Here is a 49,560-nt window from a genome sequence, read left to right as displayed (position 1 = left end):
GCTGCGATTGCAACAATCTGTGCAAAAACTTACGGCGGTGAAGCGAAAGATTACGCAGCAATTGACTCTGCACCAGAAGAAAAAGCGCGTGGTATTACCATTAATACTTCACACGTAGAATATGACTCTCCAACTCGTCACTACGCTCACGTAGACTGCCCGGGCCACGCTGACTATGTTAAAAACATGATCACTGGTGCTGCTCAGATGGACGGCGCGATCCTTGTATGTGCAGCAACTGATGGCCCAATGCCACAGACTCGTGAACACATCCTGCTTTCTCGTCAGGTTGGTGTACCTTACATCATCGTGTTCCTGAACAAATGTGACCTTGTTGATGACGAAGAGTTACTTGAACTGGTAGAAATGGAAGTTCGTGAACTTCTGTCTACTTATGACTTCCCAGGTGATGACACTCCAATCATCCGTGGTTCAGCTCTTCAAGCACTGAACGGCAACGACGGTCAGTATGGCGAGTCTGCAGTTCTTGCTCTGGTTGAAGCGCTTGACACTTACATTCCAGAACCAGAACGTGCAATCGACAAAGCATTCCTGATGCCAATCGAAGACGTATTCTCAATTTCAGGTCGTGGTACAGTAGTTACTGGCCGTGTTGAGTCTGGTATTGTTAAAGTCGGCGAAGAAGTTGAAATCGTTGGTATCAAAGATACAGTTAAAACGACTGTAACGGGTGTAGAAATGTTCCGTAAGCTGCTTGACGAAGGTCGTGCAGGCGAGAACTGTGGTGTTCTGCTACGTGGTACTAAACGTGAAGACGTTCAGCGTGGTCAGGTACTGGCTAAACCAGGTACAATCAAGCCGCACACTAAATTTGATGCAGAAGTATATGTACTTTCTAAAGAAGAAGGTGGTCGTCACACTCCATTCCTGAATGGTTACCGTCCACAGTTCTACTTCCGTACAACTGACGTAACTGGTGCGATCCAGCTGAAAGAAGGCGTTGAAATGGTTATGCCAGGTGACAACGTTGAGATGTCAGTTGAGCTGATCCACCCGATCGCGATGGACGCTGGTCTGCGTTTTGCGATTCGTGAAGGTGGTCGTACAGTAGGTGCTGGTGTTGTTGCGAAAGTAACTGCATAATCACTTTACTGTGTCAAAAAAAGCGTCCTTTTAGGGCGCTTTTTTTATTTATATAAATATATATCTAAATAACTTTATAAAATTGTCAGACAAAAATAAATATCAGCTGTCCTTAACTGATAATTCTATGTCCTTATCTGCCCTTATAGCACAATAAAAAAAACGTATGATAAGAAATAAGAAATCAAAAAATAAAAGCAAGCTAGCGAATTGCTCACTTGCGAGGAGTAACCCTAATGAATGCTAAAGTAAATATTTCAAATCGTGCCGGTGCTAGCTTTCCTGTACGTCGTATGGACTTTGAATTTAATCAGGTTCCACGTTACTGGGCGAGCGGCGATGCCGGTATAACCCATTTTATGACAGCTTTATCTGCACTGTTTCCAGAGGGTGAAAAATTTTTTGTAGATAGTACCCGTGCGGTGCGTCAAAACCCTAAACTCTCAGATCCAGCACTTCAAAAAGAGATTAGTGCTTTTATCGGGCAAGAAGCTATGCATTCTAAGGAGCATCTTGCCTTTAATGCTTCTGCTCAGGCTTATGGTTATGATGTACGTAAAATGGAAGAGCAGACAGGGCAAGTACTTAAAGTAGGTACGGAAGTTGTATACCGTCTGATGAAACCGTTCGGTTACACCAAGGAAATGGTTGATTTAACAGGTACATGTGCTCTTGAACATTTTACTGCCACTATTGCGGCTGAGCTGTTGCAGAATGCAGATGTGCAGGCCTTATTTAATGATGAGACCATGTATAAACTCTGGATGTGGCATGCCATAGAGGAAAATGAGCATAAAGCTGTAGCCTTTGATGTTTATACAGCAATGTATGGGCAAGGGCCTAAGGCTTATTTTATGCGCTCTTCGGCGCTAATCATTGCCTTAACGCTGATTTTCTTTACACAGTCATATTTTACTGTGCGTCTCTTAAGCGCAGATAAAAAACTAACCTGGAAAGATACCAGATATATGCTGAAATTTATGTATGGCCGTAAGGGTTTTATAACTCGACAAATTCCTGAACTGGCAGACTTTTTAAGACCAAAATTTCATCCAAATGATACAGATACCACAGCTCTTTTAGAAAAATGGCGTAATAAACTAGGTTTCTAAAAGTATATAAGAAAAGGGACAATTTAAATTGTCCTTTTTTATTCTCGATTTTTCATAAACAATTCTTATAATGCAAGTTGGATAGCTATAAAAGCCCTGTTGTATATGATCCGCTTAATGCAAAAATCTGACCTGCCTCAGGTGACTGAGATTGAAAAACAGGTTCAGACTCACCCGTGGTCTTTTCGATTATTCGAAGAGGCATTACAAAGTTATCTGTGTACTGTATACGAGCTGCAAGGTCAGGTTATCGGCTTCTGTATTCTACAGCCTATTCTAGATGAAGCTAACCTGTTATTAATGGCTATTCATCCTTCCTGGCAAGGTAAAGGACTAGGTTATACCCTGCTTGAGCAATCAATTTCACTTTTAGAAAATATGCCTGTACAAATTTTTCTGGAAGTACGTGAAAGCAACACAGCTGCCATTGCACTTTATGAAAAGAGCGGCTTTCATCAAATTGATCAGCGACGTAATTATTATCCTGGACCGAATGGAGGACGTGAACATGCCATTATCATGGTCAAGTCTTGTAGTGAGGATTTCAGCCAGTTATTTCGCTAAGTCAAACTGATTTATTTAACAATCAGCTGATTCCAGCCCGAAGGAAGGGTGGTGAGGAGCGAATCACCCAGCGCATGAATCTCTTCAGCGTTTAAGGATCGGTTCAAATGCCGCCACTGTCCATCTAGTAAAATTTCTAATGGGGTATATTGGGATTTATAGTTCATTTTAGCTGAATGTGGTACCCAGTAACCGAGGTAAATGTAATCTAGACCTAGCATTTTTACATATTCAATCTGCTTTAAAATTGCAAATACTCCTAGGGAGCGACGGTTTTCATCAGGATCAAAAAAAGTATAAACCGCTGAAATACCATCATCCAGCGGATCACATGTAGAAACGCTGATGAGCTGTTCATCCTTCCACAGCTCAAGAAAGAAGCTTTCTGTACAGCTATGTACCAAGAATTTTTCAAACTGGTCTTGACTGGGTGGATACATGTCTCCATCAGCATGACGTGCCAAAATATAGCGCTCATACAGTGCATAATGCTGCCAGGTTGCATCACGGGTTGAAATAATATTCATGCGTAAATCCTGGTTACGCTTCCATGCTTTTTTCTGGCTGCTGTTCATTTGAAAAGCATTTACAGGGACCCGACAGGAAAGGCATTGCCGGCACAGATGGCATTCTGGACGATAGATAAAGTCGCCACTACGTCGGAAGCCTAGCCGAGAAAGTTCAGACAATGTTTCTACGTCAATACGATGAACAGGGTCCAGAAAGACCATGCGTGCAGATTTCTTTTCTAGATAACTACAGTCATGTGGTGGTGTAATATAGTACTGCAAGTCATTCAACAGGGACTTAGGGTGATAAGATTTCATACATGGTCCCTCATTATTATCATTCGCTCAGGCGGCTATTAAGTGCAACTGTTTCACTTGAAAATACACGCTCCTGATACTTTTTCCAATCGATAGCAGGTTGAATAATTACATCTTGTAACGATTTAAGATAATCCTGCCGAGAAACTGTACAGGCACCCAAGCTAAGCAGATGTTCATTTACCAGCTGGCAGTCGACCCAAGGTAAATTATTCTCCTTTGCAATTAACATGAGGCTATAAAAAGCCATTTTTGAAACATCAGTGCGGGTACTGAACATCGATTCACCGAAACAGCCTTTGCCAATGGTGACCCCATACAGGCCTCCTACCAACTTTGTATCGTCCCAGACTTCAACACTATAACCAAAACCTGCATTGAACAGGTTGCAGTAGCCTTGGATAATTTGTTTGGAAATCCACGTCTCTTCACTATAGCTACGCGGTAGGGCACATGAGGAAATAACCTGTTCAAAGGCCTGATTGACCGTGATGTGATAGTCGTACTTTTTCATACTCCGTAGTAAAGATTTGCTCGGTTTATAATGTTCTGGATAAATTACACAGCGTGGTTCTGGTGACCACCAGCAAATAGGTTCACCTGCATTAAACCAGGGAAATAACCCATGTGTGTAAGCTTCTAATAAAGTAGATGGAGAGAGGTCAGCCCCAATACATATGAGGCCTTCGCCTTCAGGATCGGCTTCTATAGGATCAGGAAAAATATATTGAGAGGGGGGAAGCATGGTCATGATTCAGTCTGAAAAAATCACTTTAATTTATGGTAAGTAATTTCATACAGCCATACAAGCACAACTGTAAAACTGAAAATAAGAATAGCCGCACTGAGGCGGCTATTAAGAAAATAACTAAACTTTGTTAACTTTCTGGTGTTAAACCATCCAGGTATTTCTCTGCATCAAGTGCAGCCATACAGCCTGAACCCGCAGAGGTAATGGCCTGGCGATAAACATCATCTGCTACATCACCTGCTGCAAATACGCCTGGGATTGACGTTGCAGTCGCATTACCTGCTGTGCCACTTTGTACCTGAATATAGCCATTACGTAATTCAAGCTGACCCTCAAACATTGAGGTATTTGGTTTGTGGCCAATGGCAACAAATAAACCTTGAACATCAACATCACGTAGTGTGTCATCCTGAACAGATTTAAGTCTTACACCAGTTACTCCCGTATTGTCGCCCAGGACTTCTTCAACCTGATGGTTCCAGAGAATCGAAATTTTGCCTTCTTTCTCTTTTTCAAACAGGTGATCTTGTAAAATCTTTTCTGAACGCAGTTTGTCACGACGGTGTACAAGCGTAACATGTGAAGCGATATTTGATAAATACAATGCTTCTTCAACCGCAGTATTACCTCCACCTACTACCATAACTTTCTGGTTTTTGTAGAAGAAACCATCACAGGTTGCGCAGGCACTTACACCCTGGCCCATAAATTTGGCTTCGGATTCCAGACCAAGATACTGGGCAGTTGCGCCTGTTGCCACAATCAGGGCATCACAGGTGTACTCTTCCATATCACCCTTCAAAACAAAGGGACGAACATTTAAATCCACTTCATTAATATGGTCATAAATCATCTCAGTACCAAACCGCTCTGCATGAGCATGCATACGTTCCATTAAAGCTGGACCAGTCAGGCCCTCAGGGTCACCTGGCCAGTTGTCTACTTCAGTAGTGGTCGTAAGCTGGCCACCCATCTGCATGCCTGCAATGAGTGTCGGTTTTAGGTTTGCACGTGCTGCATACACTGCTGCGCTGTAACCGGCAGGGCCCGAACCCAAAATAATTAACCGTGAGTGACGAATGCTCATTAAAGCTATCCTTTTTTATGTAGAATTGTTAAAAGTATACGTGAAACATCAGCAAAGTTGTGTTCAATCCATGTGGATAATCTTGATGATGGAAATCGGTTTGAGCTATATAAAATATGTTAACAACACAAATAAATAATGATGCATCATTTTAATGGGAACCGGTGCATAATATAAAGTTTTCTTCTTTGAAGAAAGCCTGACGGCTTCTATATAAGAACATCAATTGATAAATGGTTACGGGACAGTATATGACTGCGGTGTCAAATGTTTATGCACAGCGCTTATTAATGACATTATTCTTGGTTTCATTCGGGATTTACCTGTTTCTGGCAACAGTAACATATACACCGTTTGACCCCGGGTGGATGCATATTTCCAGTGATACCCAGCAAGTCTCTAATGCCAGTGGCGTAGCGGGTGCCTGGATTGCAGATTTGCTTTTTGGCTTTGTGGGATGGGCAAGTTTACTTATTCCCATCTACCTGTTTATTGAAGCTATCCAGCTCTGGTGGCCACGCAGTTTCCTGAACCGTCCGTTTCGTTATGCTGCCCAGTTTTTTTTAATCCTGACCACGTCCAGCCTTTTATATCTACACTGGAATTTACCTGCAGATACTCTGGAAAATGCCTCTGGTGGCATTATCGGTTATGAACTGGGAAGTAGTCTGGCACAGGTGTTAACAATTTATGGTGCTACTTTCTTTCTGATTGTATTTTGTCTAATTTTACTGACTTTGGCATTTGGTATTCAATGGAATAAAACCTGGATTACGCTTAAGGCAACCCCTGCATATCTGCAAGATCTGTTTTACCGTAATGTACCTTCCAGTGAATCAGACTTTGACCGCACTGAACAGCAACCAATAAAAAAGCCGGTCGCGATCAGAACCAGAGAACCTGCACAAGAGCAGGTTTTAGCTTCAGAAATAAAGCAGCCAGCTAAGATAGTCTCTCAACCTTCAGCAGCAGACCTGCAAGCAGAGCGTCTATTTAACGATATGTTGGCAAAAGAGCAGATACAACATCAGATGCCTTCACTTGATCCTGAAGATGAAGCAGAGTTTGAACGTACTTTAGAAAAAGCCCATCAGTTACAGCAGGACAGCCAGCGTGTGGTCGCAACCGGTGAAGTATGGCGTGCTTTACAACATGATGATAATCATGACCGTGATATTGATGCCCTGTTAAAAGCTGCCGAAGATGACAAACCGGTTACACCACATGAGCATCTGCAACAAGTGGTAGTGGCTCAGGAAGAAAGACAGCCTGAATCCTGTTCTCCTGCGTATCAGCCTCAAACATCACATGATGATGAGATATTGGACTGGAATGATGACCAGATTTTTGATGAACTGTTAGCTGCTGTACCGCCAACTAAAACGGCAACAGATGTACATACACCTTTTAACAGCAAAAATATATCAAATGGACAGGGCTCATCTGCCGCATCAGCTACTGTATCCAGTGTGACAGCCAGTGTTTCTGGGGCAGCAAGCGCCACGGGAGTTCAATCTGCACTGATGAGACAGTCTATGCAGAATAACGGCAGTGATGTTGCTGAGCTTGAGGAGCTGGTTGATTTTCTGGTGGAAGATGAAGATCACTTTAAAGATCAGCCTGTGAGAACAACAAGCAGTTATGCTCAGTCTACACCCTTTGTAAAAGCAGAGATTAAAACTCAGTTTAATGCACCAGAGCGTGAAACAGAGATTGAGCAACATCTAGATGAGCGTAAAATTCTTGCCAAAGATAAAGAAGCCTTTATTGAGGCTTGGCATGAAACGGCTGGTAAACCTCAAGAAATTGAAGAAGAATTTGATCTTGATGCGCCATTAACTGACCGGGCCGGGCGGCCGATGTCACGTGCCATGCAAGTGGTACACAAGCGTCGTGATCTATCAACTTTGCCTCCAGTTGACATTCTAGATCCGGTAGACCCGAACAAGAAAGTAAACTTTACTGCTGAGCAGTTGGCACGCCTGTCAGAACTGCTAGAAATCAAGTTGCAGGAGTTTAATGTTAAAGCCAAGGTGGTTGAGGCTCAGCCAGGGCCGGTAGTCACCCGTTTTGAACTGGATCTGGCGCCTGGGGTAAAAGCTTCTAAAGTAACCAATATCTCCCGTGACCTGGCTCGCTCAATGTCCATGGCTTCGGTGCGTGTAGTAGAAGTTATACCAGGCAAACCTTATATTGGAATCGAAGTACCGAACAGTAGCCGTGAAATGGTACGTTTAACCGAGCTACTGGAAACACCAGCATATCGCGACCCGAATGGTCTTATCTCAATGGCTATGGGTAAGGATATTTCAGGTAATCCGGTTTTGACTGATCTTGCCAAGGCACCTCACATGCTGGTGGCAGGGACTACCGGTTCGGGTAAGTCAGTCGCTGTAAATGCCATGATTCTTTCCATGCTGCTCAAATATACCCCCGATCAGTTGCGTTTAATTCTGATTGATCCGAAGCAATTAGAACTGGCTAACTATAATGATATTCCTCACCTTTTAACGCCTGTAGTGACTGATATGAAAGATGCGGTCAGTGCACTAAACTGGTGTGTTAATGAAATGGAACGTCGTTACAAGCTGATGTCCTTTATGAAAATTCGTAAGATTACTGATTATAACCGTAAGGTCGAAGAAGCAATTGCGAACGGTGAGGATCTGATTGATCCGACATGGAAACCCGGTGATTCGGCAACTCAAGAGCGTGCCCCACGCTTAACTCCTTTACCTATGATTGTGATTGTGGCTGATGAATTTGCAGATATGATTATGCAGGTGGGTAAAAAAGCAGAAGAAATGATTACTCGTCTCGCGCAAAAATCACGTGCTGCTGGTATTCATTTATTGCTTGCAACTCAGCGTCCTTCTGTGGATGTCATTACCGGCCTGATTAAAGCCAATATTCCTACCCGTGTGGCATTACGTGTTAACAGCAAAATTGACTCCCGTACTATTTTAGATGCAGGTGGGGCAGAGGACTTGTTAGGGCACGGTGATATGCTGTTCTTGGGGCCAGGTAAAATTGAACCCGAACGTGTACATGGCGCCTTCATTTCTGATGATGAAGTTAACCGTATTTGTGATGCATGGCGCGAACGTGGTGATCCTGATTACATTGACGAGATATTGACACCGTTTGATGAAGAACCAAGCTCACGCGGTTTCGAGGATGGTGGAGAAGGCGGTTCCGACCGGGATATGCTTTACGACCAGTGTGTCGCATTTGTACTGGAAACCCGTAAAGCCTCTACGTCTTCTCTCCAGCGTAAATTTAGCTTGGGTTACAACCGTGCTGCGCGCATTATTGATCAGATGGAAGAAAATGGTATTGTAAGTGCGATGGGTGCAAATGGTAAGCGTGAAATTTTAGTATAAAAGGTCTTTAAATAAAAAACCTGCTTCAAGCAGGTTTTTTATTATTTCGGTTATAAAGCTGTTTTTAAGCAAACTTAGCTAGAACTTCTAGAAATGGAGCACTTTGGCGCGGAAATTCAGCAATCACTTCATGAATACGTTGTCCCTGAGGATTAGTAGCATTTAGATCCCGGCCATCAGCAATAAACCTGTTCAGCAAGCGTTCATAATCACTTGGACGCATATGCTTGAATGCATGATAGAGAACGTGAAAGTCAGCATTTATGCCTTCAGGAGGAAGCTGATTCAAATAGCCAAACACACGTTCATCTGACCATTCTTCATTGAATGTTGCTGGCTGTGACAATGCCATCACGATCTCCTCAGTATTCAAAACAAAATTAAAAAAGCAAAATACTTGCAGCAGGAGAAAGAGATACTTTCCATGCGCTGCTGCATATTTTGCCTTGATTTAATTCGGTTGCCTAATCAGTAATGAGATTAACGTTCTTCAGGCAAATTGATATTCATCTCTAGCATTTCGATGTTCGCTTCAGAACGAACAGACATCTGAATATGCTGCTCATCTACACCGCGTACATAACGGTTGACCACCTGCATAATTTCTTTTTTCATCTGGTCTATTTTGTCTTGGCTTAGACGTCTACCTAAACCCTGTTCAGAGGCCACGATGACTTTCAGTCGGTCTTTAGCTGTTTTAGCACTTGATGGTTTTTCATCACCACTAAAAAGCTTACTCCAGAATCCTGCCATAATTATGCTCCAAATAGTCGTGCTAACCAGCCCTTCGGTTTCACAGTAATGTGACGATAAGGACGTTCTTCACCAAGGAAGCGCGCAACCAGGTCATCATAAGCCTGTCCAGCACTGGTTTCAGTATATAGAATAACCGGTTTACCTTCGTTTGATGCCTGAAGTACAGTTGGACATTCTGGAATTACCCCTAAAGTCGGGACACGTAAAATATCTTTTGAAATATCATCAATTGATAACATTTCCTGACGGTCTGCACGTTCTGGGTTAAAACGAGTGATACACAGATGCTTGCGTACACGGCCTTCATTTTGTTCTACTTTTTTGGTCTTGCTGTCCAGCATGCCAATAATGCGATCTGAGTCTCGCACAGAAGAGATTTCAGGGTTGGTTACGATAATTGCTTCATCAGCATGATACATGGCCAAGATAGCACCACGTTCAATACCGGCTGGTGAATCACAGATAATATAGTCAAACTCTTGTGAGAGCTCATCTATAATCCGGGCAACACCTTCATCTGTTAATGCATCCTTATCACGGGTCTGTGATGCCGGTAAAATATAAAGATTTTCAATATCTTTATCACGGATCAATGCTTGCTGTAAACGGGCTTCATTATTTAAAACATTGACAAAGTCATAAACCACGCGGCGTTCACAACCCATGATCAAATCCAGGTTACGTAAGCCTACATCAAAATCAATAACGACGGTTTTGTGACCACGTAGGGCTAAACCTGTTGCAAAAGATGCGCTTGTTGTAGTTTTACCCACTCCACCTTTGCCTGATGTTACGACAACAATTTTGGCCACCGAATCCACTCCTGTTATGGTCAATCCCCTTAAATGGGGCTTTTGGTGATAATTTATACCTTAAAATTCCAAGGCTTCAAATTCAAGCTCTTGGTCATCATTCAAGTAAATATGTACAGGTTTTTTGGCGACATGCTGCGGGATGTCGTCTGCTACACAGTATGTGCCTGCAATAGATACCAGTTCTGCCTCAAGGGAATGACAGAAAATTCTTGCAGAGGTATTGCCTCCTACGCCGGCAATGACTCTACCACGAACACTGCCATAAATATGTATATTTCCTGAAGCAATCACTTCAGAGCCGCTGTTGATTCCGGCCTTTAGAATAATATCGCCATGGTCTTGGATCAGACATTGCCCAGTGCGTAAAATCTCATCGTGATAAGAGGTAATATAACGAATACTGCCTGTTTTTTCAGCCTCGGTCTGTTGAGATACTGGCGCTTCGACTACCTGTTCTTTGGTAGGCTTGATGCGCTGTAACGGGCGGTCAGAGGCGAGTACCGGGAACTGAATGGCGCGTGCCTGATCACCTAGGATGCCGTCAATTACAGCCATAGGCTGCAAATCTAGGCTGACGAGCAGCTGGATCAGTGCAATCAGTTCCTGCTCGACTGTACTGTCAAGAATAACCAGGGCACCCTGATAAGCATTTTCATCGAGTAGAGTGTTCAGTTGCTGGCGGATAGCATCATGATCATTGGTGTCAAAGGTTAACCGGGTAAAGTTAACCATTCTGCCTGTAACCCGTATATCAGCCATAATTATTCCTTAGAGGCTTTTAACTTAAAGTTTGCCAAAGTCATGTTATTAAATAGAGCAAATCCTAGACTAAAATGCATGAATTCTCTAGCCGAAGTACAAATATTTTGACCGAGATGTTTATTCTTTGGCTACTTTGCTCTCGGCCAGAATCTGTTGCCATTGTTTAATTTTTACTTGTTTACGGATGGATTCTAAACTTTCAAATACTGCTGATTCAACCAATTGCTCAAGTGCCTGGTTATTTATATTTAACTGGCTGGCTCTTTGTGCGATCAGCATATAGGTCGAGTTTGGCTGATCCAGTGTTCCATCTACCAGCGGATCAATTAAACCATAAGTAATATTTTCACCCAAGCGTTGGCCGATACTCTGTATCTGCTGTTCAATACGGCTGCCTACAATCGGTATCAGGCGTAGCAGTTGGGTGAGCTCCGGCGTTTCTTCGATGGCGCGGTTAACAATCAGACCAACCTCTTTTGAGAGCTGATTCTGATGTTCTTTTAAGGCCAGAGCTAATGATTCCTGTAATACCTGAGCCAGAGCTGCCGCAAAAAGGTCCCGGTGATGATCGACCAGATCATGGATCAGCTTTTTATGGGTAGTACTGGTGACCAGTTCACGATGTACACCATCTAGTATGGTTAAGACTACACGACTGGAAAGTTCTTCCATTACCACGTGATAATAGAACAGCGCACGCTTATAAATGCTTTCAGGAATAACCTGATAACCCAGTTCATTTAAACGGTAAGCGATTACCCCGGCGCGCAGTAATCTTAAAAAACGTAATTGTGGAATGATGGCAAGTAATTCATACCAGTGTATAAAAGGAAAAAAGAACCAGCGTGGGTGATGTTTATAAATAATGGCAATCAGCCAGCGTACCAGAAGCTCTACCACCAGAAAGCTGGTAAACCAGCCTTCTGTTTTAATCACCCAAGGACGCAATTCAGTCTTATAAAACTGAAGGGCTTCAGGCACACGGATAAACTCAAACAGCCATTCTCCGAAGTCACTCATTAAAATGGCATTACCACTTAAACAGACCAGATTGATGACAATCAGTACCATCATGAATACGTCATAAACCAGAAACAATTTCCAGGCTAACGTATCATGTCGCACTGGAATAAAACTGGTTCTCGCTTTGACGGGCTCTTCTTGCATACAGGTCCTTAATGATTGTTCAGAGTATAGAAAAACTAGGCATATTTTTGCTGTATGGATTCAATTAACTGATCTTTTTCAGTCCAGATCTGATGTACCCAGGCTTGAAAGCGTTTACGGTATTCTTCATCTTCTTCGTAATTGCCGCCTTTAACCCAAGCAGGTATTTCAATTTTACGCAGGTTTACTGCAATCCGGCTTACGTCACCTAACCAGAAATCTCCATAGCCTGGGACACCATCCGGATAAACAATAGTCATATCCACCAGGGCATCAATATTATCTTCTAAAATATTCAATGCTAATGCCAGTCCACCAGCCTTAGGTTTAAGCAAATGCTTATAAGGTGATTTCTGCTGGTCATGTTTTTCTTGGGTAAAACGTGTCCCTTCCAGATAATTGAGCAGGGTATAAGGCTGACTTACTAGTTGCTGGCAGGCCTTGCGTGCTTCTTCCAAATCACGGGTTTTTAAATCAGGATTCTTTGCGATCTGCTCTTTGCTGTGCCGCTTCATCATCGGAAAACCTAAAATTTTAAAAGCCTGGCCGACAAAAGGAATAAAGATCAGTTCCCACTTGGTAAAAAAACGGGTTAGAGGCATACGGGTCAGACCAAAGTACTGATTCACTGTAGTGTCTACCCAGCTTTGATGGTTGCAGGTCATTAGATAACGACCTTGCATGCTTAAATCGAGATTTTCATCAATGGTAATATCCCATTTTAAATCAGAAAGTACATGCTCAATTAACCAGTTATTGACTGCTAACCAGCGGTTCGTAATCTCAATATTCGTTTCATCAATTTTACGCGAGTTTTTGATCAGCTTTGTTAACCCGAGCGCCAGCACAGGTGGTCCGTGCAGGAAAGTACTTCCTGTAATTACCGAGCCTACGGTCAGTCCACGTGTAATTTTTTTTAGTAAAGCTTGTTTCTTGTTTTGGGATGACATAGAAAGGTCCTATTACCTGAACCCTGTCATCCTAAATGAAGCAATTCATGAAATGAAGTATTTCATCAAAAAAACTCATCAAAAAGCCAGTATGAAGAAATTATGGGCCATGGCTTCCGAAAAATATCTAAAAGTATTACAAAATGTAAATAATCTATTATTTTTTAACAAAAAATCAATGTTATAAAAATTTTTTTTATTTCATTATCCTTTTAGACAACAAGGACAAGGAGGCATGCAATGCGTGCACTAATGATTTCAACTGTGGTAGGGGCAATGGCACTTTCGGGTTGCCAAAACATGGAATATGATAAAGCAGCAATTGGTACCGGTCTGGGTGCACTTGCGGGTTATGGTATTTCTAAGTCAAATGCAAACTCAAGTGCACAGAATAACCGTGCAGCAGCAATTGGTGCGGTGGTCGGTGCAGCTACAGGCGTGTATCTTGACAATAAAGAGAAAAAACTTCGTCAACAAATGGCAGGTACTGGAGTAGAAGTTAACCGTAACCCGGATGGTTCTGTTGGTCTGATTATGCCAGGCAACATTACATTTGATACCAATAAGTCTACGATCAAGCCAAACTTCTATACAACGCTTAATAAAGTAGCTCAAACCCTGACAGAAGATAACAAGAGTGCCATTTTGGTCACTGGTTATACTGACAGCACCGGTAATGATTCAATCAATATCCCGCTATCTCAGGCACGTGCTCAGGCTGTAGCCAACTATCTGGCTGGCCAGGGCGTTCCACGTACTCGTATTAATGCTCAGGGTCTAGGTGCTTCTAACCCGATTGCATCAAATGCAACTGCTGAAGGCCGTGAACAAAACCGCCGTGTAGAAATTAGTATCTATGCAACCCAATAATTTAATTGGAATTGTATAAAAACCACCTTCGGGTGGTTTTTTTATGGCTATTTGGTACCCAATTAACATTAGGCATCTGAAACAGACCTGTCTATAATCATGCTCGGATCAGGAGAGGTAGTATTATGTCGTCGGCAAGTCAGTTAAATAACAAGCAACTTGAAGCTATGAAATACACTCAAGGACCCTTGTTAGTACTTGCAGGGGCAGGTTCAGGTAAAACTTCGGTAATTACCCGTAAAATTGCTTATTTAATCCAGCAGTGCCGAATACCGGCGCACCGGATTACAGCAATGACCTTTACTAACAAAGCTGCACGAGAAATGAAAGAGCGTGTCGGTAAATTGCTGTCACGTGAGGAAATTAAAGGACTTTCAGTTTCGACCTTTCACACTTTTGGCTTAAACATGTTGCGCCTTGAGCTGAAAAATACGCCTCTTAAAAACAACTTTTCTATTTTAGATGCAGATGATTGTAAACGCATACTGATGGATCTGATGCATCGTGACAATCTATCGGGTGCAGAAAGTAAAGAACTCATTGCGAAGGCAATGAAAAAAATCTCTGACTGGAAAAATGATCTGATTTTACCAGAACAGGCACATAGTACTTGTGAAACTCCAGAAGATGTACAGATGGCACATCTCTACCAGTTATATGAGCGCAACCTTCGTGCCTACAATGCTGTTGATTTTGATGACTTAATTGTGATGCCGACCCGCTTGTTGCAGGAAAATGCGGAAGTACGTGATAAATGGCAAAATCGGGTACGTTATCTGTTGGTCGATGAATATCAAGATACCAACACCGCACAGTATATTCTGGTTAAGCTGCTGGTAGGCGTGATGGGCCAGTTTACAGCTGTAGGTGATGATGACCAGTCAATTTACGCCTGGCGAGGGGCTAAACCTGAAAACATGGCATTATTACAGCAGGATTTTCCTAACCTAAAAGTAATCAAGCTTGAGCAGAATTATCGTTCGACCAGCCGTATCTTAAAATCTGCCAATGCGGTAATTGCCAATAATCCTCATATCTTTGATAAACAGCTCTGGAGTGATAAAGGCCACGGCGATGTGATCCGGGTCATTACCTGCCGTAATGACGATGATGAGGCAGAACGTGTTGTAAAGGATATTTTAACGCATAAACTGATGAATGCCCGCAGCTGGAAAGATTATGCAGTGCTGTACCGTGGTAACTTTCAGGCACGTGTTTTAGAAACCCAGCTTCGCCAGATGCAAATTCCCTATAAACTGTCGGGTGGCCAGTCTTTCTTTGCCCGTGCAGAGATCAAGGATGTCATGAGTTATCTGCGCCTTATTATTAATCCAGAAGATGATAGTGCCTTCTTGCGTATTATTAATACACCCAAGCGTGCAATTGGACCGGTAACCTTAGAAAAACTTGGACTATTTGCCCAAGATAACCATCTGTCTTTATTATCTGCAGCCGGAGATCAGCGGCTCACGATGGTCATTCCTAAAAAAGCTGTAACACAGTTGCATGAGTTTGCTGACTTTATTGGAAATTTTACCCGTGAATTGCTGGATGATGACGAACCGGTTCCTAAAATTCGCCAGATGATGAATGAAGCAGGTTATATCGACTATATCCGGGAACAGGCAGCTACACCTGCTCAGGAAAAGAGCAAGTTAGATAATATTGAAAGTCTCTACAGCAGTATTCAAAGTCTGATTAACCGTGCAGAAGATGTAGATGATAAAAATATTGAGAGTGTCATTCGTAAAATGGTTCTGCTCGATATGCTGGAGCAGCAACAGGAAGAGGAAGATATCGATAAAGTAAACTTGCTAACTCTTCACGCTGCTAAAGGGCTGGAATTTCCGTATGTCTACATGATTGGACTGGAAGAAGAATTATTGCCCCATAAAAATTCGATTGCCAGTGAAACTATTGAGGAAGAGCGTCGCCTGATGTATGTGGGTATTACCCGTGCCCGTCAGGCTCTAACTCTAACTCTGGCAGAGCAGCGCAAGAATGGGGGACAAATGAAACAGATGACGCCAAGCCGCTTTCTGGATGAGTTGCCTCAAGATGAAGTTGAATGGTTAGGCCGCAAGAAAAAACTGGTTGCTAATGTAGACCCGAAAGAACAGGCACAGCAATATTTACAGAATCTCAAAGCTTTATTGAAACGTTAAGTCAGCCGGTCTGTACTCGACATAAAAATAGGAATACTTATGAAAGTTCAAATTAAAGTACTCGACACGCGTCTGGGTAATGAATGGCCTTTGCCAACTTATGCGACTTCTGGTTCTGCCGGACTGGATTTACGTGCTTGTCTGGACGAGGCGGTACAAATTAAACCTGGTGAGACTATTCTGGTTAAAACTGGAATGGCGATTTATATTGAGGACTCAAATTTTGCGGGGCTAATTCTGCCACGTTCTGGACTGGGTCATAAGCATGGGATTGTACTGGGTAATCTGGTGGGCCTGATTGATTCAGACTATCAGGGCGAGCTTATGGTATCTGTCTGGAACCGTAGTCAGACAGTTTTTACACTGGAACCTGGTGAGCGCTTGGCTCAATATGTACTGGTTCCTGTAGTCCAGGCACAATTTGAACAGGTAAATGAATTTACTGCATCCGAGCGGGGAACTGGCGGTTTTGGCCATACCGGGCAGAAGTAAAATAACAGCTTATAAACAGAGAATAGCCTGTTTATAAGCTAATAAAACTTTTAAAAACAATTGATTAACATTTCTTGTTGAAACATTACTGAATCTATATTAAAAAATATTCTTTTTTTAGGTATACCTTATGCATTCTGATAATAACCCGCCTACTTTTTTATTCTGAATTTTTAGTTTTTATTTCCAAGGTAGGCGCCTTGAATAAAAGAATATAGTATGGAATTAAATCATTCTCCTTTTCCAAAAGCTATTTTTCGCGCATATGATATCCGTGGAAAACTTGCTTGTTTTACCCCGGCTGTGGTCCGGGCAACTGCACACGCCTTGGCAAAACAATTCAAAGAGGCTGGCCAGTCTGAACTGGTGATTGGTTATGATGCGCGATTAAGTAGTCCTTTCTATGCACAAATTCTGACTCAAGTATGTGGTGAAGAGGGGCTGAGCGTTACTGAAATTGGTTGCTGTTCCAGTCCGCAAATGTACTATTTAGCGCGCAACTATAGTGGAAACGGTATAATGGTGACCGCTAGCCATAATCCAAAAACCGATAACGGAATTAAATGGATTATTCAGGGTGAACCGCCGTGTCCAGATATGATCCAAACCATCGCAAGTACAGCAGAAAATTATTATCAGCCTTCTATATTTGATTCTATTTTAACCTTGCCACATCAGCATAAGGCCGAGTTCTGTAGCCTTTACCAGCAGGCAATTTTAAAAGATATTCACTTAAAACAACCGCTCAAGGTGGTACTTGATGCGTTGAATGGTTCAGCAGGAGAGTGTGCAGAAACCATTTTGAAGAAACTCGGCTGTGAAGTGATCGCTTTGCGCTGTAAGCCTGATGGTAATTTTCCAGATCATGCCCCGGACCCATCTCAAGCTGTTCATTTAAAACAGTTACAGGCAAATATGATTGAACAGCAGGCCCATATTGGTATCGCACTGGACGGTGATGGGGACCGGGTAGTACTGGTCGATGAACAGGCAAATATTATTACTGCAGACCGTCTACTTTCTTTATTTAGCCAGATGTGTCTGGAAAACCATCCCGGTCACGCAGTGGTATTCGATGTTAAATGTTCCAGCATGGTTCGTAATACGGTTCGAAACTTGGGTGGACATCCACATATGATCCGTACAGGAAGCAGCTTTCTCAGAAAATATTTATCACAATCTGGGGGCTATGCTGTTTTTGGTGGAGAGTACGCTGGCCACTATGTATTTAATGATGGTCGTGGTTTTGGCTATGATGATGGCTTATATGCAGCGTTACGTGTCATTGAATATATGGGACATTTCCCAGACAAAAAGTTATCAGAGTTGTTGGCTGTCTATCCTGAGCGCTGCTGTACCGAAGATACTTATATCAGTACACATCAGACCAATCCTAAAACCGTATTGGAGGATATTGAAATCCTGAGTCACCGTTTTGGTGCCCAGCTGAGTAAGATTGATGGAATACGCCTTGATTTTAAAGATGGTTTTGGCATTATTCGAGCTTCCAATACTGGCGAGTACTTTACCGTACGTTTTGATGCGGACGACCGCCTGACGCTGGATAAAATCCGATATAAATTTGTTTCAATGTTAAGTGAACGATATCCTGAAATTGCACAAGATATCCTGGATGCTCAATAAGGAGAGGTGAATGCCACATCAGCAAACTAGTGCTGGCATCAACAAGGCTGAAATTCTGACCGAAGCGTTGCCGTATATTCAACATTTTGCCGGTAAAACGCTGGTGGTAAAATATGGTGGTAATGCCATGACTGATCCGGCACTGGAAAGCTCCTTTGCCCGTGACATTGTTCTGTTAAAAACAGTTGGTTTAAACCCGGTCGTTGTACATGGTGGAGGGCCGCAGGTCGATTCCTTTCTAAAACAGTTAGGCCGCGAGTCTGAGCGTATAGATGGAATGCGCGTAACAGATCCTGCGACTATGGAAGTAGTCGAGATGGTGTTAGGTGGTAGTGTTAACAAGTCTATTGTCAATCTGATTAACCAGCATGGTGGCCGTGCAATTGGTTTGACTGGCAAAGACGGTAATTTGCTTAAAGCCCGCAAACTTCTGATGGAAAAACAGGCAGAAGATGGCAGCATTCACCAGATTGATCTGGGACTGGTAGGTGAAGTCGTTGAAGTAAAAACCGATGTCATCGAAATGTTTACCCAGAGTGACTTTATTCCGGTGATTGCACCACTGGGTGTAGACGAGGAAGGTAATACCTACAATATCAATGCTGATCTGGTTGCAGGGAAGGTGGCTGAAGCTCTAGGTGCTGAAAAACTAGTACTGTTAACCAATATTGCCGGTGTACTGGATGAAAATAAAAAATTGCTAACAGGCCTTACCACACAGGAAGTTGATCATCTGATTGAAACAGGCGTGATCTATGGTGGCATGATTCCCAAAGTTGGCTGTGCACTTGATGCAGTCAAGGCAGGTGTAGTTAGTGCCCACATTGTTGATGGTCGCGTACCTCATGCAACCCTACTGGAAGTCTTTACTGATCATGGAGTTGGAACTTTGATTACTAACCGTGCCCATTTTGGTGCAAGCAGGTCATAACTGGACAGTTTAAAGAGTCACTTCGGTGACTTTTTTCTGTTTGCAAGAAATAAAACAGACATACACCAAGATTAAGATTTACAAGTTTAAGATGACTCATGCACAATAACTTCAAGATTTTATTAAGACCCTGATTAAAGATTATGTGTCAGCTTTTGGGAATGAATTGTGCAACTCCGACAGATATAACGTTTTCTTTCCGCGGCTTTTCACAGCGGGCTGGAGTAACTTCTGACCATTCAGACGGTTTTGGTATCGCTTTTTTTGAAGATAAGGCCTGCCGGCTATTTGTAGATAACCAGTCGGCAGTAGAATCGCCGATTGCTGAGCTTATCCGTAATTATCCTATCAAATCTCGAAATGTAATTGCCCATATCCGTAAAGCAACACAGGGTAAAATTACTTTAGAAAATTCACATCCATTTATACGTGAATTATGGGGGCGCCACTGGATTTTTGCCCATAATGGTGACTTGCATGAGTTTAATCCTCCATTGACTGGCCGCTTTAGGCCGGTAGGAAATACTGACAGTGAATATGCATTCTGTTATTTGCTTGATCAGCTGGTTGAGCATTTTGGCTATAATGAGCCTGCAATAGAAGAGATCTTTGCTGTACTAGAGGATGTTGCACCTAAAATTGCAGAGTACGGTACGTTCAATTATTGCCTTTCAAATGGCCAGGCATTATTTAGCTATGCCACCACCAAGCTGCACTGGCTGGTACGTGAATATCCGTTTCAGCCTGCACAATTAATCGATTTAGATGTTGAAGTCGATTTTAGTCATGTGACTACACCAGAAGACCGGGTTGCAGTTATTACTACAGAACCTTTGACTCATAATGAGATCTGGACTGCATATCAACCAGGTGAAATGATTTTATTTCAGCATGGAAAACCGGTTAAATATGCCTTTACACATATTGAACGACTCATTCGGGAAGCTAAAAATCCTGAATTAAAGCGAGTCACTAAAGCTGATCAATATTAAAATATAAGTTATTATAAAATAATAGATTTATTATATAGTCCTTAATATATAAAATATAGAAAAGCTTGTATTAATAAGATATTGAAAATTAAATATAATATAAATTGGTTAAAAAATAACTTACTCTTTTGGTCTGGTTAAAATATTTTTTATATCAAAAATAATAGTTTGAATAATAAATATGGAAATTATATTAAAACCAACCAAATTACTTCATTTTTATTTTGTTTTTTTACCGATATGATTCTCTCAGTACTTAATTGATTATAGCTGGGGCGGACGTAATGAAAATGAAATGGAGTCCAGAGTATAATACTGGTATCGATGTAATTGACGATCAACACAAGCGGATTCTGGATTATATTAACCAGATTGACCAGAATACAGATCGTCATCATACGAAACAGATTCTTGATGATATTATTGATTACACCCAGTCACATTTTACTTTTGAAGAGAGCTTGCAAGAAGAAGCCGGTTATAAATATCGTGTACCTCATAAACGTGTACACGATCTGTTTATTAAAAAGATTGAACTTTACCGTCAACAGTTTGAACAAGGGGCGTCTATTGAACATGAGTTACATGAAATCCTTTCAAAATGGTTAATTAACCATATTCAGCATGATGATGCTGATTATGTTGGCGCTGTAAAAGAAAATATGATGGGCATCCTGAAAGAGAAAGAAAAGAAAAAGGGAAAAAATTGGTTTGCTCGTTTCTTTTCATAAGAAAACTGACATAAGAATAACAAGGAATAAGTAAATAAAAAATTAGCGCTGCAAATCATCTTTCGGGGTGGTTTGCATTTTTTATTTGAGTCTTTGATTTTCGTTCATGAGAAAGGCAAAATATCGGCAGACTCATTCAAGGAACGCATCATGCAGGACAATTCTATGTCACGATGGTTATCGCCGCTGATGGCATTTTGTTTAACCTTTATTATTATTGCGACGCTTGCCCCTGTGGTGGGGATTCAGTTCGAGCGACAGTTTGATTTTTGGTTGCTCTGGTTAGGAACGATGCTATTTTTAGCCTTACCGATTACTTATCTGGAAATTGCACTCGCTAAACGTTCCAAAACTACCGCATTAAATGCTTTATCTGGGCTGACCCGCGATGCAGATGCCTCAGCACGCTGGCGTCTGGTAGGCTGGCTTGCAGTTATCTTTATTCCATTCTTGGCTGGTGCCGTATTATTTAATGCTGCTCAGCTGATTCAGCTGCAAATGATTCCGGACTTTGCTCCACATCTTGTTTTTCTGGCAATGGCAGTGGTTGCATTAATTGGCTCTTTTATTCCACGCCAGTTCCTTGTTCCTGTGACAGCTTTAGGGGTTATTGTTTCACTAATTACTGCAAATACCCTGGGTACGCCGGCAGCAAGCTGGCAATGGACATCAGTCGAGTTTAGCGAGTGGGGAAGTGCAACAGTACTTGCGCTTGTGGCCAGTGGTCTGGGATTGGGCTTATACTGGCAAAGTAGTTTGCCCCGGGTAAAAGCACAAAATGCAGTAACGGGTACCGTTCTACCGATCTGGTTTGCACAGCTAGTCGCTGTAATTGCTTTTGGGTTCTTTGTTGCCAATGGTGAGCTTCCTGTTATTGCATTGGTGATTACTGCACTAGCAGCAGCGGCATTGTTTATTCAATTTGCCCGTGAGCAGTTATTACAACGTCAAGTCGCGGTTGTTCTACAATGGGCGATTTTACTAATTGCTTTACTGGTTTGGGCAATTCCAGAAATTTATTCAGCGCTAAATCTAGTGTTAATGTTATGGGGTCTTATAATTTGCCTGATCTATGCCATTTTTGCTGGCTGGATCATGAAGATCAGTCATTTACGCAAATCTATGAACTTTAGTAATGAGCTGTTTTACAACTTGTGGCGTATTGCAGTGCGTATTGTTTTACCGTTATCTATTTTATTAGCTATGGTTGCGATTATCAGGCAGTTTATATAATGGTGAAGCATCAGCAAGTCTGGGTCGCTTATGCCCATTCTGAAGCACAGTTTCTGATTGCTGTTGAGTTTACTGAAGGAATGACCGTTCGGGATGCAATAGAGCAAAGTGGTATACGGAATAAGATTGATTTACCTGAAGTGCTACAGATCGGAGTTTTTGGCATAAAAGTGACTGCGATGAGCCAGCCATTACAGGCAGGAGACCGGATAGAAATCTATCGGCCTTTAACCGTAAATCCGAAAGAGACTCGCCGTAAGCGGGCAGAAAAAAATCCGGTAGGACGTTATGCCAAAAGTAATCGTCTCAGACAATTGAAATGATATGAAAAACCCCTCATCGAGGGGTTTCTTTTTATTTTAAAGCGTCTATAGTGGGGGCGCATTTAAAATCGCTTCTCTAGAAGCAGGCAGACCAGGTTGGGATTCTGGAATAGTTTCCAGTCCTTCAATTTTGGTAACGATACCTGTTTCATTAAAGTAAATCTTTAAATGCTGGCCATGTGCCGCTGGAATCTTGGCTTTCTTGGCGTAGGTTCCTGGGATATAGTTGTAAATGTAATCCCAGCGTAATGGATTCAATGGATCAGTTACGGTTGGGCTTCCAAGCAGAAAACGTACTTGCTGATGAGACATACCCACCTGGACTTTTGAAGCTTGTGCCTGAGTCAATGGCGTTCCCTGAGGGATATCAACTTTATAAACGCCCAAGGTTGAACAGCCGACAAGCAGTGAAGTGACGACTAACGTCAGCATAAGTTTTTGCATTTTGCTACACTATCCCAATTAATTATGATGCATTTGATCCAAGGATAAATCATACTGCATCTAAACTCTGTTGCATATTCCAACTTAAAATTTGTTGAGAGACCTTTTTTCATGGCTATTTCAAATCAAGATTTACGCAAAGCTGGACTTAAAGTTACCCTTCCACGAATCAAAATATTGGAATTATTAGAAAATTCAAAACAACATCATTTGAGTGCGGAAGATATTTATAAAACTTTACTCGAACAGGGTGAAGATGTAGGTTTAGCAACCGTTTATCGTGTGTTAACCCAGTTTGAAACAGCCGGTATTATCCAGCGTCACAATTTTGAAAATAGTCATTCAGTTTTTGAAATTATGCAGGAAGATCATCATGACCATCTGGTCTGCTTAAACTGTAATAAAGTAGTTGAATTTACAAATGATATTATTGAACAGGAGCAGCATAAGGTTGCTGAGCAATATAATTTTCATTTAACAGGTCACTCGCTCAATTTATATGGTTACTGTGGCGATACTGAATGCCAAGATGCTTTTCGCAAGAAATAAAATCTACATAAATACAACATATTAAAAGGGCCATGGAATGGCCCTTTTTATTGTCGTTATCGTTTATTGACCGTCAAAAGTAATATTACGTCCTGCAGCCATTAACTGACTGGCCCCTTCTTCGGACAGTTTGATTTGCAGACGTAAATCATTTGGAGCATCGGCATGTTTAAGGGCATCTTTGTAACTAATCTGACCGGCCTTATACAAATCATATAGTGCCTGGTCAAACGTCTGCATACCCAATTCACGTGAACGCTTCATCAGGTCCTTGATTTCATGTACTTCGCCTTTACGGATGTAATCTGCAAGCAGAGGGGTATTGATCAGGACTTCAATTGCAGCACGCCGGCCATTACCATCTAGAGTAGGAATCAACTGCTGGGCAATTACCGCTTTTAAGTTCAGTGATAAATCCATATACAGCTGGCTATGCCGGTCTGCCTCAAAGAAATGGACAATACGATCTAGTGCTTGATTGGCATTATTGGCATGTAAAGTTGCCAGGACCAGGTGACCAGTCTCTGCAAATGCAATCGCATAATCCATCGTTTCCCTTGAACGAATTTCTCCGATTAAAATAACATCAGGTGCTTGTCGCAGCGTGTTTTTTAGCGCAATTTCAAAGGATGCTGTATCAATACCTACTTCACGCTGGGTAATAATACAGCCGGCATGTTCATGAACAAATTCAATCGGATCTTCAATGGTAATAATATGACCTTTAGAATTATGGTTCCGATAACCAATCATTGAAGCAAGCGAGGTTGACTTACCTGTACCAGTGGCACCCACAAAAATAATAATACCGCGCTTGGTCATAGCCAGTTCTTTTAACACCTGTGGCAGTTTCAGGTCATCCATTGTTGGAATCTGTGTTTCAATCCGGCGTAAAATCATGCCGGGTAAATCACGCTGCTGAAAGGCGCTGACCCGAAAACGGGCTGTCTTTTCCCGGTTAGTGATAGCAAAGTTGCATTCACGTGTATCTGCAAATTCCTGCCGCTGTTTATCTGTCATAATTGCATGAATCAGCTGTCCAACAATCTCACCAGTCAGTTTGTTTTTTGAAACCGGAACAATCTGGCCATTAATCTTCATTGATGGTTCAACATCGGCAGTAATAAACAGATCCGATGCTTTTTGTTCCATCATCAGGTTAAGCAAGTCATTAAAGTCCATGTGCTATCTCACTTAATTACATTGCAAATTACATAAAAGCTTCGGGCTGTTTTGCTGCCATACGGGCAGTTTGTGGGCTAATGACGCCTTTAGAGACTAAAGTTTTCAGGCTTTGGTCAAGTGTAGTCATACCATGATTGGCGCCGGTCTGAATAGCAGAATACATTTGAGCAACTTTATTCTCACGTATCAGGTTACGGATGGCCGGTATTCCGATCATGATTTCATGGGCGGCTACACGACCACCACCATTTTTTTTGAGGAGTGTTTGTGAAATCACAGCCTGAAGTGACTCAGATAGCATGGCACGAACCATATCTTTTTCTTCAGAAGGGAATACATCAATTACACGGTCAATTGTTTTTGCAGCTGATGTGGTATGCAGGGTACCAAATACCAGGTGACCAGTTTCTGCCGCAGTCAGTGCTAGACGGATAGTTTCAAGATCACGCATCTCACCTACCAGGATAATATCCGGATCTTCACGTAAGGCTGAGCGCAGGGCTTCATTAAAGCCATGTGTGTCACGGTGGACTTCACGCTGGTTAATCAGGCATTTTTTAGACTGATGTACGAATTCAATCGGATCTTCTACTGTTAAAATATGGTCATAACGGTTTTCATTAATATAATCGAGCATTGCTGCCAGCGTGGTTGACTTACCCGAACCTGTCGGGCCAGTAACCAGAACAATACCACGTGGGTAGTCACAGATATCACGGAAGATTTGGCCCATGCCTAGATCTTCCATAGTCAGTACTTTGGATGGAATGGTCCGGAAGACTGCACCAGCTCCACGGTTCTGATTAAATGCATTCACACGGAAACGGGCGACACCGGGAACTTCAAAAGAAAAATCGGTTTCCAGCAGTTCTTCATAGTCACGGCGCTGCTTGTCATTCATGATGTCATAGACCAGACGGTGTACATCCTTATGCTCAAGTGCCGGCAGATTTATACGGCGGACTTCTCCATCGACCCGGATCATCGGCGGCATTCCTGCTGAAAGATGCAAGTCTGAGGCACCATTTTTAACCGAGAATGCCAAAAGTTCTGTAATATCCATAATGTCCCCGCCACCGTAAAAGAATTCTTGATTATTTTGTAGAATAATACGGCTTTCCCTCAGCTGAACCAACAGTTGAATACAGGGAATTTAAAAAAACTTGGCAAAATGAGAACTCAGTCAATGAATAAACTTCAAGATGCCCGTGATCAGGTTCTGGCACAGATTCAAGAAGCAAGCCACAAAGCAGGACGTGCAGATGACGCAGTACAATTACTGGCAGTTTCCAAAACACATTCTGCTGTCGTCTTACGTGAAATGTATCAGGCTGGGCAACGCAGTTTTGGTGAAAACTATCTGCAGGAAGCACTCGAAAAAATACACAGCCTGCAAGATTTAAATGATATTGAATGGCATTTTATCGGACACGTGCAGCGCAATAAAACCAAACTGCTGGCTGAAAATTTTGATTGGGTACATGGGGTTGACCGTCTTATTATTGCAGAGCGGCTGTCTGCTCAGCGACCTGAACAGCGAGCTGCTTTAAATATTTGCATTCAGGTTAATATTGATGGTCAAGAAAGCAAAGATGGCTGTTCACCTGAACAGGTTGCAGAGCTGGTCAAGATGATCAGTCAGCTTCCAAACTTATGCCTGCGTGGCCTAATGGTTATACCTGCACCAGGCCATACTGATGCATTTGAACATACCCAGCAACTATTTAACCAGGTGCGCACATTTCATGCCCATCCGCAAGTTTGGGATACCTTGAGTATGGGAATGTCCGCTGACCTTGAAGCTGCAGTGGTAGCCGGCTCTACCATGGTGCGGATTGGAACAGCGTTATTTGGCGCCCGGGATTATTCAGATAAAGTATAATTAGCACCGAAGCAACTATTTTCAAATCTGCCGGCAGTTTAAAATGAAGCTGCCTTATATTAACCAACAATTTGAATCCGACTGGCACCAGAGCCAACCGCTTTCACCTGAATCTGGATAGGAATACGCTCATGCATTTCCTGTACGTGTGAAATTAAGGTTACTTTACGGCCTTGACCCTGTAAACGGTCCAGTGCATCCATGACTACATGTAGAGATGCCGGGTCTAGCGTACCGAAACCCTCATCAATAAATAAAGATTCGATTTTCATAGAACCTGAAGCCATGTTGGCGATTGCCAGTGCCAATGCGAGTGAAACCAAAAAGGTTTCTCCGCCAGAGAGTGACAGGACCGGCCGGACTTCGCCGTTCATGTGGTGATCAATAATAGCCAGTCCCAGACTGTCTTCAATTCGTTGCAACTGGTAGCGTGGTGCTAATGGTTGAAGCTGCTGGTTGGCATATTCGACCAGAATATCCAAGTGATGTTCCTGAGCAAGTTTTTTAAAGCGTGCACCGTCTGCACTGCCAATCAGCTCCGAAATACGGCTCCAACGGTATTCTTCCTGCTGTACCCGCACAATCTGTTTTTGAAACTGTTGCTGCTTATGCAAATTATGCTGCTGGATTTGCAGTTTTGTTCTTAGCTGATCACGTTCCTGATAAGTATGTTCTAGCTGTATTTCCAGATTTTCAAGCAAATTCTGTAACTGTTCAAACTCATGGGCCGGTTTGGTAGCAAGATGCTGTTCAAACTGTTCCTGTAGGGTATTTAAGGCAGTTTTTGCCTCAGATAGACCCTGATCGTTCGCCTGAATCAGTTGACGTATTCGCTGTTCTTCTGTCGCATCTTGTAATACTAAAAACTCAATCAGTTCAGGGGAATAGTCAGGATGATCATTGAGCCAGTGTTGAACTTGGGCATATATATTCGTATATTCCTGCTGAACATGCTGCCGGGTCGCCTGAAATTGAGAAATTTTGGATTGCTGCTGCTGATAGTTTTGCTGAAGTCCTTCAAAATATTGCTGTTTTTCCAAGCAGGATTGTTCCAGTATGGAAAGCTGTTGCGTAAGGTCATCTAGCCAATGTTGGGCCTGTTCATAAGTTTGTCCGGCAACTTTCAGCGTTAATTCTTTAACCTGTGCAACATTATCTAGACCTTGCTGCTTGAGCTGTTCCAGCTCTTGCTCTAATTGAACAATTTGCGTATTTAAATATTGATATTGAAGCTGTTGAGGCTGTAATTTTAGGTTTAGCTGCTCTACTGAGCCTTTATGAGTATTTAGCTGCTCAAGCTGTAACAAGCGATTCTGGAAGACCTGATAAATATGTTGTGCTTCTTGAAGGCTATTGTCATGCCAGTCTGAATGTTGACTTGAAGGCAGTTTCTCTAAAATTGGAGTAGCGAGCTGTTGTAATTGCTGTGCACGGGTACATTGTGCTCGAAGCTTTTCGAGTTGCCGAACCAATTCATTATACTGCGACTGGGTCTTTTGAGTTTCTGTAATATTAAAATCAAGCTGTTCACGTACTTTAAGCTGAACCTGTTGTAGCTCTCCTAGTTTTAAAAGCAATTGTTCGGGGGGCTGTTCCCATAGAAGCTCTAGCCCGGAAAAACTATATTTGTGCTGAAGCTGCTGTTGTAATTGCTGTATCTGTTCAAGAGAGTACTGCTGCTGTTGCTGCAAATGTGACAGGACGGTTTCCTGTTTTAGATACTGCTGCCGGGCAGCCAGCCACTGATTTTGAGCTTCCTGTTCTTTTTGCAGATAATTTTTTTCCTGCTGTTCCTGTATAGCCAGCAATGATTTCTCAAGTAAATGCTGCTGTTCACGATAAGGATGCTGCTGGCTGCCGCAGACCATACATGGTTCATCTGGCTGCAAGGCTGCACGTAACTGCTCAATATTTTCTGAAAAGAGTAGACGCTGTTGCTGTAATTGCTTCTGTAACAGTTCACGCTCTTTCTTGTCATGCTCATAAGCTGATTGCTGTTCCAGCATTGCATTGTGCAGCTCTTGAATCTCACTTTTTAATTGATGAATATTCTGGTCGAGGCTTTGATGTTCAATATAGTGTATCTGCCAGCGCTCAAGCTGGTGTTGGAGCTGTTCAAACTGATAGGTGCGTTCCAGCTGTTGCTCACGCTGCTGATACAAATCACGCAGTTTTTGTTCAAGCTGGTTGGCATCACCTGCATGTTGAACCAGTTTATGAAGTTGCTGTTCAATTGAATCCTGCTGGATTTGAAGATGGATAATTTGATCTTGCGTGTACAGTTCCGATGCCTGTTGAGCCTGAGCTATATAGGCTTTCAGGTGCTGTAAACTGGCTTGCGGTTCACTATCAAAACCGCACAATTGCTGGCTTTGTGCAAGTTGCTGCTGTAGTTGCTGCTGTATATTTTCCAGCTGCTGATATTGTTGCTGTGCCTGCTGTAACTGTTCAAGTTGCTGCTGTTGTTCAGCAGTTTTTTCCTTAAGTTTATTGCGTACCTGCGTATACTGACTCTCAATTAGCTTCCGCTGGTCCAATAACTGCTTGGCCTGATTCAAATAGGGAGCTAGCTGGTTCTGACGCAGCTTTTCATCTTCTACTGCAGTTCTGGCTGCCTGACAGCTTTTTTGTGCTGTCTGATACTCTTCACAAACCTGCTGGAACAACTGCTGGTGTTGAGAAATTTGTTTTTCAAGATTCTGCAATTGCTGCTCACAGCATTTTTGCTGAAGCAGGACTGGACGAATGGAGGCGAACTGCTCAAGCTGTTGTAAACGCTGGCGCTGTTCACCCAGCTTCTGGTTGGCATCCAGCTGGACCTGATAAAACTCCTGCTTGGCCTGTATCTGAGTGTAGAGCAGGTCGTGACTTTTATGCCATTGCAGCTCATTTCTTAAAATCTGGCACTGTTGCTCAAGTTGCTGCACTTGCTGTTGTCGTGCTTTATATTGATCTTCGAGTTGCGCCATCTGTTCAGTACTGAGCAGCTCTACATGGCCAATCAGCTCATTTAATTTTTCTCGCTGTACCCGGACCATTTTGGTCCGTTCAAACGCAGCCTTACCCACCAGACTGAAAATATTGGAATTGGTCAGATATTCCAGTAAGTCAGCCCGCTCATTGTCTTTGGCTTTTAAAAACGCTCCAACTTCTGACTGCGCCAGAAGTACGGCCCGGGTAAACTGTTCAAAGCTCAGACCAATCAGCTCCAATACCTGTTTATCACACTCTTTAGCCTTGTCTGTAAGCATGTTGCCATCAGTGACACAGACCAATGCACGCTGCACTGCCTGTAATTTACCTTCGGCATGTCCGCGTGCACGTTTTAATTCCCAGCGGGCAATATAGCGTTTCTGGTTCTGGGCGATGAACTCAAGCTCACTATAGGCATGGGCTGTTCCTCGCCGCAGGATATTGAGGGTTGAATCAATCTGTACGTCTTGGCCGCTGACATCCTTGAGCTTACCTTCATGGGTTTTTAATCTGGGAATTTTATTAAATAATGCCAGACACATCGCATCCAGCAGGGTCGATTTTCCTGCACCTGTGGCGCCAGTAATAGCAATCAGACCAGCATGCTGTAGAGGGTCAGCCTCAAAATCGATTTCCTGTTCACCCGCCAAAGAAGCCAGATTCTGGAGTTTTAGGCGTACAATTTTCATATATTATCCGCCGTTTTCATTTTATGTTCTGACTGCTGTGCATCTTGCAGTAGTGCCATAAAATCTTGCTTGACCTGTTCATCCTGGCTATAGCCCATTTTCTGCCATAACTGTTCAAAGAGCTGTTCAGGGGTTGGCGGTGCCAGATCAATTTTAGATGCATGAACTTCAGATGAACTCTGCTGTAAATATTTCCGGCTGATCCGCACCAGACGATAGCGCTCGGGTGGGAGCAGATCTTCAATTTTTTTGCGTAAGTCAGGTGGAGGGGGAGTCAGACTATAATATTCAATATCAAGATAATCACGCTGGTCGATATCAGAAATTTCTCCTGCAGGTAGTAAGGTTAGCTGCGTTAATACCTCATCGAGTTCACCGCTCAAGCGGTGTAGCTGTACAGTACGCGGAATATAAAGTGCATTCATCTCGAGTCTATTCTCAGATAGAGCCGGATCAATATTGACCTCAAGTACCTGATGTTTATAGTTGAGTTCGCTAAATGAAAGAGGAATCGGAGAGCCACTATAACGGACGTGTGGAGACTGGACTTTCTGTGGTTTATGCAAATGGCCCAAAGCCACATAATCAATTTCAGGGCTAAACAGTTCAGTCGAAAGTGCTTCATGGTTGCCAATAATGATGGGCCGTTCCGACTCTTTAGATTCATCAGCACCCTGCATATGTGCATGAGACATAAGAATTAATGCCTGATCTGCAGTTTTACGCTGCAAGGCCTCCTTAATAAGTGCCTGATGTATGTATTCGATTGCCTGCTGGCTGTCTTGGGTTGCTTCACCATGACCGGTAATTTCAGCCGGGCGTAAAAAGGGCAGTGCAATACACCAGGCAACTATTTCTTGATATTCATTATGAATAGGTAAAATCAGCCGGTCGAAATCAAGACGATGCTCGGTATTCCAGCGCACGATACCGACTGTTTTTGCATTGTATTTCTCAAGTAAAGGTTCAACCTGTTCAAGACGATAACCAGAGTCATGGTTGCCGGCAATCATCAGGGTTTGCATATGGGGAGCAGCAGAGTGCGCATCGGCCAGAAATTGATAGAGCTGCTTTTGAGCACTAGATGCCGGATTAATCACATCAAAAACATCACCAGCAATCAGTAGCGCATGTGGCTGTTTTTCTTTAATCTGTTCTATAAGCCAGTTCAGAAACTGTTGATGTTCATACTGCCGCGAGTGGTTATAGAAAAACTGCCCCAAGTGCCAATCTGAAGTATGAAAAAAACGTACCGCCATGCCTGCCCCAAAACTCAATGCTACCACTGCAAGGCTATACTATAAGCATTTCCGCCTGTACTTGGCTAGTTGCCAGCAGATAATCTATTGTATGCCAGCTTAAAGCTTATAAGGATCAATAAAAATAAAGGGTTTTAAAGTAGCAAGCTAAAATATACAGGCAAAATAAAAGCCGACGATTCGAGTGATGAGTAAATCGTCGGCCAAGGAAGGAAACTTCGATGAGTGATACCAGGATATACACTCGCCATGAAGTTCAAGTTATTGCTTTGATAAGTAAAGGCCACCGTAAACAGATGCGGATGCCATGCATCGTTTGCGGTTGCTGCTGGCCTTGTACCCTATATAACGTAATGTCCTCGGATTTGGTTGACAAAGAAATGCAAAAAAATTAAAAAAACTTTTTATCCGGCTTATACTGAAAAAATCTGTTGTTTTAGGACTGGTCAAATGCCCTCACTTACAAGATATTATTTACGGTTTTTCCTTTGGTGTTTGGGACTTACCTTAGTGGTAGGCGTGGTCGCTGCATTATTACCAGCGGGACTGGGCGGTATTTTGACTATTATTCCTTATATGGCCGCCATGATCATTACCCTGTACAAGTTTTTAAATCAACAGGGCCGTGCGCCAAGCCAGCAGGAAAGAAAAAGGCTGACTTTGGGATTTACCCTGATATTTTGGGGTTATAACCTGAGTTTTCTGGTTTTAGGTTTAGTGTGGTTCTCAAGAAAAGATCCGGAAATATGGCAGAATTTTATGCTGTATCTTCAGCACCCGCAATTTTTGAGTCTGGTTGCAATTATGTGTCTGCTCATGGCCATTCCTTTATATTTACTGACATACTGGTTCTATGGACCACAAGCCCAGCGTATGGCTCAGCATAAATTTGGCTCATCTGACTAAAAAATATAAGAGGACTACATGATACAGCAGAAACCACAGGTATTAATCACCGGTGCCAGCGGTTTTATTGGCCAATATCTTGCTGCTTACCTGATTCAGCAGGGTTATCAGGTGATTGGTCTGACACGTAATCCAAATAGAAGCTTTTCTCAGGCCGGTTTGCGATATATTCACCGTTTGGAACAGATCAGTCAGGAACCGATTGATTATGTAATTAATCTGGCAGGTGAGAATATTGGCCAGTCACGCTGGACAGAAAAGCGCAAACTTGAACTGATCAATAGCCGGATTGAGACAACACGTCAAGTATTTGAATGGCTACAACAGAACAGGATACAGCCACATCGCATCATTTCAGGTTCTGCGATAGGGTACTATGGTATTGATCCACAAGAACAGTGGAGCGGATACTGTAATGAAAGCTCACCGCCGCAGGATATCTTTATGTCCGAGCTATGTCAGCGGTGGGAACATCAGGCAAAAAACAATCCCGGACAACAGGTTAGTATTATCCGGCTTGGAGTAGTCTTTGCCAGAAACGGTGGGATATTGCCACAGATGCTTATGCCAATCCGTTTTAATCTGGTCGGCAAGATCGGTCATGGCCGTCAGCCGGTAAGCTGGATTCATATTAATGATGTGGTGCGTGCCATTACATTTATTTTACAGCAGCGTAAGGCAAAGGCAGTCTATAACCTGGTAGCGCCGGAACAGGCCACTCAGAGAAAATTTGCTGAAATCGCTGCTGCTAAATTGTATAAAAAACCATTGTTGAGTATGCCAGCCTGTGTAATGAAAACAATGCTGGGTGAACAGTCACAACTGGTATTAAATGGGCAGTTTGTAATGCCTGAAGCTTTATTGGAACAAGGCTTTGAGTTTCAATATCCAGATTTAAATAGTGCACTTACCGATCTTTTAGATGAGAAATGATCATCTGCTTTTAGCTGGCCGTTGAGTGAACCCTATCATAACTTTGAGGAATTAAGCGTTCAGGTGAATAAACTTGAGGCTCAATCAGGGGCGGCTGCTTAAGAATGAGCTGACGCAGCAGGCGGGCAGATGCAGGTCCCATGCAGAGACCATTACGGAAGTGCCCAAAATTCGCCCATAAATTATTAATATCCGGTATTTTTCCGATGTAAGGGATACCTTCTGGAGAACCGGGACGCAGTCCAGCCCACTGTTTCACAATAGGAAATTGAGCCAGTTCAGGCACCATTTCCAGAGATGCAGTTAAAATACTTTCTGAAGTCTGAGAATTTATAGAAGTATTAAAACCCTGATGAGCCATGCTCGAACCACATACAATATGGCCATCAGAACGTGGTATCAGATACATTACCCGGTTCATGCACATGGTCGGTAACCAGTTCTCCGGTGTCTTGAACAGAATCATCTGCCCATGTACCGGTTGTACCGGTAACTGGATATTTAACTGTCTAGACCACTGTTCAGACCAGGCACCTGTAGTCAGTACAAATTGATCGGCCTGGAAGCTACAAAGATTCTGGTCTCGTACAGTCACAACTTGTCCATGTTGAATATCAAGCTGTTGAATTGCTGTATTTTCGAAAAACTGCACGTTAGGATGCGTTTTTAAATAATTCTGAATGGATTGTAATAGCCGTGGATTACGAATATTGGCAAGCTGGGGGAAATAGAGGGCTTCTTTAAAACCAGATGCAATATGCGGGTTAATCTGACGAAGCTGCTCATGCTGTACAAGCTCACAGATTTGCATTGGCTCCTGAAATTGCTGGCTATAACTCAGGCCCTGCCTAAAATCTTCCTGGTCAAAAATCAGCATGCCGGTTTCATGAATCTGAAAATCTATTCCTGAAACTGGTTGCAACTTCTGGTTCCATTCCTGGTATAAAGCTTTGCCAAATTGAGCCAGCTGGTTTACAGCGGGTGCATAACGCCAGGGATACATTGGAGAGAGGATTCCACCGCCTGCCCAAGAGGCACTGCCGCTGTAGGGCTGATCAAAAATATCAACTGAACAGTCCTGTTCTATAAGCTCAAGTGCCGTAAGCAGTCCACTGATTCCGGCTCCAATAATGGCAATCTTCATTATCCTGTCCGAATTTTACTGCATGGCTTTAAGTTTAAGCGCTGCTTCTTCAGCAAAATAGGTCCAGATTCCATCCGCACCAGCCCGACGGCAGCAAAGTAATGATTCAAGGATGGCACTGTCGGACAGCCAGCCATTCTGGATCGCGCCTGCCAGCATCGCATATTCGCCACTTACCTGATAAATAAAAGTAGGTACACCGAAAGTATCTTTCACCTCTCGAACAATGTCGAGATATGGCATACCTGGCTTGACAATCACCATGTCTGCACCTTCCTGCAGGTCTAGGGCAATTTCATGCAGGGCTTCGGCACGGTTACCTACGTCCATCTGGTAATTATATTTATTCCCACCTTTCAGATTGCTGGCCGAGCCTACCGCATCGCGAAAAGGGCCATAGAAACTAGAAGCATATTTTGCTGAATAGGCCATGATACTGGTATAAATATGTCCATTGGCTTCAAGCGCCTGACGGATTGCACCAATGCGTCCATCCATCATGTCACTTGGTGCAATCACATCTGCACCTGCTTCAGCATGGCTTAATGCCTGCTTGATCAGGCATTCTACAGTCTCATCATTAAGTACATAGCCACTAGCATCAATAATACCGTCCTGGCCATGAGTCGTATACGGGTCAAGTGCACCATCCGTGATAAGTACCATATCAGGTAACTCTTTTTTCAGCAGGCGAACAGTAGTTTGCACCAGACCATCTTCATGCCATGCAGCCTCAGCTGTCAGGCTTTTATCTTCTTGAGGCGTCACCGGGAATAATGCCAGCTTGGAAACTCCGAGTTCCAGAAGACGTTCCGCTTTTTTTAGTAATAGGTCTGCAGAGAGGCGCTGTACATTCGGCATGCTTGGAATATCCTGGCTCTGATTTTGTCCAGGTAACACAAATACGGGATAAATCAAATGATCAGCTGTTAGTTGCGTTTCCCTGACCATTGATCTCATTTTTTCATTTTTTCGAATACGACGCATGCGGGTGGCAGGAAATGCAGGACGATTGAACGTATAAGTCATAACAATCTCGATCATCAGTATTAAACTACCCGCTATTGTAGACCCATAATCTGGGTTTAGGGCGACGGTATTTATTTATTTATTCAATAAAGGTAATTCGGGCAAATGGTTAACGAGACAAATAAAAGCTGGACTGGCAATATTCATCTGGGCTCGAAAGTCGATATTGATGTGGTGCTTAAACAGTTATGCAAGGCATTTAATAGTTCTCCCTATTTTCAGCATAATGGCATGACTATGCGGGTCGTTGAAGGGCAAATTGAGGGTTATATTGAAATGCAGCCTTATATGATCGGTAATGTGGCTTTCCAGATTCTGCATGGTGGTGTGGCTGCAACTTTGCTGGACAGTATCGGTGGTATTGTTGCCATGGGTGAGCTATATAAGCGCGCGCCTGCAGAGCAACTGGCAGATACTATTAAAAAAGTTTCCCGACTGGCGACTGTTGATATGCGGGTTGATTATCTGGCTCCAGGTCGTGGCCAGCATTTTATTGCACGTGCTGAAACGCTCAGATTAGGACGTAAAGGCTGTACCATGCGTATGACTATGGTCAATGATGAAAACAAGGCGATTGCTACAGCAATTGCGTCTTATGCCTATTAGAAAAACAGTTAAAGCAGACCGCCTGATGCAGATGAGATAAAACCGACTTTGGAGTTAAATGCTAAAACTTCTATAAAACTGGAGTTTCTATTTGGAGAATCGGTAGAGCTTTCTCATATAAAGAGAACTCGCCAGTTACATTTTTTTTGCGACATTTATTTTAAAGCTGCATTAAAATCCATCTCCTTCTCCAAAGCCCTGCATGAAAAACAAGCCCCAAATAAAAGTTGGATAGGCTCCAGACAAGGTCTTTTCACCCATACAGTGCTTTGGTCCATATTCAAAAGGAATAGCCTATGACTGATGCTCAAGCTCATGATCTCGACCCGGCGCAAGTCACTTCTTCTGGCGATCTCCCTCCTCCCAATAAAAGAAAAAAACTTCTTAAAATTGTAGCGATTCTTTTTATTGTCGCGGTGCTGATCTATGCATTGTGGATGTACTTTGCCAGCCGTTCGGTTTCTACAGATAATGCCTACGTAGGGGCCGATACTGCCCAGATTACCTCTATGGTGAGCGGACAGGTTACAGAAGTGCTGGTCAAGGATACCCAACAAGTCAAACAGGGAGATGTACTGGTACGTATTGATCCGCGTGATGCCAAAATTGCTCTGGCGCAGGCACAGGCAGAACTGGCCAAAGCCAAACGACAATATAACCAAACCTCGGCCAACAGCCAGTCACTAAATTCACAGGTGTCGGTACGCGCTGATGAGATTGCCAGTGCTCAGGCACAGGTTAAGAAGGCAGAGGCTGATCTTGCTAAGGCTCAGGCTGATTATGAACGCCGTCGCAAGCTCTCAGAAACAGGCGCAATTTCCAAAGAAGAAATGAGCAGTGCGCGAACCGTGTTAGATACCGCACGAGCTAGTTTAACCTTGGCACAAGCAGGTCTGTCTCAAGCTGAGGCTAACCGTAAAGCAGCACAAAGCACACTGGCCGCCAACGAAGCACTGATTCGTGGTGCCACTGAACGCTCTACTCCTGATGTGCTGATTGCCCAGGCACGGGTAGAGCAGGCGATGCTCGATCTGGAACGGACAGAAGTACGTGCGCCACTTGATGGTGTGGTCAGCCGCCGTAATGTGCAAGTCGGACAGCGTGTAGCGCCAGGAAACTCACTGATGGTGGTGGTTCCTGTGGCCCAGCTTTATGTCGATGCTAATTTTAAAGAAAGTCAGCTGGCAAAAGTCAGAACCGGTCAGGCTGTAGAGCTGATATCAGATTTCTATGGTGATGAGGTGGTTTATCATGGCAAGGTTTTAGGCTTCTCCGGGGGAACTGGAGCTGCTTTTGCTTTAATTCCAGCCCAGAATGCCACAGGAAACTGGATCAAGGTGGTTCAACGTCTACCAGTACGGATTGCACTTGACCCGAAAGAGCTGGCACAGCATCCGCTCAGGGTAGGGCTGTCCATGAACGCAACGGTTGACCTGACCAGGTAATTCAATATGAATAGCCAAAGCACACCTTTTGCCGACCTTAAAGGCGGACGGCTGCTGATTGCAGCGCTGGTGCTGGCACTGGCTAACTTTATGGTGGTCCTTGATACCACCATCGCCAATGTCTCATTACCACATATTACTGGAAGCCTTGCTGTGTCAAGTACACAAGGTACCTGGGTAATTACTTCCTATGCTGTTGCCGAAGCAATCTGCGTACCATTAACCGGCTGGCTGGCTGGCCGCTTTGGAGTAGTCCGTACCTTTGTTGCCTGCGTCATCGGGTTTACTGTCTTTTCAGTATTATGCGGCCTTTCAAACAGCCTGGCCTTACTGGTCATTTGCCGTATCGGGCAGGGGCTTTTTGGTGGGCCGATCATGCCACTAAGCCAGACTCTGCTTATGCGGATTTTCCCACAGGAAAAACATGCACAGGCGATGGGTCTCTGGGCAATGACTACCGTTATTGGACCAATTCTTGGACCAATTCTTGGCGGTACAATCAGTGATAATATTTCCTGGCACTGGATTTTCTTTATTAATATTCCAGTCGGTATTATTTGCGCTTTAGGAGCAGTGAGCCTACTCAAAAGTGCTGAAACTCCATTAAATAAGCTCAAGATTGATCACATCGGACTTATCCTGCTGGTAATCTGGATTGGTGCCCTGCAATTGATGCTGGATCTGGGTCATGAACATGACTGGTTTCACAGCAATATTATCAACAGTCTGGCTGCAGTTGCGATTGCCGGATTTATTGTATTTTTAATATGGGAAATTACCGAACATAATCCGATCGTAAATGTACGGGTCTTCAGGCATCGGGGATTCACGATTTCAGTACTGGCACTATCGTTTGGTTTTGGTGCATTTTTTGGCAGTATTGTGCTGATTCCACAGTGGCTACAGATCAATATTGGCTATACTGCGACCTGGGCCGGATATGTGACAGCAACAATGGGCTTTGGCAGCCTGACCATGTCTCCTGTTGTTGCTAAGCTTTCTACCCGTTATGATCAGCGTGCATTGGCGTGTTTTGGTCTGTTAGTCTTGGGTGGAGTGACCTTTATGAGAGCACTCTGGACCTCGGAAGCAGACTTTATGGCATTGGCAATTCCACAGATTCTACAAGGTTTTGCAGTGCCATTTTTCTTCATTCCACTGTCGAATATTGCTCTGGCGTCGGTATTGCCTCAGGAAATAGCCTCTGCTGCTGGTCTGATGAGTTTTATGCGAACGATGGCAGGTGCAATAGGTGCTTCTATGTCTGCCACGATGTGGGATGATCATGCCAAACTGGCACGCAGTGAAATTGTGTCGAGCTTGAACCCTGAACCGACACAACATGCATTAGTCCAAAGTGGTATGAGTCCGGAAGGTGCTTTAGCGATGATTTCCAATCTGGTAAACAAAGAGGCGCTCACATTAGCGGCTGACCATGTGTTTTTGCTATTTTCACTGGTATTTGTTGTATCTGGCCTGATTATCTGGTTGTGTCCAAAACCAAAAACAGGCGCTGCAACGGGGCCAACACACTGATGAAAAAACCAGGCTTGGCCTGGTTTTTTATTATTTATTCTTGTTGAATTAGCTTAGGTCGGACCGTACCCGCTGTAGGGCATCTTTCCAGCGCGCTAAATGTTGCTGACGCTCATCTTCTGACATTTGCGGTATAAATTCTCGCTCCAGTTGCCAGGAAGCTGAAAGATCATCCAGACTATTAAATACTCCAGCTTTTAGCCCCGCCATGGCTGCGGCGCCCCATGCCGTCGATTCCTGTAGTTTAGGCCGTAACACTGGTACATTCAGTAAATCTGCCTGAAACTGCATCATCATATCATTGCAACTGGCTCCACCATCTACACGCAGTTCTTTTAAGGGCTGATCCAGATCAGCCTGCATTGCAGACAATACATCAGAAACTTGAAAGGCAATTGCTTCTAGCGAGGCACGTGCAATATGCGCTTTTGTAGTTCCGCGTGACATACCGCAAATCATGGCCCGTGCTTCACTATCCCAATGCGGTGCGCCTAATCCGGTAAAAGCAGGCACTAAAACTACACCCTCACTGGATTTAACCTGTGCTGCCAGTTTTTCAGTATCACTACTTTTTTGAATGATCCCTAAACCATCACGTAGCCACTGCATAATTGCCCCCGCCATAAAGACACTCCCTTCGAGTGCATAATGGGCTTGATTCTGGCATTGCCAAGCTAAGGTGGTCAGCAGCTTATTCTGACTGAACTGGACGTCAGTGCCTGTATTAAATAACATGAAACAACCTGTACCATAGGTATTCTTGGCTGTACCTGCCTCAAAGCAGGATTGACCAAATAGTGCAGCCTGTTGATCACCTAAAACTCCCATGATTGGAATGGTTGAGCCCAAAAGTCCACTGGCGGTATCTGCAACATAGCAGTCAGACGAGATAATTTTAGGTAATACGGAATATGGAATATTAAACAGTTCTAAAAGCTCTTCATCCCAACTTTGGGTTTGCAGATTCATGAGCATGGTTCGTGAAGCATTACTCGCTTCGATGACATGTTCAGCACCTTGCGTCAGATTCCAGATTAACCAGCTGTCAATTGTTCCAAACGCTAAATGTCCCTGATCAGCCAGTGTATGCAGTCCCTCGACATGTTCGAGTAACCAGACCAATTTGCTTGCACTGAAATAAGGATCAATTCGCAGTCCGGTTTTTTCCTGGATTAACTGCATGTGGCCCTGTTCAATCATCTGATTACACCAGCCGGATGCACGACGGTCCTGCCATACAATGGCAGAAGTAAGTGCCTGACCAGTACGTTTATCCCACACGACCGTAGTTTCACGTTGGTTGGTTAAACCTAAGGCTTTAATATCCTTCGCCAGCAAATGTGCTGAGGCGAGTGCCTGCTGAACTACGGCAATTTGTGTAGTCCAGATTTCCTGTGCATCCTGTTCCACCCAACCGGAATGAGGAGTCTGTATATGAATTTCACGCTGTGCAGTGGCATGAATGCGGCCTGATTCATCAAAAATAATTGCCCGGCTGGAAGTTGTTCCCTGATCGAGTGCTAATAAATAACTCATGTTTTTATAAGAAGAACTTGAAAAATAAAATACTACCGCAATTATAGTATTAAACCTATCTCGCTCTTGATTTTAATGAATTACGGCATGGTAAATCAGTAAAAGTATGCTAAGATAGGAACGTAACTTGGGGGTGTCTCTGGCTTCGACGCTGGTGATGAAACTCATAGATGCATGCCGAGAGCGCATTTTCTCTCGTAAATCAAATTTGCATTTTTTAGTCGCAAACGACGAATCATACGCTCTAGCTGCCTAAGGGCAGCTTGTCCGCCTCTCTGAATACTTGTGGTTAGGGAGTCCGACTGAAGCGCACGCACACAAGTCCGTATAAAACCAAGCCTCGGGGTTTTGTACTAAATTAAGAGGATCGCGATTTGTACCCTGTTCGTCGGGTCACAAAGAGTTAAAAAAGTAGACGATATCTAAGCATGTAGTATTCTCGAGTGTAGTGCTGGCGGACGCGGGTTCGACTCCAGCCACCTCCACCAAAATTCTTTCCGAAGTAATCCATCGGGATCCAAAAAAGCCTTTAAACTCAATGTTTAGAGGCTTTTTTATTGGCTGTGTTGTCCGACCTTGTCCTAAGCTGTTTGACCCTATTTTTGCTTTATAAGGGTCAAAATTGGGACAATTTGACCCACTAAATAAGTTTAATTATGTGGGACAAAGATATGTCGCTTACCGATGTGCTGTGTAAAAAAGCATTACCGCAGGAAAAACAGTACCGCCTTTCTGATATTAATGGTCTGTCTTTACGAATCGATCCAAATGGCAAAAAATATTGGTCTATCAGATACACGGAAAATGGACAAAGGAAGTCCAAAGCATTAGGTATCTATCCTGAGCTAAGTTTAAAGCGTGCAAGGGAGATCGCGCTTGATCTGAGATATAAACTCAAAAATATAACTGAGGTCGAGCAGGAGCAGCCTTATTTTAAGGAAGTCGCAAAAGATTGGTTCAATAATCAAAAAGAAACCTGGTCATCCAAACACATCAGTAATGTTCGAGCTTCATTGGATGAGTTTTATATTACTCTGGCAAATAAACGAATCAATCAAATTCAAGCTTCTGAGATTTTGCAGGTCATTAAAAAAATTGAAGCTAGAGGATCTCTTGAAATTGCAAAACGTATCTTATCTCGTTGTGACATGGACATTATATTTATATCGTGACATGCCAAGTTATGCTAAACAACAGGAGAAAAAGATATGGTAGCCACAGGAATAGATAGCATCTGAAAAAACAGTTTCCTTGCTCGGTTTGGGAGAACTAGGAGCTGCTGCCACTATTAAGTTGATTGATAATAGTTCTAATGTATATGGATGGCGCAGAACATCTAAAAGTATCTCTAATATAGAATGTTATACAGGAAATGAGGGATTAAAGAGCATTTTTGCCAAAACAGATATTACTATTTCTATGCTAGCATTTACGCCAGAGACCGCATATAAAAAGACAGATTGGAATTGACTGCATTTTGGTAAGACAATGTAGCTATTCAGATCAACTACCACTTTTCCTCCACTTTACTATACTCTTTGATAAAAAGGGCCCAGCTCAAAGCCATGTTCTGTGAATTCTTATAACTTGTATCATATTAATTTTGGGAGAATTAAATTATATTTTAACGAATCCAAATTCTATTTTTAAATTAGAGTTGAGTCAGATAAGTAAATGTATATTCCAAATGATTTTCAAGAAGTACGCACAGAAGAGATAATGAACCTTATTAAAAATTATCCTTTAGCGTGTATAGTTGCTAATACTAAAGACGGGCTTATTGCAACACATGTGCCCTTAATTATGAAAACGGATAATACTTTAATTGGTCATATTGCAGTAAATAATGATATGAGGATACTTGTTTCTGATGATCAGGAAGTTCTATGTATCTTTAAGGGTGAGGATGCTTATATTTCAGCAAATTATTACCCAAGTAAATTTGAAGACCACAAAAAAGTACCTACTTGGAACTATCAGGTTGTTCATATATATGGGAATATAACTTATTTCATAGATAATAAAAGTAAATTATCTGCTGTCGGCATGCTAACGAAAATAAGTGAAGAAAAAGCTAATGGTAATTCAGGATGGAAAATGTCGGATGCCCCTAAAGAGTATTTAATGGATCAATTAAAAGAACTAATTGTTTTTGAAATAAATATATCTAGGATACAAGCTCAGTCAAAATTAAGCCAAAATAGAGAAAAAAGAGATTTCGATTCTGTAATTAAAAATTTAAAGGAAACTGGTAAAGAAAATCTTGCTAAAAGTATGTTAAAACTCGAAAGAAATTAAGAAAATTATTTATTTAATATAAGCGTGCTTATACATACTTAAAAAAGCCCAGATATGCATCTAGGCTTAAAATTTATGAAGCATATATAAATCAATATATTAAACCAAATTTTTTAGCCTTCTATAAACAGTATTATGTTAATTTTAGAAAATGTTAATCTTTAGTTAATATAATCTTCAGTTGATACCACTTGAGCATATGCAAATTCAAAAGCGGCCATTAATGTTGCATGGACATGACCAGCAGGCACTTTGACGCCATTAAATTCTAAGTCTAGCGTTGCACAGGCATCATGAATCACTTTTACCTTATAACCAAAATCAGAAGCAGCACGTACAGCAGCATCAACACACATATGGCTCATAGCACCAATCACGACTAACTCAGTCACTTGATTGCTATCTAAAATTTCTTTGAGAGTAGTGTTTAAGAACGCATTGATGTGATTTTTAATGACCACAGCTTCATCTTCTTGCGGCTTAACTGTGTTCTGAAATTCAATACCGTTTGAGCTGGGTTCAAATATAGGAGATTCAGCATCAGCAATATGTTGGACATGAATCACTTGAGTGCCTTGTTCACGGGCTTTAGTAATTACTTTCACAGCATTAGCAGCGGCTTGTTCAATATTTACCAATGGTAATTTACCTGTAGGTAGATATTCATTTTGTAAGTCGATAACTAATAAAGCTGATTTTGACATATCTGTTCCTTTACTTAATTAATATTTGTTTTGTTCTGCTTAGGATTTTAAAGAAGTGGAACGCTTCCACTTCTTTAAGTTACTTTAGAAAGAGAGCGTTTCACCATCGATAGGAATTAACACCTTATCTTGGATCCCTTTGTCTTCTACATATTCTGCAAGCTGAGCACGTGTTACCGACATGTGATTAATGGCATCCATGTGAACAGCAATGACTTTGGCATTTGGTGCTTTCTGAGTTGCGAGATAAGTATCTTCTTTCCCCATAATAATGGATTCTTTAAAGCCATTAACTAAGGCATTACCTGTATTCAAGACAATCACATCAGGTTTAAATGTTTGAATCGCTTGATCAACTTCAGAACGCCAGATGGTATCTCCTGCTACATAAACAGTTTCATGGCCAGCAGCTTCAAATACCACCCCCATTGCTTCGCCTAATCCAGCTTTAAGCTTAGGAATACGGTACATGGCATCAGTACCGTGTTGGCCACCAGTTTTAGTGAGCTTAATCCCTTCAAAGGTCTCTTGCGTTAATACACGAACATCTTTGAAGCCTTGTGACTGAATGACTTTCTGGTCTTCTTTATTCTGTACAAACACAGGCATGTTTTTCGGAATAGTCGCTTGTGCTGCATCATCCCAATGATCTAAATGGGTATGGGTCACGATTACCGCATCTACACCTTCTAAAATCGTTTCGGGCTTGATAGGCAAATCGACTAATGGGTTCCGTAAATAGCTACGATGAGTATCAGGGAAACCTTCATAGAACCCTTTTTTAGCAAACATTGGGTCAATTAAAAAAGTCGTATCAGCATAGGTTACTTTAATCGTTGCATTGCGAATTTCTTGTATATGCGTCACTTTAGAAGTATCTCGCTGAACCACGTTATCATTCGCATATAAATGGACTGAAGCCATTGCCAGAGAGAGGGCAATAACAGAGCTACTTAAAATTTTATTCATGTTCCAGAACCAATCATTTAATCATACTTGAATCATGCTTAAAAACATCAAACAAAAAAACTGTCCTTAAGGACAATCATCGAAACTATTGGGACAACATGCTATATTTATTATTTTAGGGAGGTAGATCGAATGACTATACCAGTGATTGGATTGTTTGTTTATCCCAATATAAATCCATTTCACTTCTCTATCCCGCATATCATTTTCAATATCAAGATTGAAGATAAACGCTTATTTGATCTGAAAATTTTTTCTTTAGATGGCCAACCGGTAAAAACCGAACAGTCTATGATAATTATCCCGGATGGTGGGATCGAACTCATGAAAGAGTCGGATCTTATTATTATTCCTGGATGGGATGATTTTAATCATGAGCCTGAACAAGTGCTTATCGATGCCCTAAATTGTGCATATCAGACTGGAATTAGAATTGTAGGGTTATGCTATGGAACTTATGCATTAGCATATGCTGGTTTACTTGACCATAAAAAAGCAGCTACGCACTGGATGGCTGAACAAGATTTTAGTGAGCGATTTCCACAGGTTCAGCTTGATCATGACGCCCTATATGTAGAAGACCAAAGGATCGTAACCTCTGCTGGAACAGGCGCAGCGTTGGACTGCTGCTTGTATTTGGTACGTGAAATCTATAATGCACAAATTGCCAATAAAGTCTCTAGAGTAATGGTGATCCCATCTCACCGTGAAGGTGGGCAAGCTCAGTTTATTGAACAGCCAGTCGCAGAATCGAGCCAAGATGCACAAATTAACCTATTACTTGATTTTTTAAGAAAGAATTTAGCTTTACCACATAATATTGAAAGCCTAGCTGAACGGACACATATGACACGCAGGACGTTCACACGGCACTTTAAGAAAGCGACAGGTATGACCTTAGTCGATTGGCTGAATACTGAAAGAATCAGATTAAGTTGTGAACTTTTAGAAACGACGAACTTGTCTATCGAAAAGATAACCGAGCTTTCAGGTTTTAATAATACCGTATCATTCAGAAAAAATTTTCGTGAAAAATATGGTACCAGCCCTCAGGCATGGAGAAAAGCTTTTGGGATCATTAATGAGGATAATCTTTCCCATTTAACATAATGGCTGTTATACGAAATATTTTAGGTAAAAACCTTTTAAATCAATTAATTATATATTTTAAATAACTTCAGAATAGACTCAATCAGCATTTCTGAAATAACTTGACGATTTATTATTAAAATCAGTAACTTATTACCACAAAAATTAATTAGAAAATAATCAATTCTAGGTTTTTGGTCCTGTTTACCGGGCTTTAAGTATTAAAATTATTCCCCTTTGTTGGGGATAAAATTTAAGCGTTTTTGTAGGTGAAAGCGTACAACAATATTGGACCTTTGCGGCTGACCAAGATAGGAAAAACTCCTTATGATAGTAATACAGGAACAGGATGTTCCAGAACATAAAACAATAATGATAGGTTCAGGCACCAGGATCGTGAGGTACAACAGGAGTTATACCTAGTTACCCGATACGAAAACCCCCGGCAGGACGCCAGGGGTTTTACTTTTAAACAATGATCTTATTAAATTATCACTAATTCTTATTTCCACTGAAAACCAACAGAAATACCTCCACCAAAGTTTCCGCGACTATTACCAGTGCCAGCTGCTTTGTATACCCATTTATTATTTTCAGTAATTCCACTTACTCCAACTGCATAACCTTGTTCACTTTCCCATTGACCAAGAGCGAAACTTGCCATACTTCCGCCTGGTTGAGTTGGTTGTGGTAAAGAGGCTATAGCGATACTAGATGCAACTGCTGCTTGATATTTAGTTTGAATATTATTAAAACGACGATCTGTATAAGTATTTGCTGACGCGAGAGTAGCGACATCGCCATCAATACGCGCAGTATCTGCAGCATCCATACGGGTATTTAATGTAGCATCTGCCAATACACGGGCATTACGTTCCGTATTCAAACCAGTATCTGTATAAGTATTTGCCGATGCGAGAGTAGCGACATCGCCATCAATACGCGCAGTATCTGCAGCATCCATACGGGTATTTAATGTAGCATCTGCCAATACACGGGCATTACGTTCCGTATTCAAACCAGTATCTGTATAAGTATTTGCTGACGCGAGAGTAGCGACATCGCCATCAATACGCGCAGTATCTACAGCATCCATACGGGTATTTAATGTAGCATCTGCCAATACACGGGCATTACGTTCCGTATTCAAACCAGTATCTGTGTAAGTATTTGCTGATGCGAGAGTGATGGCATTTGTTTGAGTAACTGTATTAGATAATTGTGAATAGTTAACAGCATCAGTAGCTCTTGTTCCAGCAGCTACACCCGATAAAGTCAATACGCCGTTATTTGAATTAGCTAGGGAAATACCATCATTATTCAAAGTAAGTTGGTTTCCACTATATGTACGAATAAAAGTAGATTCTTTGCCTGAGCTAAATGTTTCTATCATCGTATTGGTACCATTATAAACGCTAAAAGTACCAATACGTCCATCATCAGTATTGACATTAACTGAAACATTATTTTGATCTGTTCCAATAAGTACATCAGCATAAGAGTTTATGGAAATAGCAATAGCTAAAGTAGATAAAGAGAATTTTAACTTTTTTTTCATGAGAGACCCCAATTATGAAAATAATACTTTTAATACGAATTAGATACAAAAAAACACTCGCTTTATATCAAATAAAAACTGACAAATAAATATTATTGATTTTAAAATTAAGTATTTGATATATAATGTAAAAATAATTTTTATTTATATTTCTATTAATAAGTAATTGAAAATATAGGTTTTTTAATTAACGTTTTTTGTAAAAAATGTGAATTATTTCACAGAAAAATTTCTATTAATTTATATAGGTTAGTTATTCTTAAGTGTTTTTTTACATAAAGTTATTATTTATAATTTCTACTAACCTACCTTATAGAAAATAAAGCAAGCGATGGAAGATGAGATTGCTATGCTTTTAGAAAAAATTAATATGTTTGATTAACTGGTGTTAATAACAGCTGTGATTATATCGAAAAATATCAATATTAATTAATTTATAAACCGGAACTAGCAAAATGAAAAATAGTCTATTTTATTATCTTGGTTTATTTCTAATTTTATAGTGCTAATTATTTAAAAAAATTATTTTTTGTATTAAATATCGGAACGATTATCCCAATACAAAGATCAAAATAACTTTTAATAGGAAGCAAAAAAATTATAGTTTAAATACTTTTATTTTAATTCAAACTATAAGTATTATATCAATTATAAATAGCAAAATGAAGACTCGATGAATTTTTCATATCTAGATAAAAGCTATAAAAAAGTTAATCATAAAATAGCAATTTTTAGAAAAGGAACTCGCAATTATTGCAGGATGGGTAACAGTAAAGCTGATTTTAATATTGGTAAGGACAGTAATGATGGAAAAATTTAAGACCTATTTTAACTTGATCTTTGTCTTCATATTCGGACTCCTCCTTTTAAGCTGTCAATCTAATACAAAAAATACAGAGAACAATACAATGAATCAGCAACCTTGTTCACTACATTTTGGTCCACAAGGTTTTAAAGATTTTACTCACTACAATCAAGGGACGGTAGATAATCACCCAGTAGCGAGTTTTCGAGAATTAGATTTTTCACTACCGAACTTAGGCCAAATTAAAATCGAGAATAGTATAAGTAGCTTGACCATTAATCATGTTTTTTCAGTACTCGGAGCATCTTTTCATGGGGAAGAAGGTATTGAGGTGATGACTATCAATGCAGACTTAAACAAAGAAGAGTTTGTACATCCTGAACAAGCCTATCAAGCTTATGTTGATTTAATGAAAAAAATTAATCAGGCCGAGTGGAAAAATTATTTCTATCGTTTTTCTGCACGAATAGCAAAAGAAGATAATATTCGATATCTAATGGAATCAGGTGATGTCATTGATCCGACTTATATCTTTAATTATGAAGAATGGAAAAAAATAATAAATACAGTTGGAGGAAACTCGATCGGCTACCGCTTATATGGCAATGGTATCCTTTTGGATCTGAGTATAAAACAAACTAAAAAAACTGAAGATGGTAAAGAACAATATATGGTTCATTATACTTTCAATACAATTCGCTATGATGAAAGAAATTCAATGGATGATTCAGAGAATAATATTGATACTTATAAAATGACATCAAAAGAGTTAGAACAAGCATTTACAAATGAGTTGAGAAGAAATAAAAAATCAAGGGAAATTGATGAAAAAGAAGTTATGGCACAGGGCTACCATATTGATGAAGATTATGTTGATCCTGTCGTTTGGCCGTATGTTAAATAGATCAGTTATGGTTATTTGATTTTAAGAAATTCTAAAATTAACATGATGGGTGTTATACGAAGTTGACAATGGGAGCCTAAAGCTCCCATTTGTATTGTTAAACTGTACTAGCTCAAACCTGATCTGACAGTTACCCATTTTTTATTGTGCCTGTCAGGTTAAATTTGAGCTAAATTCTTCTCAGCCCAAATCCGTTTTCCATCAAGTAAAGTTTCAAGTGGTGTACGACCACAGCACATTTTTCCTTGATGAGTCCGTTCAGTATTATAGAATTTCAGCCAATCGTCTAGATCAACTTGTAATTCTTCCAATGAGCTATAAAGCTTCTTCCTAAACGTAATTTGATAGAACTCCTGCAAAATCGTCTTATGGAAACGCTCACAGATACCATTTGTTTGCGGCGAAGCTGCTTTTGTCTTCGTGTGATCAATATCATTAACTGCCAGATACAACTCATA

The 49,560-nt window shown here is 41.8% G+C and carries 44 protein-coding genes, 1 other RNA gene and 2 pseudogenes; 26 read left to right on the top strand and 21 right to left on the bottom strand.

Annotation, left to right across the window (positions count from 1 at the left end; all coding sequences use genetic code 11):
- The 3 genes from tuf to rimI all read left to right on the top strand — a co-directional run.
- On the top strand, positions 1 to 1,104 hold a 1,104-nt coding region (gene tuf / locus J502_RS08755; RefSeq protein WP_052026684.1), incomplete at its 5' end, for an elongation factor Tu.
- A gap of 236 nt (positions 1,105 to 1,340) precedes the next feature.
- On the top strand, positions 1,341 to 2,216 hold the full coding sequence (locus tag J502_RS08750; protein ID WP_005406897.1) for a metal-dependent hydrolase: 876 nt from the start codon (positions 1,341 to 1,343) through the stop codon (positions 2,214 to 2,216).
- 105 nt (positions 2,217 to 2,321) lie between these two features.
- Entirely contained in the window at positions 2,322 to 2,780 is a 459-nt protein-coding gene (gene rimI / locus J502_RS08745) for a ribosomal protein S18-alanine N-acetyltransferase (protein WP_034428932.1), read from the top strand.
- 11 nt (positions 2,781 to 2,791) lie between these two features.
- Here the strand turns inward: rimI and J502_RS08740 are convergent, their stop codons facing one another.
- From J502_RS08740 to trxB, 3 genes are all read right to left on the bottom strand, one after another.
- A complete protein-coding gene (locus J502_RS08740; RefSeq protein WP_005406797.1) occupies positions 2,792 to 3,607 on the bottom strand; it encodes an arginyltransferase in 816 nt (271 codons plus the stop codon).
- 19 nt (positions 3,608 to 3,626) lie between these two features.
- The gene (gene aat / locus J502_RS08735; protein WP_005027498.1) at positions 3,627 to 4,358 is read right to left on the bottom strand and encodes a leucyl/phenylalanyl-tRNA--protein transferase; all 732 of its coding nucleotides are present in this window, start codon (positions 4,356 to 4,358) and stop codon (positions 3,627 to 3,629) included.
- 127 nt (positions 4,359 to 4,485) lie between these two features.
- Positions 4,486 to 5,445, bottom strand: a complete 960-nt coding sequence (gene trxB, locus J502_RS08730) for a thioredoxin-disulfide reductase (protein ID WP_005018904.1) — start codon at positions 5,443 to 5,445, stop codon at positions 4,486 to 4,488.
- Positions 5,446 to 5,696: 251 nt separating this feature from the next.
- Between trxB and J502_RS08725 the strand changes: the two genes are divergently transcribed.
- Positions 5,697 to 8,828, top strand: coding sequence for a DNA translocase FtsK (locus tag J502_RS08725; RefSeq protein ID WP_005406542.1), 3,132 nt, complete (start codon positions 5,697 to 5,699; stop codon positions 8,826 to 8,828).
- 64 nt (positions 8,829 to 8,892) lie between these two features.
- On the opposite strand, the gene J502_RS08720 is transcribed toward J502_RS08725, so the two are convergent.
- The 6 genes from J502_RS08720 to yihG all read right to left on the bottom strand — a co-directional run bounded on the left by J502_RS08720 (position 8,893) and on the right by yihG (position 13,278).
- The gene (locus J502_RS08720) at positions 8,893 to 9,180 is read right to left on the bottom strand and encodes a PA4642 family protein (protein ID WP_005027494.1); all 288 of its coding nucleotides are present in this window, start codon (positions 9,178 to 9,180) and stop codon (positions 8,893 to 8,895) included.
- Between the two features lie 128 nt (positions 9,181 to 9,308).
- A complete protein-coding gene (gene minE / locus J502_RS08715; RefSeq protein ID WP_005018909.1) occupies positions 9,309 to 9,581 on the bottom strand; it encodes a cell division topological specificity factor MinE in 273 nt (90 codons plus the stop codon).
- Positions 9,582 to 9,583: 2 nt separating this feature from the next.
- Positions 9,584 to 10,396 (bottom strand): septum site-determining protein MinD, encoded by an 813-nt coding sequence (minD, locus tag J502_RS08710; protein WP_005018911.1) that lies wholly within the window; start codon positions 10,394 to 10,396, stop codon positions 9,584 to 9,586.
- 60 nt (positions 10,397 to 10,456) lie between these two features.
- The gene (gene minC / locus J502_RS08705; protein WP_005406886.1) at positions 10,457 to 11,158 is read right to left on the bottom strand and encodes a septum site-determining protein MinC; all 702 of its coding nucleotides are present in this window, start codon (positions 11,156 to 11,158) and stop codon (positions 10,457 to 10,459) included.
- Positions 11,159 to 11,278: 120 nt separating this feature from the next.
- Positions 11,279 to 12,328: a hypothetical protein gene (locus J502_RS08700; protein WP_005018915.1), complete on the bottom strand. Its 1,050-nt coding sequence runs from the start codon at positions 12,326 to 12,328 to the stop codon at positions 11,279 to 11,281.
- Between the two features lie 35 nt (positions 12,329 to 12,363).
- Positions 12,364 to 13,278 (bottom strand): 1-acylglycerol-3-phosphate O-acyltransferase, YihG family, encoded by a 915-nt coding sequence (yihG, locus tag J502_RS08695; protein ID WP_005018916.1) that lies wholly within the window; start codon positions 13,276 to 13,278, stop codon positions 12,364 to 12,366.
- Positions 13,279 to 13,518: 240 nt separating this feature from the next.
- On the opposite strand from yihG, the gene J502_RS08690 reads away from it, so the two are divergent.
- The 9 genes from J502_RS08690 (at position 13,519) to J502_RS08650 (ending at position 22,659) form a co-directional block, all read left to right on the top strand.
- Positions 13,519 to 14,148 (top strand): YiaD family glycine zipper/OmpA-like lipoprotein, encoded by a 630-nt coding sequence (locus tag J502_RS08690; RefSeq protein ID WP_005018918.1) that lies wholly within the window; start codon positions 13,519 to 13,521, stop codon positions 14,146 to 14,148.
- A 125-nt stretch (positions 14,149 to 14,273) separates the two neighbouring features.
- Positions 14,274 to 16,313 (top strand): UvrD-helicase domain-containing protein, encoded by a 2,040-nt coding sequence (locus tag J502_RS08685; protein ID WP_005018919.1) that lies wholly within the window; start codon positions 14,274 to 14,276, stop codon positions 16,311 to 16,313.
- Between the two features lie 39 nt (positions 16,314 to 16,352).
- The gene (gene dut, locus J502_RS08680; RefSeq protein ID WP_005406806.1) at positions 16,353 to 16,805 is read left to right on the top strand and encodes a dUTP diphosphatase; all 453 of its coding nucleotides are present in this window, start codon (positions 16,353 to 16,355) and stop codon (positions 16,803 to 16,805) included.
- A 219-nt stretch (positions 16,806 to 17,024) separates the two neighbouring features.
- A complete protein-coding gene (locus tag J502_RS08675) occupies positions 17,025 to 18,449 on the top strand; it encodes a phosphomannomutase/phosphoglucomutase (RefSeq protein WP_005406568.1) in 1,425 nt (474 codons plus the stop codon).
- A gap of 10 nt (positions 18,450 to 18,459) precedes the next feature.
- Complete coding sequence (argB, locus tag J502_RS08670; RefSeq protein ID WP_005018923.1) at positions 18,460 to 19,380, top strand: acetylglutamate kinase; 921 nt, start codon at positions 18,460 to 18,462, stop codon at positions 19,378 to 19,380.
- A gap of 143 nt (positions 19,381 to 19,523) precedes the next feature.
- Entirely contained in the window at positions 19,524 to 20,372 is an 849-nt protein-coding gene (locus J502_RS08665; protein WP_005406679.1) for a class II glutamine amidotransferase, read from the top strand.
- 284 nt (positions 20,373 to 20,656) lie between these two features.
- Positions 20,657 to 21,103 carry a bacteriohemerythrin gene (locus J502_RS08660; protein WP_005404364.1) on the top strand — a complete coding sequence of 149 codons (447 nt, stop codon included), beginning with the start codon at positions 20,657 to 20,659 and terminating at the stop codon, positions 21,101 to 21,103.
- A 150-nt stretch (positions 21,104 to 21,253) separates the two neighbouring features.
- Entirely contained in the window at positions 21,254 to 22,336 is a 1,083-nt protein-coding gene (locus tag J502_RS08655) for a membrane protein (protein WP_005406748.1), read from the top strand.
- The gene (locus tag J502_RS08650; protein WP_005406589.1) at positions 22,336 to 22,659 is read left to right on the top strand and encodes an RnfH family protein; all 324 of its coding nucleotides are present in this window, start codon (positions 22,336 to 22,338) and stop codon (positions 22,657 to 22,659) included. Before J502_RS08655 ends, J502_RS08650 begins: the two co-directional genes overlap by 1 nt.
- Positions 22,660 to 22,704: 45 nt before the next feature.
- Here J502_RS08650 and J502_RS08645 read toward each other — a convergent pair whose 3' ends face one another.
- Positions 22,705 to 23,103 carry an outer membrane protein assembly factor BamE gene (locus J502_RS08645; protein WP_005027479.1) on the bottom strand — a complete coding sequence of 133 codons (399 nt, stop codon included), beginning with the start codon at positions 23,101 to 23,103 and terminating at the stop codon, positions 22,705 to 22,707.
- 111 nt (positions 23,104 to 23,214) lie between these two features.
- Here J502_RS08645 and fur point away from each other — a divergent pair, with 111 nt between their 5' ends.
- A complete protein-coding gene (gene fur, locus J502_RS08640; RefSeq protein WP_005018930.1) occupies positions 23,215 to 23,652 on the top strand; it encodes a ferric iron uptake transcriptional regulator in 438 nt (145 codons plus the stop codon).
- 63 nt (positions 23,653 to 23,715) lie between these two features.
- Here fur and J502_RS08635 read toward each other — a convergent pair whose 3' ends face one another.
- The gene (locus J502_RS08635; protein WP_005018931.1) at positions 23,716 to 24,834 is read right to left on the bottom strand and encodes a PilT/PilU family type 4a pilus ATPase; all 1,119 of its coding nucleotides are present in this window, start codon (positions 24,832 to 24,834) and stop codon (positions 23,716 to 23,718) included.
- Between the two features lie 28 nt (positions 24,835 to 24,862).
- Complete coding sequence (locus J502_RS08630; protein WP_005018932.1) at positions 24,863 to 25,900, bottom strand: type IV pilus twitching motility protein PilT; 1,038 nt, start codon at positions 25,898 to 25,900, stop codon at positions 24,863 to 24,865.
- 123 nt (positions 25,901 to 26,023) lie between these two features.
- Between J502_RS08630 and J502_RS08625 the strand changes: the two genes are divergently transcribed.
- Positions 26,024 to 26,719 carry a YggS family pyridoxal phosphate-dependent enzyme gene (locus tag J502_RS08625; protein WP_005406847.1) on the top strand — a complete coding sequence of 232 codons (696 nt, stop codon included), beginning with the start codon at positions 26,024 to 26,026 and terminating at the stop codon, positions 26,717 to 26,719.
- Positions 26,720 to 26,778: 59 nt separating this feature from the next.
- On the opposite strand, the gene J502_RS08620 is transcribed toward J502_RS08625, so the two are convergent.
- Together J502_RS08620 and J502_RS08615 are read right to left on the bottom strand one after the other, a co-directional pair.
- Positions 26,779 to 30,381, bottom strand: coding sequence for an AAA family ATPase (locus tag J502_RS08620; RefSeq protein ID WP_005406803.1), 3,603 nt, complete (start codon positions 30,379 to 30,381; stop codon positions 26,779 to 26,781).
- Positions 30,378 to 31,640 carry an exonuclease SbcCD subunit D C-terminal domain-containing protein gene (locus J502_RS08615; RefSeq protein WP_034428939.1) on the bottom strand — a complete coding sequence of 421 codons (1,263 nt, stop codon included), beginning with the start codon at positions 31,638 to 31,640 and terminating at the stop codon, positions 30,378 to 30,380. Before J502_RS08615 ends, J502_RS08620 begins: the two co-directional genes overlap by 4 nt.
- A gap of 450 nt (positions 31,641 to 32,090) precedes the next feature.
- Between J502_RS08615 and J502_RS08610 the strand changes: the two genes are divergently transcribed.
- Both J502_RS08610 and J502_RS08605 read left to right on the top strand, forming a co-directional pair.
- Entirely contained in the window at positions 32,091 to 32,546 is a 456-nt protein-coding gene (locus tag J502_RS08610; RefSeq protein ID WP_034428942.1) for an ABZJ_00895 family protein, read from the top strand.
- Positions 32,547 to 32,564: 18 nt separating this feature from the next.
- Positions 32,565 to 33,479 carry a TIGR01777 family oxidoreductase gene (locus J502_RS08605; RefSeq protein WP_034683827.1) on the top strand — a complete coding sequence of 305 codons (915 nt, stop codon included), beginning with the start codon at positions 32,565 to 32,567 and terminating at the stop codon, positions 33,477 to 33,479.
- A gap of 10 nt (positions 33,480 to 33,489) precedes the next feature.
- Here the strand turns inward: J502_RS08605 and J502_RS08600 are convergent, their stop codons facing one another.
- On the bottom strand, positions 33,490 to 34,623 hold the full coding sequence (locus J502_RS08600) for an NAD(P)/FAD-dependent oxidoreductase (protein ID WP_005406667.1): 1,134 nt from the start codon (positions 34,621 to 34,623) through the stop codon (positions 33,490 to 33,492).
- 15 nt (positions 34,624 to 34,638) lie between these two features.
- Positions 34,639 to 35,652 carry a porphobilinogen synthase gene (gene hemB / locus J502_RS08595; protein ID WP_005027463.1) on the bottom strand — a complete coding sequence of 338 codons (1,014 nt, stop codon included), beginning with the start codon at positions 35,650 to 35,652 and terminating at the stop codon, positions 34,639 to 34,641.
- 105 nt (positions 35,653 to 35,757) lie between these two features.
- On the opposite strand from hemB, the gene J502_RS08590 reads away from it, so the two are divergent.
- The 3 genes from J502_RS08590 (at position 35,758) to J502_RS08580 (ending at position 39,239) form a co-directional block, all read left to right on the top strand.
- Complete coding sequence (locus J502_RS08590) at positions 35,758 to 36,258, top strand: thioesterase family protein (protein ID WP_005406607.1); 501 nt, start codon at positions 35,758 to 35,760, stop codon at positions 36,256 to 36,258.
- Positions 36,259 to 36,554: 296 nt separating this feature from the next.
- On the top strand, positions 36,555 to 37,703 hold the full coding sequence (locus tag J502_RS08585; protein ID WP_005406605.1) for an EmrA/EmrK family multidrug efflux transporter periplasmic adaptor subunit: 1,149 nt from the start codon (positions 36,555 to 36,557) through the stop codon (positions 37,701 to 37,703).
- Between the two features lie 6 nt (positions 37,704 to 37,709).
- Positions 37,710 to 39,239: a DHA2 family efflux MFS transporter permease subunit gene (locus J502_RS08580; RefSeq protein ID WP_005406646.1), complete on the top strand. Its 1,530-nt coding sequence runs from the start codon at positions 37,710 to 37,712 to the stop codon at positions 39,237 to 39,239.
- A gap of 48 nt (positions 39,240 to 39,287) precedes the next feature.
- On the opposite strand, the gene glpK is transcribed toward J502_RS08580, so the two are convergent.
- Positions 39,288 to 40,775 carry a glycerol kinase GlpK gene (gene glpK / locus J502_RS08575; protein ID WP_005406697.1) on the bottom strand — a complete coding sequence of 496 codons (1,488 nt, stop codon included), beginning with the start codon at positions 40,773 to 40,775 and terminating at the stop codon, positions 39,288 to 39,290.
- 129 nt (positions 40,776 to 40,904) lie between these two features.
- Between glpK and ssrA the strand changes: the two genes are divergently transcribed.
- The 3 genes and pseudogenes from ssrA to J502_RS08560 all read left to right on the top strand — a co-directional run bounded on the left by ssrA (position 40,905) and on the right by J502_RS08560 (position 43,073).
- Positions 40,905 to 41,263: a transfer-messenger RNA gene (gene ssrA / locus J502_RS16435) on the top strand.
- A gap of 183 nt (positions 41,264 to 41,446) precedes the next feature.
- Positions 41,447 to 41,926: pseudogene (locus tag J502_RS08570) on the top strand (tyrosine-type recombinase/integrase); the annotation flags it as partial.
- Positions 41,927 to 42,449: 523 nt separating this feature from the next.
- Positions 42,450 to 43,073 (top strand): FMN-binding negative transcriptional regulator, encoded by a 624-nt coding sequence (locus tag J502_RS08560; protein ID WP_034683825.1) that lies wholly within the window; start codon positions 42,450 to 42,452, stop codon positions 43,071 to 43,073.
- Positions 43,074 to 43,234: 161 nt separating this feature from the next.
- Here J502_RS08560 and J502_RS08555 read toward each other — a convergent pair whose 3' ends face one another.
- Together J502_RS08555 and J502_RS08550 are read right to left on the bottom strand one after the other, a co-directional pair.
- Complete coding sequence (locus tag J502_RS08555) at positions 43,235 to 43,777, bottom strand: cysteine hydrolase family protein (RefSeq protein WP_034683824.1); 543 nt, start codon at positions 43,775 to 43,777, stop codon at positions 43,235 to 43,237.
- A gap of 84 nt (positions 43,778 to 43,861) precedes the next feature.
- Complete coding sequence (locus J502_RS08550) at positions 43,862 to 44,746, bottom strand: MBL fold metallo-hydrolase (protein ID WP_034683822.1); 885 nt, start codon at positions 44,744 to 44,746, stop codon at positions 43,862 to 43,864.
- Positions 44,747 to 44,878: 132 nt separating this feature from the next.
- Between J502_RS08550 and J502_RS08545 the strand changes: the two genes are divergently transcribed.
- Complete coding sequence (locus J502_RS08545; protein ID WP_034683821.1) at positions 44,879 to 45,856, top strand: GlxA family transcriptional regulator; 978 nt, start codon at positions 44,879 to 44,881, stop codon at positions 45,854 to 45,856.
- Between the two features lie 481 nt (positions 45,857 to 46,337).
- Here the strand turns inward: J502_RS08545 and J502_RS16355 are convergent, their stop codons facing one another.
- Positions 46,338 to 47,393, bottom strand: coding sequence for a YadA-like family protein (locus J502_RS16355; RefSeq protein WP_052026679.1), 1,056 nt, complete (start codon positions 47,391 to 47,393; stop codon positions 46,338 to 46,340).
- Between the two features lie 728 nt (positions 47,394 to 48,121).
- Between J502_RS16355 and J502_RS17290 the strand changes: the two are divergent.
- Together J502_RS17290 and J502_RS08535 are read left to right on the top strand one after the other, a co-directional pair.
- Positions 48,122 to 48,213, top strand: a pseudogene (locus J502_RS17290) (DUF2515 family protein); the annotation flags it as partial.
- A complete protein-coding gene (locus J502_RS08535; protein ID WP_034683819.1) occupies positions 48,200 to 49,102 on the top strand; it encodes a hypothetical protein in 903 nt (300 codons plus the stop codon). The pseudogene J502_RS17290 and the gene J502_RS08535, both read left to right, overlap by 14 nt.
- 158 nt (positions 49,103 to 49,260) lie before the next feature.
- Here the strand turns inward: J502_RS08535 and J502_RS08530 are convergent.
- Positions 49,261 to 49,560, bottom strand: a 300-nt coding sequence (locus tag J502_RS08530) for an integrase core domain-containing protein (RefSeq protein ID WP_034683818.1), incomplete at its 5' end; no start/stop codon positions are given.

It is taken from the genome of Acinetobacter sp. 1294596 (genome assembly GCF_000582925.1).
Taxonomy (GTDB): domain Bacteria; phylum Pseudomonadota; class Gammaproteobacteria; order Pseudomonadales; family Moraxellaceae; genus Acinetobacter; species Acinetobacter radioresistens.
Note: the sequence above shows the minus strand (reverse complement) of the source record. Positions and strands in the feature narration are given on the sequence as shown.

Coding starts and splice junctions, on each gene's coding strand:
- J502_RS08750 (WP_005406897.1), top strand. CDS start 1,341: ATGAATGCTAAAGTAAATATTTCAAATCGTGCCGGTGCTAGCTTTCCT.
- rimI (WP_034428932.1), top strand. CDS start 2,322: ATGATCCGCTTAATGCAAAAATCTGACCTGCCTCAGGTGACTGAGATT.
- J502_RS08740 (WP_005406797.1), bottom strand. CDS start 3,607: ATGAAATCTTATCACCCTAAGTCCCTGTTGAATGACTTGCAGTACTAT.
- aat (WP_005027498.1), bottom strand. CDS start 4,358: ATGACCATGCTTCCCCCCTCTCAATATATTTTTCCTGATCCTATAGAA.
- trxB (WP_005018904.1), bottom strand. CDS start 5,445: ATGAGCATTCGTCACTCACGGTTAATTATTTTGGGTTCGGGCCCTGCC.
- J502_RS08725 (WP_005406542.1), top strand. CDS start 5,697: ATGACTGCGGTGTCAAATGTTTATGCACAGCGCTTATTAATGACATTA.
- J502_RS08720 (WP_005027494.1), bottom strand. CDS start 9,180: ATGGCATTGTCACAGCCAGCAACATTCAATGAAGAATGGTCAGATGAA.
- minE (WP_005018909.1), bottom strand. CDS start 9,581: ATGGCAGGATTCTGGAGTAAGCTTTTTAGTGGTGATGAAAAACCATCA.
- minC (WP_005406886.1), bottom strand. CDS start 11,158: ATGGCTGATATACGGGTTACAGGCAGAATGGTTAACTTTACCCGGTTA.
- J502_RS08700 (WP_005018915.1), bottom strand. CDS start 12,328: ATGCAAGAAGAGCCCGTCAAAGCGAGAACCAGTTTTATTCCAGTGCGA.
- yihG (WP_005018916.1), bottom strand. CDS start 13,278: ATGTCATCCCAAAACAAGAAACAAGCTTTACTAAAAAAAATTACACGT.
- J502_RS08690 (WP_005018918.1), top strand. CDS start 13,519: ATGCGTGCACTAATGATTTCAACTGTGGTAGGGGCAATGGCACTTTCG.
- J502_RS08685 (WP_005018919.1), top strand. CDS start 14,274: ATGTCGTCGGCAAGTCAGTTAAATAACAAGCAACTTGAAGCTATGAAA.
- dut (WP_005406806.1), top strand. CDS start 16,353: ATGAAAGTTCAAATTAAAGTACTCGACACGCGTCTGGGTAATGAATGG.
- J502_RS08675 (WP_005406568.1), top strand. CDS start 17,025: ATGGAATTAAATCATTCTCCTTTTCCAAAAGCTATTTTTCGCGCATAT.
- argB (WP_005018923.1), top strand. CDS start 18,460: ATGCCACATCAGCAAACTAGTGCTGGCATCAACAAGGCTGAAATTCTG.
- J502_RS08665 (WP_005406679.1), top strand. CDS start 19,524: ATGTGTCAGCTTTTGGGAATGAATTGTGCAACTCCGACAGATATAACG.
- J502_RS08660 (WP_005404364.1), top strand. CDS start 20,657: ATGAAAATGAAATGGAGTCCAGAGTATAATACTGGTATCGATGTAATT.
- J502_RS08655 (WP_005406748.1), top strand. CDS start 21,254: ATGCAGGACAATTCTATGTCACGATGGTTATCGCCGCTGATGGCATTT.
- J502_RS08650 (WP_005406589.1), top strand. CDS start 22,336: ATGGTGAAGCATCAGCAAGTCTGGGTCGCTTATGCCCATTCTGAAGCA.
- J502_RS08645 (WP_005027479.1), bottom strand. CDS start 23,103: ATGCAAAAACTTATGCTGACGTTAGTCGTCACTTCACTGCTTGTCGGC.
- fur (WP_005018930.1), top strand. CDS start 23,215: ATGGCTATTTCAAATCAAGATTTACGCAAAGCTGGACTTAAAGTTACC.
- J502_RS08635 (WP_005018931.1), bottom strand. CDS start 24,834: ATGGACTTTAATGACTTGCTTAACCTGATGATGGAACAAAAAGCATCG.
- J502_RS08630 (WP_005018932.1), bottom strand. CDS start 25,900: ATGGATATTACAGAACTTTTGGCATTCTCGGTTAAAAATGGTGCCTCA.
- J502_RS08625 (WP_005406847.1), top strand. CDS start 26,024: ATGAATAAACTTCAAGATGCCCGTGATCAGGTTCTGGCACAGATTCAA.
- J502_RS08620 (WP_005406803.1), bottom strand. CDS start 30,381: ATGAAAATTGTACGCCTAAAACTCCAGAATCTGGCTTCTTTGGCGGGT.
- J502_RS08615 (WP_034428939.1), bottom strand. CDS start 31,640: ATGGCGGTACGTTTTTTTCATACTTCAGATTGGCACTTGGGGCAGTTT.
- J502_RS08610 (WP_034428942.1), top strand. CDS start 32,091: ATGCCCTCACTTACAAGATATTATTTACGGTTTTTCCTTTGGTGTTTG.
- J502_RS08605 (WP_034683827.1), top strand. CDS start 32,565: ATGATACAGCAGAAACCACAGGTATTAATCACCGGTGCCAGCGGTTTT.
- J502_RS08600 (WP_005406667.1), bottom strand. CDS start 34,623: ATGAAGATTGCCATTATTGGAGCCGGAATCAGTGGACTGCTTACGGCA.
- hemB (WP_005027463.1), bottom strand. CDS start 35,652: ATGACTTATACGTTCAATCGTCCTGCATTTCCTGCCACCCGCATGCGT.
- J502_RS08590 (WP_005406607.1), top strand. CDS start 35,758: ATGGTTAACGAGACAAATAAAAGCTGGACTGGCAATATTCATCTGGGC.
- J502_RS08585 (WP_005406605.1), top strand. CDS start 36,555: ATGACTGATGCTCAAGCTCATGATCTCGACCCGGCGCAAGTCACTTCT.
- J502_RS08580 (WP_005406646.1), top strand. CDS start 37,710: ATGAATAGCCAAAGCACACCTTTTGCCGACCTTAAAGGCGGACGGCTG.
- glpK (WP_005406697.1), bottom strand. CDS start 40,775: ATGAGTTATTTATTAGCACTCGATCAGGGAACAACTTCCAGCCGGGCA.
- J502_RS08560 (WP_034683825.1), top strand. CDS start 42,450: ATGTATATTCCAAATGATTTTCAAGAAGTACGCACAGAAGAGATAATG.
- J502_RS08555 (WP_034683824.1), bottom strand. CDS start 43,777: ATGTCAAAATCAGCTTTATTAGTTATCGACTTACAAAATGAATATCTA.
- J502_RS08550 (WP_034683822.1), bottom strand. CDS start 44,746: ATGAATAAAATTTTAAGTAGCTCTGTTATTGCCCTCTCTCTGGCAATG.
- J502_RS08545 (WP_034683821.1), top strand. CDS start 44,879: ATGACTATACCAGTGATTGGATTGTTTGTTTATCCCAATATAAATCCA.
- J502_RS16355 (WP_052026679.1), bottom strand. CDS start 47,393: ATGAAAAAAAAGTTAAAATTCTCTTTATCTACTTTAGCTATTGCTATT.
- J502_RS08535 (WP_034683819.1), top strand. CDS start 48,200: ATGGAAAAATTTAAGACCTATTTTAACTTGATCTTTGTCTTCATATTC.